Raw genomic sequence first — 56780 nt, forward strand, 5'->3', positions numbered from 1 at the left:
TCGACCACCACCGAGCCGCCGCCGTGATAAAGCGGCTGCTCGCCCAGATAGCGCTCCAGATCGGTCCACGGGTGAACCGCCGGATTCAGCAGCACGGCGCGGCAGCCGTGTTTTTCCGCCAGCCAGCGCGCGTAGAACCCGCCCAGCGACGAACCGATGATGGCGATGTCGGTTTCGCCGCCGGCACGCGCGCCACGGATCGCGGCTTCAGCCTGGGCAATCGCCAGCGAGGGCGAGACATTGAGCATCGGACAGGCGAAATACTTCTCCACGCCCCAGGCGCGCATCCGGTCCTGCACGACCCGCGACTTGAACGACTGCGGCGAGGAACGGAAACCGTGCAGGTACAGCAGCATGTGGATTCCCGGTCAGGACTTCGCGCCGAGCGCGTCGAGCAGTTTCTGATGTACCCCGCCGAAGCCGCCGTTGCTCATCACGAGCACCTGGTCGCCGGGCTGGGCGGCAGCGCGCACGGCTTCCACCAGCGTGCCGAGGTCCTGGAACGCCGCGGCCTTCTCGCCGAGGGGGGCCAGCGCTTCGGCCAGGTTCCACCCCAGCGCGTCCTTGCCAGAGGGCGCGCCATATCCGAACACAAGGTCAGCCTCGCGCAGGCTGGCCGGCAATTGGGCAGCCATCACGCCAAGCTTCATGGTGTTCGAACGCGGCTCCAATACGGCGAGGATGCGTGCGTCGCCCACCCGGCGGCGCAGCCCGTCGACCGTGGTCTGGATGGCCGTGGGATGGTGCGCGAAGTCGTCGTAGACCGTCACACCACCCGCCACGCCGCGTACTTCCATCCGGCGCTTGACGTTGGAGAAACGGCCAAGCGACTCGATCGCCTGCGCCGGCGGCACGCCCACGTGGCGCGCGGCGGCAATCGCGGCAATGGCGTTCAGGCGGTTGTGGGTACCCTGAAGGTCCCAGACCAGCGTGCCCTGCAGCGCCTCGCGGAACCAGATGTCGAAGGCATCCTTGCCCTCTGGCGCGGCGGTCTTCGGATCGGTCTCGCTCCAGTCGCCCACGCCGAACTGCTCCACCTCGCTCCAGCAGCCGCGCTCCAGCACGCGTGCCAGTGCGGGCTCCTGGCCGTTGACGACCAGCCGCCCCTCGCCCGGCACGGTACGCACCAGATGATGGAATTGGGTCTCGATCGCGGTCAGATCCGGGAAGATGTCGGCGTGATCGTACTCAAGGTTGTTGAGAATCGCCGTACGCGGACGGTAGTGGACGAACTTGCTGCGCTTGTCGAAGAACGCGGTGTCGTACTCGTCGGCCTCGATAACGAAGAAGTCCGATTCCGTCAGGCGCGCCGAAATGCCGAAGTTCTGCGGCACCCCGCCCACCAGAAAGCCGGGGTTGTAGCCGGCGTCTTCCAGAATCCACGCCAGCATCGACGTGGTCGTGGTCTTGCCATGCGTGCCAGCCACGGCCAGCGTCCACTTGCCATTGAGCACGTGCTCGCCGAGCCATTGCGGCCCCGAAACGTACGGCAGGTTGCGGTTCAGGATCGCTTCCATCAGCGGATTGCCGCGCGAGACCACATTGCCGATCACGAACAGGTCCGGCTTCAGCGAAAGCTGGTCGGGGTCGAACCCCTCGATCAGGTCGATGCCCTGGGCTTCGAGCTGGGTGCTCATGGGCGGATAGACATTGGCGTCGCAGCCAGTCACGCGGTGCCCCGCCTGGCGGGCCAGGACAGCCAGGCCGCCCATGAACGTACCGCAGATGCCAAGGATATGAATATGCATGGAAGCTCGGGAAAATGCGTGGGGCCGCGCCGGGCGCGATGCGTGGCGCGGCAACTGAACAAGGTCCCGATTGTACCGCGTGGGTCGAAGGCCCCGACTGCGTCCGCGCGGGTATCATCGCAGCATGTCCCGACGTATGCCTTCCGACCCCATCCGTCTGCGCGAGGAAATCGCCCAGGCCGCAGCCCGCATGATCGCCGAAGATGGCGCCGACTACGCCACGGCCAAACGCAAGGCCGCCCGCCAGATCCTGGGCGACGTGCGCGTGGCCGGCGAATGGCTGCCTGACAACGAGATGATCGAAGATGAGGTGCGCGCCTACCAGGCGCTGTTCCACGGCGACCACCAGCCGCGCATCCTGGCGCTGATGCGCCAGCTGGCGCTGCTGGCGATGGACGACCTGGCCGCATTTCGCCCCTATCTGGTGGGCGCGGTACTAAACGGCACGGCCACCGAGCACTCGGACGTCTATATACAGTGCTTCTGCGACAGCCCCAAGGATGTGGCGCTGCACCTGCTCAATGCCGGCGTGGATTTCGACACCAGCGAAAGCCGGCACTTTGCCGGCCGTGGGGATGTCGAAACGCTCAGCTTTCTGTGGCGCGGCCAGTGGCCGGCCACTCGCGAGGCCCGCACGCTCGCAGGAGAAGTTCGCGCCACATTGGGTGCCCCAGTCGGAATTCACCTTGCGCTGTATGATGCCGACGATGCACGCGGCGCGGTCAAGGCCGACGCTTCCGGGCGCGTGGCCCGCGCCGATGCCGACGCCGTACGCACGCTCATTGCCTCGACCGACGCCGGGGAATGAGCATCCGGCCCCGGTGTCAGCCCTGGCCTATCGCCTCAATCGCCCGTTATCTAATTAGAACTGTCCTCTTCGCCGCCCGAACATGACCGCATCTGCTCCCACCCGCCGTTCGCCCTTTGTCTTGTGGATCATCATCGCCATCGTCGCAGCGGCCGCCGGCGCGCTGGTGGCCCACTTCGCGCTGGCGCCGAAGGCCGTTTCGGATCAGGCAGTGGAAACGCTGTTCCATACCAAGATGCCGGACCCGGCTGGTGCGGAGGTCGATCTGTCGAAGTTCCGTGGCAAGACTCTGGTGGTCAATTTCTGGGCACCCTGGTGTGGCCCCTGCGTCGAGGAAATGCCCGAGCTGACCGCGCTGCACGGCGAATATGCCCCCCGCAACGTGGAATTCGTCGGCATCGGTATCGATTCGGCCAGCAATATCCAGGATTTCCTGAAGAAGGTGCCGGTGGCGTACCCGCTCACGGTGGCTGGCTTTGCCGGCACGGAACTGTCCCGGACCTTTGGCAACACCCAGGGCGGGTTGCCGTTCACGGTCGTCATCACGCCTGACGGCACTGTGAAGTACCGCAAGATGGGCCGCGTGCATGCCGACGAGCTCCGCGCGGTACTGCCTGGGGCTTGATCCCGCGCAAGGCCAAACCAACCGAATTTCATCGATCTGAAGCCGAACGTTCATCAATTGGCCTCGAACGTGCGGACAAACCCTCAGCCGACAGCGGTTTGCGACTCAAAAGGCACTCGACGGCTGTGATATGACCCCGGATCGACATTTCGCCTTGTATCCCACGCTAGACAAATCCCTCTAAGCTACGGTAATCTCCGCGCAATTTCGTTGATCTGGTCGAGCCGCCGTGTCTTCTACTCCTGCCGTCAGCCGCCCCGTCCGTTACCGCAAGGTGCTGGTTCTGCATGGTCCGAACCTCAATTTGCTCGGGACGCGCGAGCCGCAGACGTACGGACACACGACGCTGGACGATATCAACGAAGCGCTGGCCAAGCGCGCGGCCGAAGCGGGCATCGAGTTGGATACGTTCCAGTCGAATCACGAGGGAGCCCTCGTGGACCGCATTCAGGCAGCGCGTGGCGAGGGGGTGGACTTCATCATCATCAATCCGGCGGCCTATACCCATACGAGTGTGGCCATGCGCGATGCGCTCGCTGGCGTGGCCATTCCCTTCGTCGAGGTGCATCTGTCCAATGTGCATCGCCGCGAGCCGTTCCGTCATCACTCCTATTTCTCTGATCAGGCGATCGGGGTGATATGCGGCCTGGGCTGGCAGGGTTATCTGCTGGCGCTGGATTACGCGCTTGCACAGGAACAGACCGCATCATCTGGCTAACGCCGCAAAGATCAAGCCGCACCCGGGAGGCTGTTTCAGAATGAAGCGAAGCGGTTCTGGCCAGGCGCGGGGCCGCAGGCAGTAAGTACAGGTACCCGCAACGATGCCAGAATCATTCTGAAACCGCCTCAAGCAAGAACGAGATAACAAGGGGCTGCCGCCGTGCCTCTCGCGCATGGCAAGCCAATCAACGATTCACCGCCGCCGTCGCCTCCGAGCAGGAGCGTGACCGGACAACCCGATTCTGGAGGATAAGAAGATGGACCTGCGCAAGCTGAAGACGCTGATCGACCTGGTGGCCGAATCCGGCATTTCGGAACTCGAAGTGACCGAGGGCGAAGGCAAGGTACGTATCGTCAAGCAACCTCCGCAGGTCATGGCCGCTCCGATGGCCATGCCCCAGTACCAGCAACTGCCCGCCGCCCCGGCCGTGAACGTTGCCGGCGCGCCGGCCGCCGCCGCTGCGGAAGCACCGCAAGTCCCGGCTGGTCACGTGGTGACCTCGCCGATGGTCGGCACGTTCTACCGCGCGCCGTCGCCGGGCGCCGCGCCGTTCGTCAACGTGGGCGACACCGTCAAGGAAGGCCAGACCGTCTGCATCATCGAAGCCATGAAGCTGCTCAACGAGATCGAGTGCGACAAGGCCGGCGTGATCAAGGAAATCCTGGTCGAAAACGGTCAGGCCGTCGAATACGGCCAGCCGCTGTTCGTGATCGGCTGATTCCGGCCCGTCCGGCGCTGACGCGGCCTGGCCCGATGGCCCTGCCGCATGCGTCAGCCCGACGCGCCGAAAGCCGGTGCGCCGGGCCCGCCCCTGTTCTCGCAGAGAGAGACCATGTTTGATAAAATTCTGATCGCGAACCGCGGTGAAATCGCCCTTCGCATCCAGCGCGCCTGCCGCGAGCTGGGCATCAAGACCGTGGTGGTGTACTCGGAAGCCGACAAGGACGCCAAGTACGTCAAGCTGGCCGATGAAGCCGTCTGTATCGGCCCGGCCCCGTCGCCGCTGTCATACCTGAACATGCCGGCCATCATCTCGGCCGCCGAAGTGACCGACGCCCAGGCGATCCACCCGGGCTATGGCTTCCTGTCCGAGAACGCGGACTTCGCCGAGCGCGTGGAGAAATCCGGCTTCGTGTTCATCGGCCCGACCTCCGAAAACATCCGCCTGATGGGTGACAAGGTGTCGGCCAAGCAGGCCATGATCAAGTCCGGCGTGCCGTGCGTGCCCGGCTCCGATGGCGCACTGCCCGACGACCCGAAGGAAATCCTGGCAACGGCCCGTCGCGTGGGCTACCCCGTGATCATCAAGGCCGCTGGCGGCGGCGGTGGCCGCGGCATGCGCGTGGTGCACACCGAAGCCGCCCTGCTCAACGCCGTCAACATGACGCGCGAGGAAGCCGGCCGCGCCTTCGGCAATCCCGAGGTCTACATGGAGAAGTTCCTCGAGAACCCGCGCCATGTGGAAATCCAGATCCTGGCCGACCAGCATCGGCAGGCCATCTGGCTGGGCGAACGCGACTGCTCGATGCAGCGCCGCCACCAGAAGGTGATCGAGGAAGCGCCGGCACCGCACATTCCGCGCCGCCTGATCGAGCGCATCGGCGACCGTTGCGCCGAGGCCTGCAAGAAGATCGGCTACCGTGGCGCCGGCACGTTCGAGTTCCTGTACGAGAACAACGAGTTCTACTTCATCGAGATGAACACGCGTGTGCAGGTCGAGCACCCGGTCACCGAGATGATCACGGGCATCGACATCGTGCAGGAGCAGATCCGCATCGCCTTCGGCGAGAAGCTGCGCCTCCGCCAGAAGGACGTGGAACTGCGCGGCCACGCGATCGAGTGCCGGATCAACGCCGAGGACCCGTTCAAGTTCACGCCGTCGCCGGGCCGCATCACCGCCTGGCACATGCCCGGTGGCCCCGGCGTGCGCGTAGACTCCCATGCGTACGACGGCTACTTCGTGCCGCCCAACTACGATTCGATGATCGGCAAGATCATCACGTATGGCGCGACGCGTGACCAGGCCATCGCCCGCATGCGCATCGCGCTGTCGGAAATGGTGGTGGACGGCATCCTGACCAACGTGCCGCTGCACCGCGACCTGATGCTCGACGCCAACTTCGTGGAAGGCGGCACCAGCATTCACTATCTCGAACACCGTCTGGCCCAAAAGGCCAACGTCCAGGGCGAAAAGGCCTGAAACGTGGCCAATCGGCCGGCAAAGCAGTAACAGAGGAATCCCGTGGCTTTCCAGGAATGTGTGATCGAAATTGCGCAGGAGCAGGCGGAAGCCTGGTCCGACGCATTGTTCGACCTCGGCGCGCTGTCGGTATCGGTGGAAGATGCCGATGCCGATACGCCCGACGAACAGCCGCTCTTCGGAGAGCCCGGGCTGGAGCCGACGCGGCTCGCGTGGAACCGTTCGCGCGTGGTGGCGCTCTTCGATGAAGAGACCGATCCCGCGCTCGTGGTGACCGCGGCCGCTAACGCGCTCAAGGTCGACCCGGTGCCGCCGTACGCACTGCGCGGCGTGGAAGACCAGGACTGGGTGCGTCTGACCCAGTCGCAATTCGAACCGATCCGCATCGGTGAAAAGATCTGGGTGGTGCCTTCGTGGCACGACGCGCCGGACCCCGACGCCGTGATTCTGGAGCTCGACCCGGGCCTGGCATTCGGCACCGGCAGCCATCCGACCACGCGCCTGTGCATGCAGTGGCTGGAAGCCAACGTGCGTGCCGGCGAAACCGTGCTCGACTATGGCTGTGGCTCGGGCATCCTGGCCATTGTCGCGAAGAAGCTCGGCGCCGGTGACACCGTTGGGATCGACATCGACCCCAACGCAGTGGATGCGTCGCGCTACAACGCTGAACGCAACCGCGTGGAGGCCAGCTTCGCGCTGCCGGAGTCGGTCTCCGAGGCCACCTACGACCTCGTGGTGGCCAACATCTTGTCGAATCCGCTCAAGCTGATGGCGGCGATGCTCAGCGCGCGTGTGCGGCCGGGCGGCCGCCTGATCCTGTCTGGCGTGCTCGAACGGCAGGCCGAGGAAGTGGCCGCCGCCTACGCGCCCTGGATCCCCATGTCGGTCTGGCGCAGCGAGGAAGGCTGGGTGTGCCTGCACGGCACGCGCCCCGCCGCGCCCGCCGACCGTTCCTGATTTTCCATCATGGCCGCCGCCAAGCTCGTCACGCGCTGCCCGGCCTGCCGCACCGCGTTCCGGCTTGTGGCGGACCAGTTGCGGCTGCGCCAGGGGCTGGTCCGCTGCGGCCAGTGCGACACTGTCTTCGACGCCCGCGAGCACCTGATCGAGGTGCCAGCGGCGTCTGCGCCGGCTGGTGCGTCCACATCCTCCCCCGCTTCCACGCCCACGCCGGCACCTGCGGCTGCGGCACCGTCGGTCACGCTGGCTGCGGCGCTCGCTCACGCGGAGCAGACCCAGGCCGTCGCCCAGGCGCGCGAGGACGAAGCGCCGTTCGACCCGGGCTTCGACCCAGGCTACGACGTGCCCGCGCTCGACTCGCCCACGACGATGATGTCGGAGCCCGAGCGGGAAGAAGCAGTCGAGGTAAAAGCGGAGGCGGTGGCAGAACCGGAAACTAGCGCCGATCGACAAGTGGCTGATACGGCCACGGAAGAGGCCCCCGCGGAGGCCGTCGAGGCCAACGAACCGGAAGCGGCCGACGAAACGCGCGAAAGCGCCGCGCCCGCCGCTGCCGAAGCTGGCGACGAGGCGAAAGACACTGAAGCCGCCACACAAACGCCACCGGTCGAAGCGAGTCAGGAAACACTGCCTGACGCCGACTCCACCGACGTCGACACGCCACCGCAAGTAGCATCGGAGCCGTGGCCTGCCCTGGACCATGGCGTGTTCGATGACGATGCATTGCCGCGTCACTCATCGCTCGACCCGGCCGCAGCGTTCGCGCCGAAGACGCCGGGCGAAATGCCACCAGCCGGTGCCTACAGCGCCAAGGCGATGTGGCCAACGCCCCCCCAGCGCGAGGCACAGACGGCCGCGACCAGTAGCGAGCACAGCACAGACAGCGATAGCGCCGACGACGCCGCGCAGCCGGAAGCCCACCCGCACCCGCACACCGAACCGGTACGCAGTGCAAGCGAGTATCTGCGCGCGGCAGACCCGACTGACGCCGAAACGGAAGCCTGGACAAGGGACGCCGCCGACAGCAACGCTCATGGACCAACATCGCGGGACGGCACGATCGATGCCGTAGCCCGCGAGACGACCACGCGTCACTGGCAGCGCGACGATTCCGGACCGGTAACCGGCCCCGGCTTCGCCCCCGATTTCCTTCGCCACACCCGCGAACGCGAGCAGGCGAGTGCTACCACCACCAAACGCAAGCTGCCGGGTAGCCGACGTCTCTGGACCCGCGTGGCGGTCGTCGTGCTCGGCCTCGGCGTGCTCATCCAGGGCGCCTACCTTGGACGCAGCCAGCTCGCGGGAAACATTCCGGTACTGCGCCCGGTGCTGGAAGCCGCGTGTGAGCCATTCGGCTGCAGCGTCCCGCCGTGGCGCGATCTCGAGGCGCTGCGCATCGACACGTCGCAACTGCAAAAGCAGGACGAGTCCGACGACGTTTATCTGCTCGCGGTCACCATGCGCAACCAGGGCCGCGCCACCACGGCACTGCCCGCCATCGAACTCGTGATGACGGACCTGCAGGACCAGTTGCTGCTGCGGCGCGTGCTGCTGCCGGCTGACTACCTGCAGCCGGACCAGCGCGCTTTTGCCACCACGGGCCTGCGCGCAGGCAGCGAACTGCCGGTTCGGGTACGATTCCGGACGCAGCAGGCGGCAGCGAACTACCGCGTGCTGATCTTCTACCCCTGAGTTCCAACGCCCCCCTGCCATGCCGTCGATGCGCGCATCGGACCGGCTGGCCGTATTCCATTCCAGACAGGAGAGACCATGAGCAATGTGACCCTCGGCGGTAACGCCATTGAAGTTGGCGGCAAGTTTCCTCATAGCGGCGACAAGGCGCCCGCATTCTCGCTCGTCGGCAAGGATCTGAAGGATGTCTCGCTGGCCGACTTCGCAGGCAAGCGCAAGGTGCTGAACATCGTGCCGAGCCTCGATACGCCCGTGTGCCAGGCATCTGCCCGCAAGTTCAACGAGGCCGCCGGCAACCTGAACAACACCGTCGTGCTGACGATCTCGGCCGACCTGCCGTTCGCGATGGGCCGCTTCTGCACCACCGAAGGCCTGGCCAACGTGGTGACGCTGTCGACGATGCGTGGCGCCGAGTTCAAGAACGCCTACGGCGTGGACATCAAGACCGGCCCGCTGGCCGGCGTGTGCGCTCGCGCCGTGGTCGTGGTGGACGAGAACGACACGGTCAAGTACAGCGAACTGGTGTCCGAAATCAAGCAGGAACCGAACTACGACGCCGCACTCGCCGCATTGAAGTAATTTGTTTGATTCGGCACAGTAGTTCAACATTCCGCCCGTCATGCACGGGCGGAATTCATTAACGTATCTGTTACAGCCCTTGCCAGGGCCCTTGGAGAGAGAATGTCCAGCCTGATCTGCGGCTCCGTCGCATACGACACCATCATGACGTTCGACGGACGTTTCCGCGAACACATCCTGCCGGACCAGATCCACATGCTGAACGTCTCGTTCCTGGTGCCGGGTATGCGCCGCGAGTTTGGCGGCTGCGCGGGCAATATCGCCTACACGCTCAAAATGCTGGGCGGCGACCCGATCGTGATGGCCACGGTGGGCCAGGACGCCGAACCGTATCTGCAGTACCTGCGCAACCTCGAGATCCGCACCGACCATATCCGCGTGCTGCCCGAGACATTCACCGCGCAGGCGATGATCACGACCGATCTGGACAACAACCAGATCACGGCCTTCCACCCTGGCGCCATGGGTCAGTCGCAACTGAACCGGGTGCAGGACGCGCTGGCCACGGGCAACCGCCCGGCAGTCGGCATCGTCGCGCCGGACAGCCGTGAAGGCATGCTTCACCATGCCCAGCAGTTCGCCGCCGAGGGCATCCCCTTCATCTTCGACCTGGGTCAGGCCATGCCGCTGTTCAACGGCGAGGACCTGCGGCAGTTCATTGAACTTGCCAGCTACGTGACGGTCAATGACTACGAAGCGCAGGTCCTGCTGTCACGCACCGCATGGACCAGCGCAGAGGTAGCCGCCAAGGTCCGCGCGTTCATCGTGACGCACGGCGAGCGCGGCGCCAGCGTCTTTGCCGACGGCAAGCAGTACGCCATTCCCGCCGTGCCCGCCGAACGTGTGGTCGACCCCACCGGATGCGGCGATGCGTTCAGGGGTGGCCTGCTCCACGGCATCGAGAACGGGATGGATTGGGAAACCACCGGCCGCCTCGCTTCGCTGATGGGCTCTCTCAAGATCGCCCAGCAGGGTCCCCAGAACCACTGGATGTCCTGCGACGAAATCGGCAGCCGCTTCCAGTCCGTCTTTGGTTACCGTTACGCTTGATCTGGTGCCGGGTGCGTCACCCCCGGCACAGCAACGCAACGCGGAATCTTTCACGGGAAGAAGTCATGAACAAGATCCTACGTATCGGCGGCGTCGCCGTGTTGGCAGCGGCGACGCTGCTTGCCGGGTGTTCCACCCAGTCAAACTCCAATAGCGTCTACACGGGTGGCCAGGCCCAGCGCGAGCAGACCGTGCGCTTCGGCGTGGTGGAAGGCGTGCGTGACGTCATGATCCAGGGCGAGGCCACGGGCGCCGGCACGCTTGCCGGTGGCGCGCTCGGTGGTGTTGCCGCCGGCAGCACGATCGGCGGCGGCAATGGCGCCATCGCAGCAGGCCTGCTCGGCGCAATCCTGGGCGGCATGGCCGGTAGCGCCGCCGAGAACAAGATCGCGCAGCGTCGCGGCCTGGAGATCACCGTACGCCTGGAGAATGGCGAGATGCGCGCCATCACGCAGGATGCGGACGAGATCTTCCGCCCTGGCGACCGTGTGCGGCTGCTCTCCTCGGGCGGCGTGACGCGCGTTACGCACTAAGTCACGCGCTGGTCGACCCGACCCCAGCAATCGAACGCCGCGTGCCGTCAGGCCGCGGCGTTTTGCTTTTGCGCGAGCCCCTGACCTGGCTACTCCTGATCGTCATCCAGACCGACTGGCGCCGCTCTCGCACGTCCACCCAGAAATAAAAAACCCGCCGGGCACGGATGCCATCGGCGGGTTGGCAAGACTGCCGTCTTGCGGACCGGATACGCCGTATCCGGTCAGTGCGGCACGCGATGCGTGCCCTGGCGATTCCCGGTTGTGATCGCTCGCACGAGTGCGAGGCGATTACGGACGGTTGCCCGTCGGGAACGGCCAGGCTGCAGCCGGGTTCAGCGCGGTCTTGGCTGCGGCCGCGGGGGCAACAGCAGGAGCAGCGGCAGGCTTCGCAGCAGCCTTCTTGGCAGCAGGCTTCTTCGCAGCAGCCTTCTTGGCAGCAGGCTTCTTGGCAGCCGGCTTCTTTGCAGCAGCCTTCTTGGCGGCCGGCTTCTTGGCGGCTACCTTCTTGGCTGCGGCCTTCTTGGCCGGTGCTGCCTTCTTGGCGACGACCTTCTTGGCGGCCGGCTTCTTGGCAGCAACCTTCTTCACTGCAGCCTTCTTGGCCGGTGCTGCCTTCTTGGCGGCTACCTTCTTGGTTGCGACCTTCTTGGCAGCAACCTTCTTCACTGCAGCCTTCTTGGCCGGTGCTGCCTTCTTGGCGGCTACCTTCTTGGTCGCTACCTTCTTGGTCGCTACCTTCTTGGCGGCTACCTTCTTGGTTGCGACCTTCTTGGCAGCAGCCTTCTTGGCGGCCGGAGCAGCCTTCTTGGCGGCGACCTTCTTCACAGCAGCCTTCTTGGCGGCCGGCTTGGCGGCCTTCTTAGCCGCCGGCTTTTTCTTTGCAGCAGTTGCCATGGATAACTCCTTCACTAACGTGAAATATCGAATGACCTAAATTGGCGACCCGACCGACCCGAGGCGTGTTTTGCACGTGCCCCAATCGAGCGAGCGATTCATCGGCGCACGACGCAACATCGACCGCACGCTAATGAATTCGGTGGCAGGGAGACAGCCGCGTCCGGCGCGAACTTGCGCGCTCATGGCGGTGTGCCCGCGGCGGCCAGGCATCCGCGAGCGAGCTGCAAACCCAGCGCTCAAGCGGATTCCCGGGCTAAGCCGCGCCCTGGAAAATTCGATCTGCCCGCACCGCCCGTCATGTCGGCGCGCAGCCTGGAAAGAGGAGATATCGGTCAGCAGGTCCACAGTGCGGGCATGGCCTCGCGCACTGCGGACGGCAATCATTCGGGGGTAACTCGCCCATACCGTCACTGGGCAACTGGAGACCGCACGCGTTTTAAAAAGCCATTTCGGCTCAGTCTGCGTCAAAGTTCTGGTGCTCCTCGGCTACCCGCCATCACTGCATCGAAGCTTCGCTTCATCGTTCCTTCTCGCTCGCGTTCTTGCTTGCCTTCGTGCGCGCTACTCGGTCGATGCAATGAAGTGAGACTCTTGTCAAGGCGAATCATAATTCGTTTGTTCGATGATGTTAAGAAAAAAGTGCAAAAAAACTTGCGCGCAATTACGAATCGATCTACTCGGCGCGCACGTCTCGATGACGACACCATCGACACACATGTTGATCTCGACTTTCACACACGCTCCAGAGTTCCTTCATCGGGTCTTCGCACGATGAGTCGATGCGCGGCGGATCGTGTCGATGACGCGTGATCGCACACCCGCGAAGGCATCGCACATACCTGCTCAGACACGCTTGCGATGCCGTGTGAAGTGCGGTGGCGCGTTCACGCCCGCAAGCCGGAAAGCCGCATGAGCATTGGCTTTCCGGTCCTCCATCGATGTCGTTCCATGCACTGCGGATACTTGTGCGACAGCGTTCCGCGCAGCGCTGCCGCGTCGCGTTCCCGCGAGTGGCAACGCATGCGAACACGCTCCGACTTGCGCCACCGTCGAACCATGCGCGCGCGATGCCCAGCATCGGCGTGCAAGCTTCAGAGAGTTGCGCGTGAGCGACGAAAGAGTGATGCGTCAAAGCAACGGTTTGTGTCGTCGTTGCGAAGTCGCACGCTCGATTTCGATGCTGTCGAAGTTCCTCGCCACGTCGAAACGCTCCGTGCGCGTCGCCACATCGCGACTGGCGATGTGGTTCGTGATGGTTGGAGGAGGCACGACGCAAACGCATCAGTCGTGCAACCGAGCACGATGTTCGCCACGTCGACCCGCTGCGTCGTCAGACAATGCAGCTGCATTCGAGCGATGCGCCGCATCCGGGTTCCTACTGAGACGAATGCGATGCAGGCGTGGCCAATTTCCGAAGCACTGTGGCGACATCGCTGCAGCTGGACGATGGCTAGAGGAAAATCTCGGAACCGCCGCTCATGCTGGCGTTGTTGCACGACAGAATCCGCGCCAGGCCGCGCCGGGCGGGCGATTGCAGCAAGCGCTACATTGCGCGCCGGTGCGTACGCAAACGGATGTTGGAGATTGCGGCGCGCGGCATCCGACAGTAGATTGGCGTCGCGCCCGCCGTTACCCGATCGAGCGAACCAACTTTGCAACACCGAACATTGAACTCTGAACTGGAGACCACCACCATGCGCATGACCGCCCCTCGTACCCTGCTGCGTGCCGCCGTGTTCGCCGCTGCTTTTGCTGCCAGCGCAGCGGCAATGGCGCAAGCCACGCCGACCGGCACCTGGCAGACGATTGACGACGCCACCGGCAAGCCGCGTGGCGTGATCGAGATCAGCGAGAAGGACGGCGTCTACAGCGGCAAGCTCACGAAGAGTCTCGTGCCGCATGAAGGCCCGCCCACGGTGTGCGACAAGTGCACCGACTCGCGCAAGGATCAGCCGATCATCGGCATGACGCTGCTGACCGGTCTGCGCAAGACGGCCGACAACGAGTGGACCGGCGGCGAGATTCTGGATCCCGAAAGCGGCAAGCTGTACAAGTGCAAGATGTCGCTGGCCGAAGACGGCAAGAAGCTCAACGTGCGCGGCTTCATCGGCATTAGTCTGATCGGCCGGACCCAGACCTGGGTGCGCGCGCAGTAAGCGGCGATTCGTCAGCAATTCACTGCCTCACTGACGCCTGCGCGAACGGTGAGGCGGCTCCCCTGAGCACGCTTCGCACACATCACCTGGTGTACAGGCATGTGACAGCTTCCTTCGGTAAGATCGTTTGCCTTCACAACGACATCCGGAGACTTTGAGCATGCGCTTCTCCCCACGCGGCCGCGTCATGGCCCTCGCACTCGCCACCACTTCCCTCATCGCCGCAACCGCGCACGCCGCGGATGCCTGGCCGAATCACGTCATCAAGTTCGTCGTGCCGTTCACGGCAGGCGGTGCCAACGACCTCGTGGCACGTGCCGGCGCCGAAGCCGTCAGCAAGCGCATCGGACAGCCGGTCGTCATCGAGAATCGCCCGGGTGCGGGCGGCATCGTTGGCGCCGACTACGTGGCAAAGAGCAAGCCCGATGGCTACACGTTCCTGGTCGGCGCGGTAGGCACCGTGACCAACGGCCTGATCCGCTCGAAGATGCCGTACGCACCGGACGATCTCGTTCCCGTCGGCCTGATCGCGGTGAGCCCGTCGGTGATCGTCGCTTCGCCGTCGGTGCCGGTGAACAACGTCAAGGAACTGATCGAGTATTCGAAGAAGCAGGGTGGCGTGCCGTTCGCTACCGCCGGCAGCGGCAGCACGCCGCACTTCGTCGAGGAAATGCTCAAGGAAAAAGGCGCGGTGCTGACCGTGGTGCCGTACAAGAGCGGTTCGGAGAGCATCACGGCTGTGATCGGCAATCAGGTCGTGGCAACGTCCGAAGCGTCGATCGTGGTGCTGCCGCAGATCAAGGCGGGCAAGCTGAAGGCGCTGGGCGCGACGTGGGACAAGCGTATGCCCGCTGCACCGAACATCGCGACCACTGCGGAACAGGGTCTGCCCGAAGTTCGCATCGGGCATTGGGCCGGCATCTTCGCACCGAAGGGCACAGACCCGGCCATCATCAAGAAGCTCAACGCGGAACTGAGCGCGGGCATGCAGAGCCCCGATATTCGCGAGCGCCTGATCCAGAACGGTATCGAGCCCGCAGGCGGCTCGGTGGAGAGCTTCGTCGCGTTTATCAAATCCGAGCGCGAACGCCTGGGTCGGATCGCGAAAAACGCGAATATGAGCGCCGATTAAAAAATCCGGACGCGGTCACCTGCCAGGGTGACCAAATGTATGCATACGGCCCGCCTTGAGCGGGCCGTTTGTTTTGCATCACCGCCGTTACAAAAGCGCATTAATCAGCATACGTAACGCCCAAAACGCCATCCACACGGCCCCTTTCGTAGTTGTTTGTATTTTTATTAAGTCATTCGAGAGCACATAACATTGTCTGTGAACAGGTAACAACGCAAATTGCAACGCGAATCGTTCGCATTTATATTGCGCCACGCCCGCACACATGGACTGGACAATGACTCGCCGCACGCCCCTGGCCACCGCCCTCGTAGCCCTTTTTGCCGTTCCTGCCGCCCCTGCCGCCCTGGCCCAGCAAGCGCCCGCCACGCCCGCTCCTGCGCCGGCCAGCGCGTCGGAAACCGCGCCTGCAACGCTGCGCGAGATCACGGTCCAGGGCTCGGCCATTCGCGACGATTTCAGCCCGGCAGGCAGCCAGCTCTCGAAGCTGCCTGCTGAATTGCGTGACGTCCCCCAGTCCGTGACGATCGTGAATCGCGCGGTAATGGATTCGCAAGGTGCCACCTCGCTGGCCGATGCACTGCGCAACGTGCCCGGCATCACGATCGGCGGCGCCGAGGGCGGCCAGATCGGTACCAACATCAACCTGAACGGGTTCTCGGCGCGTACCGACATGTACCTCGACGGCTTCCGCGACCGTGGCCAGTACTACCGCGACACATTCGCGCTGGATCAGGTCGAAGTCATCATGGGCCCGTCGTCGATGCTGTTCGGCCGTGGCTCCACCGGCGGCGTGGTGAACCAGGTCACCAAGAAGCCGCAGATGAAAGCCGCCACGGAGGTAACCGGCTCCGTCACCACGAACGGCCTGGTGCGCGCCACCGCCGACGTGAACACGCCAACCGGCGATACCTCCGCCTTCCGCATCTCCGCGATGGCGCAGGACGGCAAGCCGAGCACGCGCGACGAAATGACGGTGCAGGACTTCGGCATCGCGCCGTCCTGGCGCTTTGGCATCGGCACGTCCACCGAGATCACGCTGTCCGCCCTGCTCCAGCACAACGAGGACATGCCCGACTATGGTTTCCCGGCCATCAACGGTCACCCGGTCAACGTCAATCGCAACACGTACTACGGCTTCAACAACGACCGCACGCGCCAGGACATCGCCTCACTTTCGGCCGGCGTCACGCACAAGTTCTCGCCGAACCTGCGCTTGCGCAACCAGACCTCATTCAACTACGTATCCACCGATGCGCGAGAGACGGCGCCCAATGCCGTGGGCTCGATCGATGCCTCCGGCAAGTTCACGGCGCTGACCACGACCAATCTGCCACTGTCGCAGCTCTATGTGCGCCAACAGAGCCATGACCGCAACATCCGCGATTACTCGATCTTCAACCAGACCGAACTGACCGCTGACTTCAACACCGGTCCGGTCAAGCACACGCTGCTGACGGGCCTGGAGCTTGGTCATGATGGTTACAACAACCAGAACTACTACCGGAACGGCAGCTGCGGCAGCACGCCGCTAAATGCGAACGGGGCCACCACGGGCTACGTCGCCTGCACGCCAGTGGTCGATCCGGTCTACCAGGACTCACCGTCGAACGTCGCCTCGAGCGTCGGCAACCTGCAAGGCGGGTCAGCCAACACGGTCGCCGTCTACGCCAACGATTCGATCGAGTTCAGCAAGCAGTGGAAGGCTGTTGCCGGCCTGCGCTACGACCGATATATCGCCAGCATCAGCAACTCGATCAACTCCTCCAACACCAGCGGCAGCACCGTGCTGCCGTATGCCAACCAGACCGTCAACTTCACGAGCGTGCGTCTGGGCGGCATCTGGCAGCCGACGGAGCAGCAGTCGTACTACGTGTCGTATGGCACGTCGTTCAACCCGTCGCTCGAGCAACTGGTCGGCACGGTGGGCCAGCAATCGCTGGACCCGGAGAAGAACAAATCGTACGAACTGGGTGGCAAGTGGGATCTGCGCAATGGCGACCTTCAAGTCAACTCGGCGATTTTCCGCATCACCAAGGACAACGCGCGTAGCCAGATCGACGCCACCACTTACGCGCTGACGGGCAAGATCCAGGTAGACGGCTTCCGCCTGGGCATGACCGGCCGCATTACCCAGAAGTGGCAGGTGTTCGCCGGCTACACATACCTCGATGGCGTGATCGAGAACGGCGTCGCCGCCGGCACGCAAGGCAAGGTGCCGCTCAATACGCCCAAGCACACGGCCACAGCCTGGACCAGCTACGCGATCCTGCCGAACTGGGAAATCGGCGGCGGGGCGTTTTATATGTCGCAGCGCTATGCCAACAACACCAACACCGTACAGGTGGGCGGCTACGTGCGCTGGGACGGCATGATCGCCTACCATCAGCCGAAGTACGATGTGCGCCTGAATCTGTTCAACATCTTCGACAAGAAGTATTACGATGCACTGATTCAGTCCGACGGCGGGCGTTCGGTGCCGGGTACGGGCCGCACCGCGATGCTGTCGTTCACATACCGCATGTAAGTGCCGCCGGGGCCGCAGCGCCGGGCGGCTCCGATTTTCGCTCACTATCTATATAGATACGATGCTCGTCCGCATTCCGCAGGTTCTCAACGCCGAGCAACTGGCCATGCTGCGGGAGCAGCTCGATCACGCGGGCGACGCCTGGGTGGACGGCCGAGTCACCGCCGGATACTCGGGCGCGCCGGTGAAGTTCAACCAGCAGATCGACGAACGCTCCGAGGCGGCGGCGCAGTGCCAGCATCTTGTACTGAGCGCGCTCGAGCGCAATCCGCTGTTCATCAGCGCGGTGCTGCCGAATATCGTCTATCCGCCGATGTTCAATCGCTACAGTGAGGGCATGACGTTCGGCCTGCATGTCGATGGTGGCGTTCGCCTGCACCCGCACAACGGTCGCAAGCTGCGTACCGATGTTTCCGCCACGCTGTTCCTGTCCGACCCGGCCAGCTACGACGGCGGCGAACTGCAGATCGAAGACACCTACGGCGTGCACTCGGTCAAGCTCGCGGCCGGCGACATGGTGGTCTACCCGTCCACAAGCCTGCACCAGGTCAAGCCGATCACGCGCGGTGTGCGGGTTGGCTGCTTCTTCTGGATTCAGAGCCTGATTCGCGACGATGGCCAACGCGCGCTGTTGTTCGACATGGACAACGCCATCCAGACGCTGAATCAGACCAACGCTGACGAACGCGCGCGCCGCACGCTAGTGGGCTGCTATCACAACCTCCTGCGCCAGTGGAGCGATACCTGATCCCGGCCTGGTCTTCCTCGCCTAGCCGAACTGCTCGGCCAGCGCCTGACGCGCCTGGCCAATGAACTCGCTCTCCCCGCGCCGGGCCCCCAGCAGATAGAACTCGGCCGAAGGCAGCGGTGGCAATTTCCAGCCCGCCGTGGCGGCGGCATCCAGCGGCGCGACACCCGGCCCGATGGCCGAGGCGTTCAGACATGACACGCCAAGGCCCGCCGCCAGAGCCAGATGCAGCCCGGCCACCCCGGATGCCGAATGGCCAATATCGAACGCGCGCCGCCGCCGTTTGAGCAACTGCACCACGAACTGGTGCATCGAACAGGTATCCGGTAACAGCACGAGCGGCAGCGTGGCCTGCGGCGACTCGGCGATCTCCGGTGCCGCGACCCACGCCAGCGCCTCCCGCCGCAGTACGACACCGGACTTGCGCCTCTCGTGCGGTGCAGCATCGCCCCCCGAACGTATCAACCGCATACTCAAGCCGATATCGAACTCGTCCATCTCGGCGGCAGCCTCGATGGCCGCGCTCTTCATGACCGTCACGTGCAGCTTCAGGTACGGATAGCGGTCACGCAGCCGGCGCAACATGCCGGCAATCTCGCCGGGGCGAAAGTAGTCCGTCACCGCCAGACGTAGCTCGCCATCGAGCGACTGTCCGCGCAATTCCTGCATCGCCAGTTCGTTCAGCGACAGGATGCGCCGCGCGTACTCGAGCAGCCGCGCGCCGGCCGGCGTCACTGCGGCCCCCTTCTTCCCTCGAGTCAGGAGGGGGACGCCGGCACGCTCCTCAAGCTTGCGCAATTGCTCGCTGACGGACGACTGCGACAGGAACAGCCGGGGTGCCGCGGCGGACAAGCTACCGCTGTCCGCCACGGCCACGAAGGTTCTCAGTTGATCGGTCTCGAATCCACGCATGGCAGGCCCCAATGATTCGGTATATCCGATGGATACTATCGCATATTCCCGCTTTCCCGATATTACAGAAGCGCCTACGATGGCATCACCGCAGCGGATAAACATCCACCGCACCGTGAAAACCAACGCAATCAAGGAGCCTGTCATGCCCCACATCGCCCTGCAGATTTCCGGCCATCCCGATACGGAACTCACCCGCCGCGCGGTCGCCGCGGTCGGCGAACTGACCCAGCGGGTCCTGCGAAAGGAAGCCAGCGTGATCGCCACCACGGTTACGTACATTCCGCGCGAACAGTGGTTCATTGCTGGCAAACCGCTGTCGGAGTATGCCGAGGGCCGCAACGCGTTCCAGCTCGACATCAGCGTGACCGACGAGACGAACACCAAGGCCGAAAAGGCGCAGTATCTCGCAGCGATATTCGGGGCCTTGTCCGAGGTGATCGGCGACGTCAATCCCCTGTCCTACATCCATGTGATCGACGCGCGGGCGGCCGCCTACGGATACGGCGGCAAGTCGCAGGAGTTCCGCCACCAACACGGTTGATTCGCGCATTTCAGTCAGCAGTGTCGTGCGGGCCGCTGGCTTGTACTCCGTGCCAATGTTCACTAGTGTGAAGGGCTGCAAGCCGTCATCGGCCCCTCACACCGGAGTCATTGCATGAAACAAGTCACACTGCCCGGCGGCGAACGCGTGCCCGCGCTGGGCATGGGTACCTGGAACATTGGCGATCATCGCCAGACACGTGCCGACGAAATCGCCACGTTGCAGCTGGGTCTGGATCTTGGACTGCGGCTGATCGACACCGCCGAGATGTATGGCGAAGGCTTGTCGGAGTCACTGGTCGGCGAGGCGATCCGGGGGCGTCGCGACCAGACGTTCCTGGTCAGCAAGGTGTATCCGCACAATGCCAGTCGCAAGGGCGCGGCGGCCGCGTGCGAGCGCAGCCTGAAACGCCTGGGTACCGACCATATTGATCTCTACCTGCTCCACTGGCGCGGCGACGTGCCGTTCGAGGAAACGATCGAGGCGTTTCTGGCGTTGCGGCAAGCCGGCAAGGTCCGCCATTTCGGCGTCAGCAATCTCGACCTCTCCGACATGGAAGAACTATGGGATGTGCCGGGTGGCGATGAAGTGGCCGTGAATCAGTTGCTCTATAACCTGAGCCGCCGTGGCATCGAATTCGACCTGCTGCCCTGGCTGCGCGAGCGGGAGGTTCCCGTCATGGCCTATTCCCCGATCGAGCAGGCGCGATTGCTGCGCAGCCCGGGCCTGAAGCGTTTTGCGCAATCGATTGGAAAGTCTCCGGCGCAGGTTGCGCTGGCGTGGCTGCTCAGCCGCGACGACATTATCGCCATCCCAAAGACTGGCAACCGCGAGCGTCTGCGCGAGAACGTCGGCGCGCTGGACCTGACGCTGAGCGCGGAACAGCTTGCCGCGCTGGACGAACTGTTTCCGCCCCCGCGCCACGTGCAGCCGCTGGCGATGCTCTGAACGCGGGCCCAGGACGAGACGGAACTGGCGCCGGCTATTCACCGGCGCCCCGATTTAGCGCTGCCCTGCCTTGTAGCGCTCTACCTCGACGTAGCGCGTGAGATAGACACGTGCCTTCTCACGCGTATCCGTGGTCACCCGATCGGCAGCCTGTTTGGCGCTGCTACGGCCGTGGGCCGAACTCATGCCAGCCATCAGATATGACTGGAACGCGTCGTGCATGACCTTCAGTTGGTCCTGACAGGCACTAAGCGCACCGCCAGCCACGTCAGCCGGCACGGCCTTGCTCGAAACACCGTCGTCGACCTTGACCTGTACGCATTCCATATATTTCACGCGTTCGGCCTGCCATGCCGGCGCGACCTGTACAGACTCCTGCGCGGCGGCCTGGGTTGCCGACTCGGCCGGCGGCTGCGAGGACGAGCAGGCGGCCAGCAAAGCGACCATCGGCAGCGTCGTCACGGCGAGCCTCCGCAATGGCGTCCATTCGGAATATTGAGAGGCGGCAATGCCGGCGTCTGAAGAAAAGGGGGCGATTGTCTGGTGCATGCTCCAAAGACCAGGGCGGATGATTTGAGTTTCAGAAGCCATTCCACAGATTTGCAAGAAATTGCAATAAAACGGGACGGTCTTGCCTCATGTCAGATAGCAAGTCACGTATTGTCAGACAAAATCGCATTTGCGGAAGTGCATCGCACGCCTATGCTTTAGAGGCGGTTAAAACACTTCAACCCTTGGAGGAAAGCATGAAACGTCGAACCTTCCTGTCCGCCGGCAGTGCGGGGCTTGTCGGTCTTACCGGTCTGGGTGCGCTGGCAGGCTGCAGCGTCACTGGTCCCACCGACTCCGGTGACAGTGCATCCAAGCGTCGTGAAATCAACGTTGGCGCAACGGATACGCTCAATCGCCTCTACGCGACAACCAAGTCCGCACAGGAACTGGGTGCCAAGGCCAAGGGCATCCTGATCTTCCCCAAGCTACTGTCAGCTGGTTTCATCGTTGGGGGTGAATACGGCGACGGCGTCCTGCGGGCGGGCGGTGCCGACCGAGGATACTATCGGGCGATCTCTGGTTCGTTCGGCTTTCAGGCCGGCGCGCAATCGAAAGCGTTCGTCCTGATGTTCATGACCCAGGAGGCGTACGACAAGTTCGTGCATAGCAGTGGCTGGCAAGTGGGCGCGGATGCCACGGTGGCCCTGGCGACGATTGGCGCCAACGGTCAGATCGATACCAATACGGCACAGCAGCCGATCATCGGTTTCGCGATGACCAATGCGGGCCTGATGGCTGGCCTGAGCCTGGAAGGCACCAAGATCTCGAAGCTCTCGATCTGACGCAATTTGACACATTGCGAAGTATTGATTTGAAGTCTTGACCGGGGGGGCCCGTCCTTGCGGCCCCCCCCGGTCACATCGCGGCAGGCTCGTGTGGCTGCCCTCGGCGAGGGCTGCGGGTGTTGACTGCCCGCGTCGCTCTCGCTCCTCCCCCCGCGTTCCATTTCTCTTCGCCGAACCTGCATCGGTATGCGCATCCGACCCCGATTGACCCGTTAGAATGCGTCCCTCCCCTTTTTCGTACGCGAGGCCGAATTCTCATGTGGTTCAAGAATCTCCAGGTTCATCGTTTCTCCGCCCCGTGGACACTCACCGCTGACGACGTTGAAGCTTGCCTGGCCAAGCACGCGTTCTACCCCGGCACCAGCCTGGAGATGCAGACGCAAGGCTGGGCATCGCCCCGCGACAACGGTCAGCTCGTTCATTGCGTCAATCGCCAGATGCTGCTGGTGCTGCGCACCGAAAAGAAGCTGCTGCCGGCAACCGTGGTCAACCAGGTCACCAAGGCCCGCGCCGCCGAACTCGAGGAGCAACAGGGCTTCAAGCCGGGCCGCAAGCAACTCAAGGAACTGAAGGAGCAGATCACGGAAGAACTGCTCCCGCGCGCCTTCAGCATTCGCCGCGACACGCGCGTCTGGATCGACCCGGCCAATGGCTGGCTGGCGATCGACGCGGCCGGAACGGCCAAGGCCGACGAAGTGCGTGGGATGCTGTTCAAGGCAATTGATCCGCTGCCCGTGGCCAACCTGCACGTGAACCAGTCGCCCGTGACCGCCATGACCGAATGGCTGGCCACCGAAACCGCCCCGGCCGGCTTCACAGTCGACCAGGAAATCGAGCTCCAGTCGAGCGGCGAAAGCAAGGCCACGGTCCGCTACGTCCGCCACCCGCTGGACCCCGAGGACCTGCGCCGCCATATCGCCGCCGGCAAGCGTTGCACGCGCCTGGCCATGACGTGGAACGACCGCGTGTCATTCGTGCTGACCGAAGCGCTGGTCATCAAACGCGTGAATCCGCTCGATGTCATCAAGGAACAGGCCGACGGCACGCTGCATGACGAGGACGAGCGCTTCGATGCCGACTTCGCGCTGATGGCGGGCGAACTGGCGAGCCTGCTTACCGACCTGACCGACGCCCTGGGCGGCGAGCGCAAGGCCGAAGGCACCGAAGCCCCCATCGACGTCCGCAAGGCGGCCTGATCCCACGTTCGCCATCGCGCCGGCGAGTTCAATCGAGTGTCAGCACGACGCGCGTAGCCTGCTCGCCAGCGCGCCGCCAAACGTCCGCGACCGCGGACATCTGCGCCAGTTCGAATTCCGTGCCGAGGTCGCTATCACTGGCGCAGGCAAGGATGTCGTCGACCAGCGTCTTCATGTAGCCGAGCGGCGGATGGTTGGCCGGGCCGCAGCCCATGAGCTGCACGCGCGAGTCGCGCAGCGCCGCAGGCGGCAGCATCATGCTGCCGGCCCCTCGGTTCGCCGTCGTGACGATGCGCACGCCACGGTCGAACATCGACATCGGCATCCCGTCGCACTGCACCAACGCGGCCAGCAGCAGTTCTAGCGCCTCGCCCCAGACGAAATCGATCACCACGTCGATCCCCTGCTCCGCAAACGAGGCGAACGTGTACTGCAGGATGCTCGGCGGCAGTGCGAGGTCGATCAGCGCATCGGCACCGAGTGTGGACAACTGCTCGGGCAGATGACCGGCGGCGATGACGCGCCCCGCCCCTTGCAGACGCGCCGCCTGCACCGCCAGGCGGCCCGCGATGCCCGACGCGCCAAGCACCAGCACGGTTTCGCCAGGCTCGACATCGGCCCGCGTCGCCAGCGGCAACCATGCGGCCAGCGCAGGCCCGACCAGCGCCGCAGCCGCCGCCCAACCAACATCGTCCGGCAGCGGCGCCACCCACTCGGCCGGCGCGTATTCGGCCATCGCGCCATACGGCGCCCGACTGGCCCGGAAGTAGACACGCTGCCCGTCGGCGAGCCGCCCGACGCCATCGCGCCCACAGATGAACGGCAACTGCGTCGGCAAGCGGGGATGCAGCCCCTTGGCGATAGCGAGATCGGCCGGGCAGATCACTGCGGCCCTGACCTGGACCAGGGTTTCCCCATCGCTCGGATAGGGGTCGTCAAAGGTGGTGAAACACGGCGTTTCGCCGAATTGGTGCTGGACTACGGCTTTCATCGATGGCTCTCCTTGGTGGACCCATCACGGATCCTAGGGAGCCCGAAGTCCGAAGTCTCTGAGCCGATTCTGAAAGGAGATGCGCGTAAAATCCCCCGAAAACAACGAGGAGACTCCATTGAAGCCGTCGCGCCTGTCCCTGGCCGCGCTGCTGCTCGCAGCCGCCACCACCGCCCACGCCGCCTGGCCTGACCGCCCCATCAAGCTGATCGTGCCGTTCCCGCCCGGACAGGCCACCGATATCTTCGCCCGCGCGCTTGCCGAGAAACTGGGCAAGCAACTGGGCCAGTCCGTCATTGTCGAGAACCGGGCAGGCGCCGGTGGCAACATCGGCATGGAGGTCGCCGCGAAGGCACCGGCCGATGGCTATACGCTCGTGATGGCGGGCAGCGCGATGGCGATCAATCAGACGCTCTACAAGAAGGTCAACTACGACCCGCGCCAGGATTTCGCGCCGATATCGGGCGTGTTCTCGGTGCCACTGGTGTTCCTGGCCACGCCACAGTCGGGTTTCACCTCGCTGCGCGACCTGATCACAAAGGCCAAGGCGGCGCCGGGCAAGTACAGCTACGCGAGCGCGGGCATCGGCGGCACGCAGCACCTGTCGGCCGAAATGCTCAAGGCACAGACCGGCATCTTCGTCGTGCACATTCCGTACAAGGGCAGCGGCCCGGCGCAGGCGGATTTTCTCGGCAATCAGATTCCGCTGATGGTCGATTCGGTAACGGCCGCCATGCCGCTGATCCAGAGCCACAAGGCCCTGCCGCTGGCCGTGACCACGACGCAACGCGTGCCGCAGCTCCCATCGGTGCCAACCGTACGCGAACAGGGCGTGCCGGGCTTCGAGGCGCTGGGCTGGGCCGTGATGATGGCGCCGGCTGGCACGCCCCCGGCCGTCGTCTCGCAGCTGAATGCGGAGACCGTCAAGGCGCTGCAATCGCCCGAACTGCACAAGTTCATCACCGACCGGGGCTCGGAGCCAATGCCGATGACGCCGGCGGAGACCGGCAAGTTCGTGGATAGCGAGATCCGGAAATGGGCGACGGTGGTGAAACGGTCCGGAGCGACGGCGGAATAAGCCGCCAAGAAACAAAAACGGACATCAGGCTCCGCCCGATGTCCGCACACTACCCATTCTGGCTGCCGTCTTCTCAACGCGGCAGCCGACCCCTCAATCCCACGACAGCGCGCCGCCCGTCTGGTACTCGATGACGCGCGTCTCGAAGAAGTTACGCTCTTTCTTCAGGTCGATCATTTCGCTCATCCACGGGAACGGGTTTTCCTCGTTCGGGAAGAGCTGGTCCAGGCCGATCTGCTGGCAACGGCGGTTGCAGATGAAGCGCAGGTAGCCCTTGAACATCGGTGCGTTCAGGCCCAGCACGCCGCGCGGCATGGTGTCCTCGGCGTAGCGGTATTCCAGGTCCACGGCCTTCTTGAACAGCTCGGTGATCTCGGCCTTGAACTCGGCCGTCCACAGGTGCGGGTTCTCGAGCTTGATCTGGTTGATCAGGTCGATGCCGAAATTGCAGTGCAGGGATTCGTCGCGCAGGATGTACTGGTACTGCTCGGCAGCGCCGGTCATCTTGTTCTGGCGGCCCATCGCCAGGATCTGCGTGAAGCCCACGTAGAAGAACAGGCCTTCCATAATGCAGGCGAACACGATCAGCGACTTCAGCAGCTTCTGGTCGTTCTCCGGCGTGCCGGTCTTGAACGACGGGTCGGTCAGCGTGTCGATGAACGGGATCAGGAACTCGTCCTTGTCGCGGATCGACTGCACTTCATGGTACGCGTTGAAGATCTCGGCTTCGTTCAGACCGAGCGATTCCACGATGTACTGGTACGCGTGCGTGTGGATGGCCTCTTCGAAGGCCTGGCGTAACAGGTACTGGCGGCATTCCGGCGCCGTGATCTGGCGGTACGTGCCCAGCACGATATTGTTGGCGGCCAGCGAATCGGCCGTCACGAAGAAGCCCAGGTTGCGCTTGATGATGCGGCGCTCGTCCTCGGTCAGGCCGTTCGGGTCCTTCCACAGGGCGATGTCGCGCGACATGTTGATTTCCTGCGGCATCCAGTGGTTCGCGCAACCGGCCAGATACTTTTCCCATGCCCACTTGTACTTGAACGGCACGAGCTGGTTCACGTCCGTGGCGCCGTTGATCACGCGCTTGTCGGCGGCGTTCACGCGGCGCGTGCTTTGCGCGGCGGCGGCGTTGGGGTTGTTGCCGAGGATGCCCGGCTCGGTGGCTGCCGGCGGCAGCACGCCTTGCTGGTCGACCGACGTGGCGACGGCAGCGGGTTGCAGGGCAGGCTGCGGCGCGGCCTGCGGTGTGGCTTGAACGTCGTCGTCCCAGCTCAGCATGTTGTTTCTCCGATGATTCGATCAGGGGCGGCTGTGGTCAGCTTAGGCGCATCGGCTATCGATGTGCCTGGCCCTCTCCCCCGGCCCCTCCCCCGCACAGCGGGAGAGGGGAGCAGACCGAGGGTACTTTCAGGTGTTGCTTACTGGCAGGCTTCGCACTCTTCGAAGCCAGGATCGCCCGGACGCATCGTGCAGACCGCGCCCTCGGCCTCCGGCATCGCCGGTGCAGCCGACGCGGCAGCATCGATGCCCGACTGGCCGTCGGCGCCCGACGACACCGCGTTCAGCGAACCGCGCTGCACGGTGGACTTCTCCACGTGCGTGGCAGCCATCGTGCGCAGGTAGTACGTGGTCTTCAGACCACGCAGCCAGGCCAGCTTGTAGGTGTCGTCCAGCTTCTTGCCCGAAGCGCCGGCCATGTAGATGTTCAGCGATTGGGCCTGGTCGATCCACTTCTGACGGCGGCTGGCGGCTTCCACGAGCCAGGTCGGTTCCACTTCGAACGCCGTGGCGTAAATGTCCCGCAGGTCCTGCGGAATGCGGTCGATGCGGGCCAGCGAGCCGTCGAAGTACTTCAGGTCGGCGACCATCACTTCATCCCACAGGCCGCGTTCCTTCAGGTCGCGCACGAGGTAGTCGTTCACTACCGTGAACTCGCCCGAGAGGTTCGACTTCACGTACAGGTTCTGGAACGTCGGCTCGATGCAGGCGGACACGCCGATGATGTTCGAAATGGTCGCGGTCGGGGCGATCGCGATGCAGTTCGAGTTGCGCATGCCGTGCTGCTTGATGCGACCGCGCAGGCTGTCCCAGTCCATCGTCGACGACAGGTCGACGTCCAGGTAGCCGCCACGTTCTTCGGCCAGCAGCTTCAGCGAATCCTGCGGCAGGATGCCACGATCCCACAGCGAACCCTCGTAGGTGCTGTAACGGCCACGCTCTTCGGCCAGCTCGGTCGACGCCTGGTAGGCGTAGTAGCACACGGCTTCCATCGACGTATCGGCGAACTTCACCGCGGCGTCGCTGGCGTACGGCGTGCGCAGCACGTGCAGGCAGTCCTGGAAGCCCATGATGCCCATGCCCACCGGACGGTGGCGCAGGTTCGAGTTGCGCGCCTTCTCCACCGCGTAGTAGTTGATGTCGATCACGTTGTCGAGCATGCGCATCGCGGTGCGGATCGTCTTCTGCAGCTTGGCGTGATCCAGCACGTACGTGCCATCGGCCTGTTGCATCAGGTGGGCCACCAGGTTCACGGAACCCAGGTTGCACACGGCGATTTCGCTCTCGTTCGTGTTCAGCGTGATTTCCGTGCACAGGTTCGAGCTATGCACCACACCCACGTGCTGCTGCGGGCTGCGGATGTTGCACGGGTCCTTGAACGTGATCCACGGATGGCCGGTTTCGAACAGCATGCCCAGCATCTTGCGCCACAGCTGCATGGCCGGCACTTTCTTGAACAGCTTCAGTTCGCCGTTGGCGGCCTTGGCTTCGTAGCCCAGGTAGGCCTGCTCGAATGCCTTGCCGACCTTGTCATGCAGGTCCGGGCAGCTGGCCGGCGAGAACAGCGTCCATTCGCCATTTTCCATCACACGCTTCATGAACAGGTCCGGAATCCAGTTGGCCGTGTTCATGTCGTGCGTGCGGCGGCGGTCATCGCCGGTGTTCTTGCGCAGTTCGAGGAATTCCTCGATGTCCAGGTGCCACGTTTCCAGGTACGCGCAGACCGCGCCCTTGCGCTTGCCGCCCTGGTTCACGGCCACGGCCGTGTCGTTGACCACCTTCAGGAACGGCACCACGCCCTGCGACTTGCCGTTGGTGCCCTTGATGTGCGAGCCCAGCGCGCGCACGTTGGTCCAGTCGTTGCCCAGTCCGCCAGCGAACTTCGACAGCAGCGCGTTTTCCTTGAGCGCCTCGTAGATGCCCTCCAGGTCGTCCGAGACCGTGGTCAGGTAGCACGACGACAGCTGCGAGCGGCGCGTGCCCGAGTTGAACAGCGTCGGGGTCGACGACATGAAGTCGAACGACGACAGCAGCTGGTAGAACTCGATCGCGCGCGCTTCACGGTCCTTCTCTTCCAGCGCCAGGCCCATGGCCACGCGCATGAAGAACGCCTGCGGCATTTCGATGCGCACTTCGTCCACGTGCAGGAAGTAGCGGTCGTACAGCGTCTGCAGGCCCAGGTAGTTGAACTGGAAGTCGCGCGAGGCGTCCAGCGCGGCGCCCAGGCGGGCCAGGTCGTACGTGGCCAGCTTTTCGTCGAGCAGTTCGGCTTCGATACCGCGGGCGATGAACTTCGGGAAGTACTCGGCGTACTTCGTCGCCATCTCGGTCTGGGTCACTTCGGCGCCCAGGATTTCCTTGCGGATCGTGTGCAGCAGGATACGGGCGGTCACCTGGCTGTAGGCCGGGTCCTTCTCGATCAGCGTGCGCGCGGCCAGGATGGCGGAGTCGTAGACCTGCGTCATCGGCACGCCGTCGTACAGGTTCTTGAGCGTTTCCTTCAGGATCGGCTCTGCGCTGACGGCCTTGCCGAGGCCGCTGCAGGCGTTGTCGATCAGCGCGTGCAGCGCCACCAAGTCCAGCTGGTACGTCACACCGTTATCGGTCACGTTGAACGACACGCCGGCTTCCTGCACGCGGGCCACCGCCTGCGCGTTGGCCTGGGCACGTTCCTGCGTGCGCTTTTCGCGGTACAGCACGTAGGCGCGGGCCACCTCATGTTCGCCCGAGCGCATCAGCGCCAGTTCCACGTGATCCTGCACGTCTTCGATATGGAACGTGCCGCCGTTCGGACGGCTGCGCACCAGCGCGCGCACCACATTCTGGGTCAGTTGCTCGACGATCTCGCGCACGCGCGCGGATCCCGCGCCCTGGCCGCCGTTGACGGCCAGGAATGCCTTGGTCATGGCCACGGCAATCTTGTTCGGCTCGAACGACACCACGGCGCCGTTACGGCGGATCAGCTTGTAGTCCTGATAGGTAACGCCTGCAGCGACGGGGCTCTGCTGCGCAATGCCGGCTGCTGCGCCAGCAACGCCAGTCACGCCAGTGGTTTGTTGTTCGTTTTGGGCCGTTTGCATGAGGTAACTCCTGTTTTAACCCTTGTATTGAAGACTTCTGCTGAAGATGACAAAGTCCCTAGCAAAATGCGCTCCAGAAGACACTCGACACTGGCCATGCCAGGCGAGAACCAAACTGCACAGGCGTTCATTCTGCTAGGGACTCTTTTACAGCCCGACCCGGTTGAATTTTGTGACGCACACACCGCAAGCTGCTGCAGCGAGGCTTCACTCTTGGGTCGGCTCCCCGGAAAAACCACTAGATGTAGTGGTCACATCGAAAATCTGGGCTAAGTATAGTGAAACGAGACTGAATGACCAGTCTTGACAATCAGCTTTCACATTGCCGGGCCGGCGGTGCGGCAGCGCCACAATCCCGCAAAGCCCGCTGCCTCAAGGGTTCGCGGCGAGCCGTTCGGTGGCGCACAAGATTTTGAAAATATTTCTATGGGAACAGGTCGGCGATAGGTGTCCCAGAATGTGGCAGCCGTCGTGACGATTCGGGGCCCGGCGCACCCTATTTGACACCCCTGGAAAACCTACCTTGCCTGCCGGTACGGCATCATCGCCAGCGGCAGCGCGGCCTGTTTCGCAAAGCGGCTCCAGTCGAAGTAGGGGCCTGGGTCGGTCTTGCGTCCCGGAGCAATGTCGCTGTGGCCAGCGACGCCCTGGATCGGATAGGCGGCCCGCAGGGCACTCACCAGCGCGGCGACCGTCTCGTACTGAGCTGGCGTGAACGGCTGGTCGTCGGTGCCCTCGATCTCGATGCCGATCGAGAAGTCGTTGCAGCGTTGGCGTCCGCAATAGTCGGACTGGCCGGCGTGCCACGCACGTTGTGTGCAGGCGACAAACTGAACCGGCTCGCCATCGCGACGGATCAGGAAGTGGGCCGATACCCGGACATCGCGAATCGTCTCGAAAAACGGATGGCGCGTGGCATCGAGCCGATTCTGGAAGAACGCCTCGATATCGTCGGAGCCGAACTGCCCCGGCGGCAGGCTGATGTTGTGCAGTACCACCACATCGACCGCCATGCCTTCGGGGCGGGCGTCGAAGTTCGGGGACGGCACGTGGCGGGCTGCGGGGACCCAGCCGTCGGCGTTGGGCCGCCAGTCGCGGACCCGGCCTGCGGCGTCAGACATCGCGCCCCTCCCCTTCGGCCAGCGATTCGCTATCGTCCCGGCCGCTGCGCCCATCCTCCTCGCAGATACCGAGCTGTTCGATCCGATACCGCAACTGGCGGAAGTTCAAACCCAGCAGCGGCGCCGCGGCGGTCCGGTTGAAGCCGGTCTGCCGCAAGGCGCGCAGGATCAGCTCGCGCTCCATCGCCTCCAGGTGCGCGGGAAGATTAATTGGGAACGTGGTGGCAGCCGGCGCGCCAGCATCGGGGGCAGGCACGGCGACCGGCCCTGCCACGGGAATCGGGGCCGGCACGGGCGCCGGTTCTGGCATCACCGCCACGGGTGTCGCCGGAGCGGGCACGCCCCAGGCTCCGGCGTTACCCCACCGGTGATACATGGCTGCCGGCGGCACGGCAGTCAACGGCGGCGCCGCCATGGCCGTCTGCATCAGCGCGGCACGCTCGATGCCGGTGTCGAGCGGCCCCAGGTCGGCCACCTCGATCTCCTCGCTCTCAGCGAACGCGTAGGCACGCTCGAGCAGGTTCTCGAGCTCGCGCACGTTCCCCGGAAATTCGTACGCGCAGAGCCATTCCAGCGCCGCGCGCGACAGCCGCTTGGGATGCGCATCGCCGTAGCGCACGGCCAGATGCTCGAGAATCGCGCGGGCAAGCACCGGGATGTCCTCGGCGCGCTCGCGCATCGTGGGCATCCGGAGTTCAAGCACGTTGAGGCGGTAGTACAAGTCCTGCCGGAATGCTCCGGCGGCGACCATCGCCGCCAGATCCTTGTGGCTGGCGCACATGACGCGCACATCCACGCTGTCTTCCTTGCTAGCGCCGATCTTGCGCACGCGGCGTTCCTGCAACGCGCGCAGCAGCTTCACCTGCATCGCCAGCGGCAAGTCCGCGACCTCATCGAGCAGCAGCGTGCCGCCATTGGCGGCCTGGAAGAACCCGCCGCGCTCGGCGTCGGCCCCAGTAAAGGCGCCTTTGACGTGACCGAAGAACTCGGCCTCCATCAGCGTCTCAGGGATCGCGCCGCAGTTCACGGCCACAAATGGATGCGCCGAGCGCGCGCTGATCGCGTGAATCGCTCGCGCCGCCCGTTCCTTGCCGCTGCCGGATTCGCCGCTGATCACCACCGGTGCCATGCTGCGCGCCAGGCGCGGCAGCGAGCGCCGTACCTCGTGAATTGCCGGCGAGACCCCCGGTAGCAGCCCGGCCGCGCGATCGCCCAGACTGGCCCCATCGGTCGCGTCGGACGCGTCCCCCGCATCGGCCTGATCGGATGTGTCGTTACCGTTCGCACCGCGCTGGTGACGGCCCAGTGCGTTGAGAATCAGCGTGCGGAGTTGCTCGAGAGATACCGGCTTGGCGATGTAGTCGAACGCGCCGGCCTTGAGCGCATCCACCGCGTTGTCCGCGCTGCCATACGCCGTGATCACGGCCACCGGGGTGCGCTCGGGCGACGCCGACAACTGGCGCACGATCTCGATGCCGAGGCCATCGCCGAGCCGCATGTCGGTCAGCACCAGGCTGTAGCGCCGCTCGGCCAGACGCAGGCGGGCCTCGGCCAGCGAACCGGCCATCACCACGTCATGCCCCATGCGTCGCAGCGAGATATCCAGCAGCTCGCGCAGGTCGGCCTCGTCGTCGATGACGAGAATCGGATCGGGTGCGGACAATCTGGGAGGCATGGATATCAGAGCTTGGCCGATGGTTGAAATGGCTGGGCATTCGCGACGTCGGGCACTTCGTTGCGCAGCGTCAACACGAATGCCTTGCCGGGAAGTGTATCGCGAGCCCCGACGAGCATGCCGGTGCGGTCGAGCAGATCCTCTAGCACGATCGCGCCGTAGCGCACCTGGGCGTCGTTCGCGCCGCACAGCTCGCGCGCCATGAACAGCCCCAGCCCGGTACCTTGCGGATTACTGGTGAAGAACGGCTCGAACAGGCTGCGCTGCTGCTCGCGCGTGACTTCCGCGCCATCGTTCCAGACAATCAGTTCGGCATGGTGCTGGTCGAGCGTATGCGCCAGCAGGCGGATCGCGCCCGGCAGCCGGCTGCAATAGCGCCATGCGTTGTCGAGCAGGTTGCCGAGCACCTGCTGCAATTGCGACATGTCGAAGATCACCGGCCCCTTCAGATCGACGGTGATGCGGATCGCATTGGCGTTCACCTCGGCGCGGGCGCCGGCTCGCGAACGCATTTCCAGCCGCCACCGGTCCACGACTTCGGGCAGCGCCTTGGCCAAATCGACAGCGCTATGCCCGGTGCGCGGGCGGCGCGACAGTTGCAGCACATCGGAAATCACCTGATCGAGCCGTCGCACGTTATCGCTGATGATGCGCAGCAGGCGGGCATCGATGTTGCCCTCGCCACCGCCTGAGTCGGCCAGCAGTTCGTTGGCCTGGCTGATCGCCGCGAGCGGATTGCGGATCTGGTGCGCGACGCTGGCGACCAGTCGACCCATCGCGGCAAGTTTTTCCTGCTGGACCTGCTCGGCAATACGCTCCCAGCTTTCGATGTGCACCAGCACCGTGTCACGCATCTCGCTACGCAGCAGCGCCTCGTCCGCCGGGCTCCAGGCCATGGCCTCGTTCTGGGCGATGGCCAGCCGCAGGCGCGCGGCGCCCTCGGGCGACATATCGTTCCAGCTGGTTGTGTCGAGGCCCGATGGCGAGGTCAGTGCACCCGCCAGCGTCGAACGCAGCCCCGCCAGGCCGGGCAGCACGAAGCGAAGGCGCAGCCGTGTGTGCATCGAGTTGCGCGCCGAGGAGGACGGGCGCGATGGCAGCGGCAGCAATTGCAAGATGCGCGGGACGTCGTCCTTCATGCGGATCCAGTCGCGCAGCATCTCCAGCAGCGGTTGCAGACGCGGCATTCGACGCAGGTCGAACAACACGTTCTCGCGCTCGCCAACACGAACCTGCCCTTCGCGAATCCGCTCGTTTTGCTGCACGCCAAGCAGCACGAGCGCGGCGGGATTTGCCGCCACAACGACGCCATTGGCACGGACCAGCATCACGCCGTCCTGCATGTCATTGACCATCAGCCGGTTCACGAGTTGCTGCAGGCGCAGTTCCTGTTCGCGCGCCAGCGCCAGTTGCTCCTGGGCGATCTGGCGATTGGCAAGCATGTACATCACGAGCGCCGCGATCATGAACACAAGCCCGAACAGGCCGGAACCGAGCAGGTTCACATCGACCTGGCGCGTGATCAATGTTTGCAGGAGCGGCGGGCCCATCACGAGCAGCGCCGACACCGAAGCGGCAAACAGCGCAAACGTCAGGCTGGTCAGCGCGCCCGCCTCGATCACGGGCAGCAGGAAAATCATCGCCAGCCCTTCGCCCTGGCTGCCGAAGTGACCGAGCGCCGCGTAGATGGAGGCCAGCAAGACCAGATCGACCAGCACCTGCACGCGCACGCGCACGTGAAAGTGGTTGCGCCACAACGTACCGAACAGCGTGACGAGGGCGATGGCCAGATAAGGCAGCACGACCGGCATGGCCGAGGCCAAGCGCGCGTTCGTCGCCACGTTGAAGACGTCGGCGCCGGCGGCGGCGCGTTCGAGCGGCAGCCAGGCATAGCCGACCAGCAACACAGCGACGGCAAGCCGCGTCCAGCAGAAGTACCGCTGCAGCCGCCAGTGGAATTCAGGTGGCTCCGACTGACGCCAGAGCTTGACCAGCACGCGCCAGCCGTTCAGATGGGACCAGGCCGACGCCGGCGCCGTCATGAACGCGTGCCGTGATCGCCCTCGCCGGGCATGTCTGGCAAATGGCTACGGCGGCAGTAATGCAGGCCGTGCCATGCGATGGCATCGCCGCGCGGCAGATGCACGCCGCAGTGCGCGCACTGGACCATCGGTTCGATGTTTTCGTCGCCAGCGCCCGTGCGGCGCGGCGGCGGCTCCTGTTTCTCGGCGGTCTGCCGCGTGCCGGCGCGATCGCGCAGCCACCACAAGATGCCCAGCACGATGGCCAGCAGTAGGAAGATTCTTGCCATGTCGGGGCGAAGGGATCAGGTGATACGGTGCAGCACCACTTCCATGACGAAGCGGCTGCCCACATAGGCGAGAAGCAGGATCCCGAACGACGCGATCACCCAGCGTAGCGCGGTGCGGCCGCGCCAGCCCCGGAAATGGCGTCCAACCAGGATGCCGCCAAACATCAGCCAGGAGATGACCGCGAAGACGGTCTTGTGATCGATCCGGAACGCGCGCGCGAACAGTTGCTCGGAGAACAGGAAACCGGACGCGATCGTTAGCGTCAGCAGCACGAAGCCCGCGGCGATCAGCCTGAACAGCAGCTTTTCCAGCGTCAGGAGCGGCGGCAGCAGGTCCAGCCAGCGTCCGAGCCACTGGCTCGATGCCGACTCCGTCCCGGCCGGGCGATTGAAGCCGTGCAAGCGTCGCTCAGCCATCAGCATCAGGAACGCATGGAACGCCGCCAGCGTGAACAGGCCATACGCCACGTTGGCGATCACGAAATGGAGCTTGAACAGCGGACGCGCCGCGTACCCCAGGATCAGCGTGCCCGGGAACGCCAGCGGCATCAGGCTGGCCAGCATTGCCACCGGGAAAACGACCAGGCCCAGGCCGGCCAGCGAGAAGAAGAAGCTCTCGATCCAGTAGATGCCCACACCAAGCCAGAGCATCGACGACAGCGCGAAGGCGAACCCGAACACCATGCGATCCGCCGGAAAAATCGTTTCATGGAGCAGCACACCGTGACTGACCAGGGCCACCATCACCAGCCCGTGCCACCAGGCCGGCTGGCCCTCGGCGCGCCCGCCGGCAGCGGGCGGCATCAGCACTGCGGTGGCCGCCGCGCCGGGACGCCCCGGATGGCCAGGTGTGGCCCCGCCGGCAGCCGCCAGTCGCGGGTTGCGGGTCGCCCAGCCATGAAAGGCCAGGCCGCAGTAGAGAAGTGCCGTCAAGGCATACAGTACAATGGCCATTTGCGCAGTTTACCTTAGTGCCAATGCCGGTGGATTCGCTGGTGGATTCCCGCCACAATGCTGCCACGGCACCACCTGCGCCCCGCACTCAAGCCGACTTTCCTCCCTCTTCCTGCCATGCTGGATAACCTCACTCAACGCCTGGCGCGGGTCGTCAAGACCATGCGCGGCGAGGCCCGACTGACCGAGGCCAATACCGCCGAGATGCTGCGCGAAGTGCGCCTTGCCATGCTCGAAGCCGACGTGGCACTGCCGGTCGTGCGCGAATTCATTGCCCGCGTCAAGGAAAAGGCCCTTGGCGAGGACGTCGTCACCAGCCTGACACCGGGCCAGGCCCTGGTGGGCGTGGTGCAGCGCGAGCTGACGGCGGTCATCGGCGGCGATGAAGCCGTTGCCGACCAGAAGTCCAACGAACTGAACCTGAACGTCCAGCCGCCGGCGGTCATCCTGATGGCCGGCCTGCAAGGCGCCGGCAAGACCACCACTTCGGGCAAGCTGGCCAAGTGGCTGAAGGAAAACAAGAAAAAGAAGGTCCTGACGGTCTCTTGTGACGTGTACCGCCCCGCCGCTATCGCCCAGCTCAAGACTGTGTCCGAGCAGGTTGGCGTCGACTTTTTCCCGTCCCAGCCCGACCAGAAGCCGGTGGAGATCGCGCGTGCCGCGCTCGACTGGGCGCGCAAGCACTATCACGATGTGCTGATCGTCGATACGGCTGGCCGACTGGGTATCGACGAGGCGATGATGCAAGAGATCGCCGCGCTGCACGCCGAACTGAAGCCCGCCGAAACCCTGTTCGTGGTCGATGCGATGCTCGGCCAGGATGCGGTCAACACGGCCAAGGCGTTCAATGACGCGCTGCCGCTGACGGGCGTGGTTCTGACCAAGCTTGACGGTGACGCGCGCGGTGGCGCGGCGTTGTCCGTGCGTCACATCACCGGGCGTCCGATCAAGTTCGTCGGCGTGGGCGAAAAGCTCGATGGCCTGGAGCCGTTCTATGCCGACCGCATGGCTCAGCGGATTCTGGGCATGGGCGACATCCTCGCACTGGTAGAGGAAGCCCAGCGCGGCGTGGACATGGAAGCCGCCGAGAAGCTGGCCAAGAAGATCAAGAAGACCGGGGGCTTCGACCTCGAGGACTTCAAGGCGCAGATCGGCCAGATGAAGAAGATGGGCGGCCTGGGCAGCCTGGTCGACAAGCTGCCGGCCCAGTTCGCCGCGCAGGCGCAAGGCGCGAACATGGACCAGGCAGAAAAGCAGGTGCGCCGCATGGAGGGCATCATCAACAGCATGACGCCGGCCGAGCGCGCCAAACCCGATCTGATCAAGGCTAGCCGCAAGCGCCGCATCGCCGCTGGCGCCGGCGTGCCGGTGCAGGAAGTGAACCGCCTGCTCAATCAGTTCGACCAGATGCAGGGCATGATGAAGAAGCTCAAGGGCGGCGGCATGATGAAGATGATGCGCCAGATGGGCGCGATGAAGGGTGGCATGAAGGGCCTGTTCAACCGCTGACCTGCGGCAAGACACCATCCACCTGCCCCCCGCAAGACAGGCAAGACAAGCAAGACAAGAACAGGACAACGATCATGATGACCGCTGAACAGGCCCGCGAACTCTGGCTCGACTCCGAGGAAATCGTCAGCGCCGAGGAAGTCCAGAACTCGCTGGACCGCATGGCCCACGACATCACGGAAAAGATGGGCGACGCGTTTCCGCTGGTGCTGTCCGTGATGGGCGGCGCCGTCGTCTTCACCGGCATGTTGCTGCCCAAGCTGCAGTTCCCGCTGGAGTTCGACTACATCCACCTCTCGCGCTACAACAACAAGACGGTTGGCGGCGAGATGCAATGGCGCGTGGCGCCGCGCGAATCGGTCAAAGGCCGCGTGGTGCTGGTGCTCGACGACATCCTCGACGAAGGCGAGACGATGGCTGCCATCCGCCAGCGCATCATGGACATGGGCGCCAAGGAATGCCACGCTGCCGTACTGTGCGAAAAGACGCTGACCAAGATCAAGCCGATGCACCCGGACTTCTGTGGCTTCCAGGTACCCGACCGCTACGTCTTTGGTTGCGGCATGGACGTGAAGGGCTACTGGCGTAACCTGGGCGCGATCCGCGCGTTGGTTTGATTCTTAGGGCGTGCCTCGGCGATTGCTAGCCGCCGACAAAGTAAAGTGAAGCGGTTCTGTCTAGGGTGAAGCAGGGGTTTCGGCTCGTGTTCGAGCCGCCTGCGGAACGGCATGAGCCTGCGAGCATATGCGCGCCCTGCAAGGGCGCGGCCGCAGACGCAGACAGTACAAGTGGACTGACCAGGGCCGCGCTACGACGCCAGAATAGAATCGTTTTGTTGGTGACTACCCGTGTGGGTGGGCGCCGAGAATTGGCAGCAGCGAGGCCAGCAGCATCAGGGCCATCGTCACATTGAACACGCGCAACACGCGCGGCCGTGCCAGCAGGCTGCGCAGCGCGGCACCGAACACCGCCCACGTGGCCACGCTGGGCAGGTTGATCACCGCAAACAGGCAAGCCATTGCCATGGCATTGACCCAGATGTTGGCGTCGAGCACATAGGTGCTGCACGCCCCCACTGCCATCACCCACGCCTTCGGATTCACCCACTGGAATGCGGCCGCGCGCAGGAAGCTCATCGGCCGAGCCACCTCACGGTCCTGCACGCCGCCAGCCGTCGCCAGCTTCCACGCCAGCCACACCAGATAGGCCGTGGCCACCACGCGCAGCAGGTCCCACATCCACGGCCAGGCCGTGAAAATCGAACCCAGCCCCAGGCCGACCAGCGCCACCATGACCGAGAAGCCGATGCTGATGCCGAGCAGGTGCGGCACGGTGCGCGCAATGCCAAAGTTGACGCCGGACGCGAGCACCATCGTATTGTTGGGGCCGGGGGTGATGGACGAGACCAGCGCAAATGCGCAGAAGGCCAGCAGCACGCCGGAGCCGGCAGCCACATTGGGAAGAAAGGCTGGAAAAGTCATGGATGTACATCAGGAATTGCCGAGTACACCCAGTCTAGGCAGACTCATCAATACAGTACCGGCACACTTTGCCAAGAAAGGACCGGTACTGACCGACCTCGTCACCATGACAGTTGACGAACCGGCTATACGGGGCAGCCGTCAGCCTAATTATTATTGCTGGACCACCCGCATTGAACGCGGCTTTGAAAAGTCCAGTGTCTGTCCGTCGTAAGCTTGCACCCTCTTCATATTTTCATTCTCAACGACGTCACTGAAAACTGCCAATCGGTTATAGGACAGGTTATCCCAGTCAGACAGCATGACGCCGATGCCAGCGTCCGCCTGGACAACAACATCGTGCGCATAGATCCAGGCGGGCAGCGAATACGCGGAGCGCTCGCCTGCCGGAAGACAGTATTTGTCGACCGAGACCAGACTGACGATGCAGCCCAGAGGGCGGGTGCTGTGCTTGACTTCCATCGATCGTGGCTTTGAGAAATCCAGCGTCTCTCCGTTGTTGGCCTTGACGCCACGCAGTTTGTCGTTTTCCACCGTACCGACAAACTCCGCCAGCCGGTGATAGGAAAGGTTATCCCAGTCAGACAGCACGACCGACACTCCACTATCCGCCTGCACATAGACATCGTGCGCGTAAATCCAGGCGGGCAGACTGTAGTCCGATTTTTGCCCAGCCTCGAGGCAGTACTTTGCACCGTTCCTCAGGCTGATGATGCAGCCCTGCGGACGGCTCTCCGAGAGAAAGCGGGCGTCCGGGTAAATCGAGCGAATCCAGTTGGCATATTTTGAGATGCGGGCGCCTGTCGAGGCTCTCGCGTGACCGCCATTAGTGGTGGCAACGATCACGGGCTTCGTATCCTTGATCTGCCACCATGCCGAACCGCTATCACCAGCCGCGACACGGGCCCAGTTGGCTGAAGGACCAAGCGGTTTATAGCTTGCGCCGATGCCGTAGTCACTCTCGAAGATCGAAGTGATCTTGCTGCGGCCGTACAGTCTCCTGGTGCCGCTTTCCGGCCCATAGCCTTGGTTCAGCCCTACACCCCAGACTCCATAGCCGACAAACATGACAGCCTTGCCTTTCTCGTCCTCCCTGTCGTTTAGAATCGGCCTTTCTACCGGAATCCCCGCCTTGTCTTTCAGCGGATTGACCAGCGGCAGCCTTACGATGGCGACATCCGTCGAAGCCCCGCCCATGTTGGCAGGAACATTGACACGCTCCTTGGGCACATAGACGATCCCCAGTCCGGAGGCCATAACGCTGCCATCCCAGGCGCTGAACGTTAATCGTACTGGCGTTTCCGTTGCCGAATAGGGAACACAATGTGCGGCTGTCAGGATATGGGCCCAACCATTCTTGTTGCCGAGCCAGGTTGCCGTGCATCCATTGAGTTGCCCAACGGACAGCCAGGGCTTTGCAGTACTGTGCTTCTGTAGTTTTTCGTTAGCGGTTCGAATGGATGCGCCGACATTTCTCATATCGCCGCCATTTCGCTTGAAAGTATCTTCATCAATAACCACGGCATTAACCGCCGATGACAGCATCAATGCGACCAATGGTAATATCACCCTCATAAATCGACCTTTCGCAACAATATGATTGACAAACCCATACCATAGGCGATCACGCCATTAGGCGAACCATTTTTTGATTTATCGAAATAAATCCAAAATAGTTACCACATGGTTGTCACCCAAAGCGGGTCTTGCGATTTTATGAGAGTGATTTATTTAAAACATGAAGCCAGATCAATAATCATCGATCAGATATATCTGGCAATTCTACGAATTATAGGAAAATCATGAGCACGCAAAGGCGGGTAATTCAGCTACCGCACGAATGCAAGTTCAGCCCCTGCTGCGGTATGGATGCTCGCGCAGCCATTTAGTAGCGATCCATTTTTCGCCCGCCTCCACCGGCAATCCCGCGTGCAAGGTGCGCTCGTCGAGCGCGCCATCGGGCAGGCCGTAGCTGAACAGGACCGCATTGCCCTTCACCGGCGCCACCTCGAGGCCGATGCGCGGGAATGCCGTGGCACCACCAGAGGCCGGACTGTTCAGGTAGATCACCATCGTGGCAACGCGCTGCCCGCCCACGCGCAACTGGCGCGCTTCGCCGGGACGCTTGGGATTGAAGAAATCGAAATGCGGCTGATACTCGCCGCCGGGCTTGTAGTTGAGGACCTGAAAGCCTTCGCCGTGCTCGACGGGCCAGCCGGTCACGGCCGCGATACGCGCCTCGATGCGTTGCAGCAGCGCATGTTCGCCAACCTGGAACATCGCGCCCATGCTGGTACGCGCATCGATCAGGTTCTCGTCGCCAGTGTCCGGATTGACCACGGGAGAGCGCTGCAGGCGGTCGCGCGCCAGCGCCACGACGGCATCGCATTCGGCGTCATCGAGCAGGTTCTGCAGCAACAGGATGCGCGGCGAGTCCAGCCTGAACAGGATCGGCATCTCGCGATCCTTGTGGCGGAAGGCATTGCCACCGGTGACCGTTGGCGTTGCAGCGGCCTTCGCTACGGGCGCGGGCGCTGCCGCACTGGCAACGGCCGGAGGATGCCCTATTGCAGCGCTGACAGCATGGCGTGCGAACGCGGCGTCGTAGCCGGAGCGCAGCATCGACAGCACCAGCGACTCGGCATCGAAGCCTTGCGCGATATGGCGTGTCAGCCAGTGCTCCAACTCGGGCGAAGACGCACAGTACCCCGCGCGGGAATCGCGCTTCATGACTTCATGACGGATTGGCAAGACGTTGCGGCGAGAACGGATTGCGGGCGGGCGACTCCGGCGGCACCGCGCGTCGCACGGGTGCCGGGGTGACCGCGGCGGGATCCGGATCCCCCGCGATGGTCACGGTCGCCTCGGAATACTGCCAGCGCTTCCATGCCGCCAGCACCGCGTTTGGATACTCGGGGCGCCCGCGGCTGCCGTTGTAGCGACCCAGCGCCAGGAACAGGTCACCGTTCTCGCGATCGAGATAATGACGCAGGATCGTGCAGCCATAGCGCAGGTTGCTCTGCAGATGGAACAGCTTGCGCGTGTCGCCATCACCGATGCTGCGCACCCAGAACGGCATCACCTGCATCAGTCCGCGCGCATCGGCCGAACTGATCGCATATTTGCGGAAGTTGCTTTCCACCTGCACGAGCCCAAGCACTAGCGACGGCTCCAGGCCGGCGCGCTTGGATTCGTAGTAGACGGTTTCGATCAGCTCGACGCGTACCTGCGGCTCGGGAATCCGGGCTTCCAGCCGGCGCGACATCTCGCCGAGCCATTTCAGGTAGCCAAGGCGCTCCGACCCGGACGCGAAGGCCGGACGCACCGGCCTGTTGTCGGCGATCGCGGCCGCCAATGCCCCGCGCACGGAGTCGGCAAGCGCCTCCTCCTTCTGCGCGCCGGCATGGGCGTTCGCAATCAGCGTCGCGCACAGCAAACCGCCAGCCCAGGCGGACCAGCGGTTGCGCGTCGGCAGGTCGGGGATGCGCATGATCGAGGATGCGGATCAGGCAGCCAGCTGGCCGCGCACGTGCGCAACCACATCCGCCACCGCCACCGGGGTGGCCTGGGCGTCACGGCGGCCCTGGTACTCGACTTTGCCTTCCTTGAGGCCACGGTCACCCACCACCACACGGTGCGGCACGCCAATCAGTTCCCAGTCGGCAAACATCACGCCCGGGCGCTCGCCACGGTCGTCCAGAATCACGTCGACGCCCGCAGCCAGCAGCTCGGCGTGGATGCGATCGGCCTCGGCCTTGACGGCCTCGTTGCGATCGTAGCCAACCGGGCACACCACCACCGCGAACGGGGCGATCGCCGCCGGCCAGATGATGCCTCGCTCGTCATAGTTCTGCTCGATGGCGGCGCCCAGAATCCGCGTCACGCCGATGCCGTAGCAACCCATCTGCATCGGCTGCGTCTTGCCGTTCTCGTCCAGGAACGTGGCGTTCATCGACTCCGAATAGCGCGTGCCGAGCATGAACACGTGGCCCACTTCGATGCCACGGCAGATGTCAAGCGTGCCCTTGCCGTCCGGCGAGGCGTCGCCGGCCACCACGTTGCGAAGGTCCGCCACAGCCGGTTCCGGCAGGTCGCGGCCCCAGTTCACACCGGTGTAGTGGTAGTCGCGATCGTTGGCACCACAGCAGAAGTCGCTCATGTTGGCGACGGTACGATCCGCCACCACCTTGACCGGCTTCTTCGGACCGATCGGACCGAGGTAGCCCGGGGGCGAGCCGAAGGTATCGACGATTTCGGTCTCAGTCGCAAAGCGGAAGTCAGCCAGGCCCGGCACCTTCGACGCCTTCACCTCGTTCAGTTCGTGATCGCCACGGATCAGCAGCAGCCAGATCTGGGCCCCGGCGTCGCTGTCGGTGGCCAGCACGATCGACTTGACCGTGCGTTCCAGCGGGATGCCCAGGAATTCGGCGACGTGCTCGCACTTGGCCTTCTCGGGCGTCGAAGTTTTCTTCAATTCCTCGGCCGGCGCGGCACGCGTTGCCAGCAGCGGCAGCGCCTCGGCCGCTTCCATATTGGCGGCGTAGTCGGACGTCGGACAGTAAACGATGGCGTCCTCGCCGGTATCGGCGATCACGTGGAACTCGTGCGAGCCCGAACCGCCGATGGCGCCGTTGTCGGCCGCCACGGCGCGGAATTCCAGGCCAAAGCGCTGGAAGATGCGCACATACGCGTCGTACATGTTCTGGTACGACGCCTTCAGGCCGTCGATGTCACGGTCGAACGAATAGGCGTCCTTCATCGTGAACTCGCGGCCACGCATGATGCCGAAGCGCGGACGGCGCTCGTCGCGGAACTTGGTCTGGATCTGGTAGAAGTTGACCGGTAGTTGCTTGTAGCTGCGGATTTCGGTCCGGGCGATGTCCGTGACCACTTCCTCGGAAGTGGGCTGCACCGCGAAATCGCGCTCGTGCCGATCCTTCAGACGCAACAGCTCGGGCCCCATCTTGTCCCAGCGGCCAGTCTCCTGCCAGAGTTCGGCAGGCTGGATCACCGGCATCGACAGCTCCACGGCGCCAGCACGGTTCATTTCCTCGCGAACAATGTTCTCGACCTTGCGGATCACACGCAGGCCCACCGGCATGTAGTTATAGATGCCGGCGCCGAGCTTCTTGATCATGCCGGCCCGCATCATCAGTTTATGCGACACGATTTCCGCGTCGGCGGGGGCTTCCTTGAGGGTGGAAATGAAGAATTGCGAGGCTTTCATCCGTTGCTTTCTCGTAAGGCCGGGCGCCATCAGGCATCCCGACCGCGCCGCGATGCGGCATCCATTGGGCCGGACGCGCCGGAAACTGCCCTTCCGGTCGGGGAAAACCAGCACTCCCGCCATCAGGCCGACCCGCGCGCATCCTTTATAATCGTCGTAATTCTAAAGGATTCGAGGTGCAGTCATGCTCGATCGTGAAGGCTTTCGCCCGAACGTCGGCATCATCCTCATCAACGCACGCAACGAGGTATTCTGGGGCAAGCGAATCGGCGAACACTCCTGGCAGTTTCCGCAAGGTGGCATCAAGTACGGCGAAACGCCGGAACAGGCCATGTTCCGCGAACTGCACGAAGAGGTCGGCCTGCTTCCGGAGCATGTCAGGATCGTCGGTCGCACGCGTGACTGGTTGCGTTATGAGGTGCCGGACAAGTTCATCCGCCGCGAGATCCGCGGCCACTACAGGGGCCAGAAACAGATCTGGTTCCTGCTGCGCATGGTCTGCCGCGATTGCGACATCCACCTGCGCGCGACCGATCATCCTGAGTTCGACGCCTGGCGTTGGAGCCATTATTGGGTGCCGCTGGATGCCGTCATCGAGTTCAAGCGCGACGTCTACCAGATGGCGCTGACCGAGCTATCGCGCTTCCTGAACCGTGGACGCGTGCCGCTGAGCCCCTACGGCAACCATGGTAACCATGGCCACCACGGAGGCCCTGGCCGGCATGGCGACCAGGGACGGCCACCGAGGCCCGTGCCGCTTGAGGAGACCACCGTAACCGAGGTGAGCGTCTCGGTCACGGCATCGGTTACCATTCAGGCGACCGTGCAGGAAGCGGCACATAGCGATCTCGCGACCGCGCCCGTTTCGCCGGCCAGTCCGGCATCCACTCAACGGAGTTCCGATGATTAGTTTCAGCGGCCGGCACATTCGCGCCGGCCTGTTGCTGACAGCAGTCTGCCTGGCGCTGTCGGCCTGCAAGACCACCGACAAGGGCCTGCCCAAGGACGAGGAACAGGCGGCCGACACCCCGACTGGCGACGGCCAACCGGCCAGTTCCTGGCTCAACCCGTTCGCGGACAAGCCATTCAAGGAAGGGGCGACCACGCTGCCCGCTCTGCCGCGTGACGAAGATCTGATCCCGTTCTCGGTGAACGGCGGCAGTTCATTCCGCTTCGCGGTAGACCCCAAGTCGATCTCCGTGGGCGACGACAACGTGGTCCGATTCACGGTTGTTATCACGAGCAGTGGTGGCGGGCGCAACGTGACCTACGAAGGCATCCGTTGCGATGCGTTCGAGCGCAGGCTCTACGCCACCTTGCCCAAGGGCGCCACCGAGTGGGTGCCCAACCGGGGAGAGGACCGCGACATGTGGCGCCGCATGGAAACGGGTGTGCGCAATGCCTACTCTGCCACGCTGGCGACGGACTACTTCTGCGAAGGTCGCACCGTGGCGGGCAAGGCGGACAAGCTGATCCGCGACCTGAAGGCGTACGCGCCCAGCCGCTGAACGGTAGTCCGAGCATAAAAAAACGGCGGGGCCTTTGCGGGCCCCGCCGTTTTTCATGGGTTCGTGGGTAACTGTTTCACGCTCAGACCAGCACAAGGTTGTCGCGATGGATCAACTCGGGCTCGTTCAGATGGCCCAGCACCGACTCGATCTCCGATGACGGCTTGCGTGCGATCAGACGGGCTTCGGCGCTCGAATAGTTGGTGATGCCGCGCGCCACTTCCTTCCCCTCCGGGCTGGCGCACGCAATGACCTCGCCACGGGCGAACTCGCCCTGCACTTCCACTACGCCAATCGGCAGCAGCGACTTGCCACCGCTGGTGAGCTTCTCTACAGCGCCCGCGTCGATGATCACGCGGCCGCGCAACTGCAGGTGATCCGCCATCCACTGCTTGCGCGCCGTCAGACGACCGGTCGGCGCCAGCAGTTGCGTGCCGATGGCCTCGCCGGCAGCCAGCCTGCCCAGCACATCGGCCTCGCGACCCGAGGCGATCGTCGTATGAGCACCAGACTTCGCCGCCCGCTTGGCCGCCAGGATCTTGGTCAGCATGCCGCCTCGGCCAATAGACGAGCCCGCGCCACCGGCCATGGCCTCGAGTTCGGGCGTGCCAGCCAGCGCTTCATGGACGAACTCGGCATTCGGGTCCTTGCGCGGATCAGCGGTGTAGAGCCCACGCTGGTCGGTCAAGATCACCAATGCGTCGCCTTCGATCAAATTCGTCACCAGCGCGCCGAGCGTATCGTTGTCGCCGAACTTGATTTCGTCGGTGACGACCGTGTCGTTCTCGTTGATGATCGGCACCACGCCGAGGGACAGCAGCGTCAGCAGCGTGGAACGGGCATTCAGATAGCGCTCGCGATCGGCCAGGTCAGCGTGCGTCAGCAGCACCTGCGCGGTGCGGATGCCATATCGGCCGAACTGGCTTTCGTAGACCTGCGCCAAGCCCATCTGGCCCACCGCGGCAGCGGCCTGCAGTTCGTGGATTTCCTTCGGCCGGCGCGCCCAGCCCAGTCGCTGCATCCCTTCGGCAATCGCGCCTGAGCTAACCAGCACGACTTCCTTGCCCGTGCCACGCAGCTTGGCGATCTGAGCTGCCCAGCGCGCGATGGCATCGTGGTCGAGCCCCTTGCCGTCGTTGGTAACCAGACTCGAACCTACTTTGACGACAATGCGTTTTGCCTGGGCGATGACCGATTGCATGGCGGGTCCTGTCTCCGTGGTGCCTTGTTGTAGTGCGTTACGCTTTGCTGTCGTCTCGATCGACGTTATGCAGGCGGTCGTCGAGGCGGATATCGGGCTCGGCCAGCGCGGCAGCTTCCTCTGCCTTGAGCGCGGCGAGATGGTCCTTGATCGCGTAGACCAGCTCGCGGCAGCCCTCGCCGGTCAGGGCCGAGATATGGAACACCGGCCCCTTCCACTTGTAGCGCTTGACGAAATCCTTCACGCGCGCGGCACGTTCCTCTTCCGGAACCACGTCGAGCTTGTTCAGCACCAGCCAGCGCGGCTTGTCGTACAGCGTCTCGTCGTATTTCTTCAGTTCGTTGACGATGGCCTTGGCCTCGGCAACGGGATCGACATTCTCGTCGAACGGTGCGATGTCGACGATATGCAGCAGCAGCCCGGTACGTTGCAGGTGGCGCAGGAACTGATGTCCGAGACCGGCGCCTTCGGCGGCGCCTTCGATCAGGCCCGGAATGTCCGCCACGACGAACGACTGCTCATGGTCCACACGGACCACGCCGAGGTTCGGATGGAGCGTCGTGAACGGATAGTCGGCCACCTTCGGACGTGCATTCGACACGTGCGAGATAAACGTCGACTTGCCCGCGTTGGGCATGCCGAGCAGACCGACGTCCGCCAGCACCTTCAGTTCGAGCTTGAGCATGCGGCGCTCGCCCGGCTTGCCGTCGACCTGCTGGCGCGGCGCGCGGTTGGTACTCGACTTGAAGTGGAGGTTGCCCCAGCCGCCCATGCCGCCTTCGGCCAGACAGACCAGCTGGCCGTGCTCGGTCAGGTCGGCAATGACTTCGCCGGTGTCCATGTCGGAGATCAGCGTGCCCACCGGCATCCGCAACGTGACATCTTCACCCGCCGCGCCGTAGCAATCCGAGCCCCGGCCGTTTTCGCCGTTCCGCGCCACGTGCTTCTTGGCGTAGCGAAAGTCGATCAGCGTATTGATGTTGCGGTCGGCCTGTGCGAACACGCTGCCGCCACGGCCGCCGTCACCGCCATCGGGGCCACCGAAGGGCACAAATTTCTCGCGCCGAAACGAAGCGCTTCCGTTGCCGCCATTGCCGGCGATCGCTTCGATACGGGCTTCGTCAATGAACTTCATGTTGGTTTTCCGTGGTGGTTCGGGCTTGTCGCCGCCGGCCCTCGACGGGTCAGCGCCATTTTATCTTGGCAGAAAACAAAAAAGCCCCGCAGTCACTGCGGGGCCTTCGTGCTGCAAAGGCTGTATCAGGCCGCCGGAACGACGCTGACTTGCTGCTTCTTGGCAGCGCCCTTGACGGCGAACTGCACGTGGCCGTCCACCAGCGCGAACAGGGTGTGGTCCTTGCCGATACCCACGTTCTCGCCAGCGTGCACGCGCGTGCCGCGTTGACGAACGATGATGCCGCCGGCGTTGATGGCCTGGCCACCGAACACCTTCACGCCCAGACGCTTCGATTCCGAATCACGGCCGTTCCGCGTAGAACCGCCGCCTTTTTTCTGTGCCATGTCTTTACTCCTGTTGACCTATTGCGATTAAGCCTGTGTCCGAGCTGATGCTCAGGCAACGATGGCTTCGATGCGCAGTTCGGTGTAATTCTGACGATGGCCCTGACGCTTCTGGTAGTGCTTGCGACGGCGCATCTTGAAGATCTTCACCTTGTCGTGACGACCCTGGGCGATAACGGTAGCCTTGACGGAAGCCCCGCTCACCAGCGGCGTACCAAATTTGATTTGGTCGCCAGCGCCCACTGCGAGCACCTGGTCCAGCGTGATTTCTGCGCCAATGTCAGCCGGTATCTGTTCTACTTTCAGTTTTTCGCCAGCAGCAACCTTGTATTGCTTGCCGCCGGTTTTTACGACCGCGTACATTGTCGAACCTCTCGATGTTGAGTTGAAACGTTGAATGCTGCTCCGGGAGCCCCGGAACCGGCGCCGTTTCGTGCGCCGCAGACGGTGCGCGTGACAAACGCGACCGAAAGAACCGGTGATTATAAATCAGCCGCGAGAAAACTGCAAAGAAAACAATGAGATAGCCTGCCAGCGCGTCACCTGAGACGATCGCGGCACTTCCAGCGTCCGGACGATCAGGTCAGGTCGGCCAGCAGGTACCCGGCCAATGCCGCAAAAGCCACCCACCAGGCGGTGCGACGGACGGGACGACGGGATTCGCGTGACTTGTTCATGGCCGGATTATAGAAGCGTGACCACGCAGAAAATTGCGCCACGGCAACATCCCGTCCTGACAATCCCTTCCAGCTTGCTACCCACAACAGCCAAACGCACACCCGCATCGCATATAATCCTCGGGTTTTGCGCAACGGTGATTCATCTTGTCCCAGTCTTCCGCTACTGCCCTGCTTGCCCCGGTCGCTGCCGACATGCGCGCCGTTGACGCAGTCATCCGCCGGCGCCTGTCGTCGGAGGTGCCGCTGATCGAACAGATCGGCGAGTACATCATCGGGGCGGGCGGCAAACGTCTGCGCCCCGTCATCCTGCTGCTTTCCGCACGCGCGTTCGACTACGAAGGCCATCGCCACCACGAACTGGCCGCGGTGGTCGAGTTCATCCACACCGCCACGCTCCTGCATGACGACGTGGTCGACGAGTCGGAACTGCGCCGGGGCCGCGATACCGCCAATGCGGTGTTCGGCAACGCCGCCAGCGTCCTGGTGGGCGACTTCCTCTATTCGCGCGCCTTCCAGATGATGGTGGAAGCCGGCAGCATGCGCATCATGGAGATCCTCTCCAACGCCACCAACGTGATCGCCGAAGGCGAAGTGCTGCAACTGCTGAACATGCACGACCCCGAAGTCACGGTGGAGCGCTACCTGCAGGTCATCCGCTACAAGACCGCCAAGCTGTTCGAGGCATCGGCCCAACTGGGCGCGGTGCTCGCCGGCGCTGACGCGGAGATGGAAGAAGCGGCAGCGGAGTACGGCCGCCGGATTGGCACCGCGTTCCAGCTGATCGACGACATGCTCGACTACACGGCCAGCGCCGAGCAGATGGGCAAGAACGCGGGCGACGACCTGCGCGAAGGCAAGCCGACGCTGCCGCTGCTGCACCTGCTCGAACATGGCACAGCCCAGCAGCGCGAACTGGCGCGCGACGCCATCGTGCAAGGCGGCACCGAGCATTTCGATGCCGTGTTCTCGGCAATCCACGCCAGCGGCGCGCTCGATGTGACGTTCGCAGCCGCCCAGCGTGAAGCAGAGGCCGCGGAAAAGGCCGCCATGCAGTTCCCGGACTCGCCGCTCAAGCAGACGCTGATCGACCTGTGCGCGTTCTCGCTGCAACGGCAAAGCTGAGGGCGGCGCAAATCTTCTCGCCCCCTCTTCCCATCCGAAAGAAACGCTGCTAAACTTTTGTTCTTTGCTGCTGACAACGCAAGTTGCTGCGGCAAACCAGAAATCGGGGTGTAGCTTAGCCTGGTAGAGCGCTACGTTCGGGACGTAGAGGCCGGAGGTTCGAATCCTCTCACCCCGACCAGATTTCAAAAAAGCCGGATCCTCGCATGTGGATCCGGCTTTTTGCTTTGTGGTCTACCCCGGCCACAGCACCCTCCACTGCACCCTTTTTCGCGTCGATTCCCCCGCCCTGCGCAAGTAGGGTTGCGCCGCTGTCGTACAAACGCCAACGCGCGCGCAACCGAGCTTTACAAAAAGTGACCCCAGCGGCAAACTGCCCCGGTCCGGGACACATGCCCCCGCCGATCCCGCCGCAGTCAACCGCGCCGCCGTTCACCAGCCCGAACGCGCGCACCTTGCACAGTATTTCGCCATGACACTAGGCCTCGCGCTTGCCCAGAGCCGGCGGATCGCGCCGGCTCTGCTTGCCCAGTTGGAGCAATCGGCCCGGGAAAAGAAGACGCAGCTGATCGACGAGATCATTGGCAGCGGCACGATGTCCGCCCATGACGTCGCCGTGTTCGCCGCCGACAAGTACCAGCTCCCGCTGCTCGACCTCTCCGAATACAACCTCAGCCGCGTGCCGTCGGCACTCTCGGGCAACCGCGAGTTCCATGCGCACCGGCTCCTGCCGCTGGGCCGTCGGGAAAACCGCCTGATCGTGGCGATGTCCGATCCGGCCAACCAGGCCGGCGTCGACGTGATCCGCCAGAAGTTCAGCCTGCCAGTGGAAACAGTCGTCGTCGAACACGACAAGCTGATGAAGCATGTCCGATCTGCCGGCGAGGCACTTGGCACGCTCAAGAACGCCCTGCCGACGCCCACGGCGCAGAAGATGATCGAGTATGACCCGGTGGCCGCCGCGAGCGCGCGCAAGGTCCCCGGCGCCAACGACATCGACGACGCGCCGGTAGTGCGCTTCCTGCAGAAGCTGCTGACGGAAGCCTTCCATCGCGGCGCGTCGGACCTTCACTTCGAACCATTCGAGTTCTTCTACCGCATTCGCTTCCGCGTGGACGGCGTGCTGCAGGAAGTCGCGCGGCCACCGCTCGATATCCGCGACAAGATCGCCACGCGTATCAAGGTGCTATCGCGCCTGGACATCTCGGAAAAGCGTGTGCCGCAGGACGGCCGGATGAAGCTACTGATCTCCATGCCGAAAGACAAGGACGGCAAGGAGACCGTCGACAAGGCGATCGACTTCCGCGTCTCCACGCTGCCCACGTTGTTCGGCGAAAAGATCGTGATGCGGATTCTCGATTCGTCGAGCGACAAGCTCGACATCGACCAACTCGGCTATGAGCCGCAGCAGAAGGCACTGCTGCAGGAAGTGATCAAGCGGCCGTACGGGATGGTGCTGGTGACTGGCCCGACCGGCAGCGGCAAGACTGTGTCGCTCTATACGTTCCTGAACATGCTGAACCAGGGCGACATCAATATCTCGACCGCCGAGGATCCGGCCGAAATCCAGTTGCCCGGCATCAACCAGGTCAACGTGAACGACAAGGCCGGCCTGACCTTCGCCGCCGCGCTGAAATCGTTCCTGCGCCAGGATCCCGACGTGATCATGGTCGGCGAAATTCGTGACCTCGAGACGGCCGACATCTCCATCAAGGCCGCGCAGACCGGTCACCTGGTGCTGTCCACGCTGCACACGAACGACGCGCCGACCACGCTGACACGCCTGATGAATATGGGCGTGGCACCGTTCAACATCGCCTCGTCGGTCCTGCTGATCACCGCGCAGCGCCTGGCGCGCCGGCTTTGCACCTGCAAGCGCGAGGGCGACCTGGCACCGCAGGTGCTGATCGATGCAGGCTTCCAGGAGTCAGACCTCGACGGCACATGGAAGCCCTATCACCCGGTGGGCTGCGACCGATGCAGCGGTAGTGGCTACAAGGGGCGATGCGGTATCTACCAGGTCATGCCGATTACCGAAACCATTCAACAGATCATCCTGTCGCACGGCACGGCATTGCAGATTGCTGAACAGGCGCGCAAGGAAGGCGTGCTATCGTTGCGGGAAGCTGGCCTGCTCAAGGTCAAACAGGGCGTCACGTCACTCGAAGAAGTGCTGGCGACCACGAACACGTAAAACAAAGAACAAGTCTCAGGGGTCAAATCATGGCGACGCGCGCACCAGCGGCGGGCGCTCGGACGGCAGCGCCGTCTCGGGCAAAATCAGGGCGGAAGGCACCCACGCAGTACATCTTCGAGTGGGAAGCCAAGGACCGAAAAGGCAAGTCGTTCAAGGGCGAACAACGCGCCGAGAGCCAGTCCGAGGTCACCGCCTCGCTGCGCAAGCAGGGGCTGACCGTCGTCAAGATGAAGAAGCGCAAGGGCGCGCGCGGCAAGAAGATTACCGAGAAGGACATCGCCTACTTCACGCGCCAGCTCTCGACCATGCTCAAGGCGGGTGTGCCGCTGCTGCAGTCGATCGACATCATCGCGCGCGGCCACGCCAACCCGAACTTCACCCAGCTGCTCACTGTCATCCGCTCGGACATTGAATCGGGTAGCAGCATGGCCACGGCGTTCCGCCGGCATCCGCAGTACTTCGATACGCTCTACTGCAACCTGATTGACGCTGGCGAACAAGGCGGTATTCTCGATGCGCTGCTCGAGCGGCTGTCTCTCTATATGGAGAAAAGCATCGCGCTGAAGGGCCAGATCAAGTCCGCGATGATCTACCCGATCGCCGTGCTGACCGTGGCCTTTGCCGTGACGGTGATCCTGATGCTGTTCGTGATCCCGGCCTTCAAGGGCGTGTTCTCGAGCTTTGGCGCCTCGCTGCCAGCGCCCACGATGGTCGTGATCAACATCTCCGACTTTTTCGTGCAGTACTGGTATCTCGTCATCGGCGCGCCAGTCTTCTCGATCATCGGCTATTTCCGCGCCCGCAAGAAATCGGAGAAGGTGCAGCGCTGGCACGACAAGGTTCTGCTCAAGCTGCCGATTTTCGGCAGCCTGTTCCGCAAGGCGGTGGTCGCGCGCTGGACGCGCACGCTGGCCACGATGTTTGCGGCAGGCACGCCGCTGGTGGAATCGATGGAATCGGTGGCAGGCGCCGCCGGCAACTGGATCTACTACGACGCCACGCGCGAAATCGAGCAGTCTGTGCGTATCGGTACCAGCCTGACCAACGCCATGCAGGCCACCCACGTGTTCGACAACATGGTGCTGCAGATGACCCAGATCGGTGAGGAATCGGGCGCGCTGGACAGCATGTTGCTCAAGGTTGCCGAATTCTACGAGCGCGAGGTCGACGACGCCGTGGCCGCCATCTCGAGCCTGATCGAGCCGCTGATCATCGTGGTGCTTGGCGTGCTGATCGGCGGCATGGTCGTCGCCATGTATCTGCCGATCTTCAAGCTGGGCCAAGTGGTGTAACGCCGGGTGATGTAACGCATGCAAGCTGTCCTGTCATCGCTGGCGGCGTTGCCGCCAGCTTTCCTTATTGTCGCGGCAGGGGTGGTTGGCCTGATGGTCGGCAGTTTCCTCAACGTGGTGATCCATCGTCTGCCGAAGATGATGGAGTACGACGAGGCCAACTACATCGCGGAAATCCGTGGCGAACCGTTGCCGCACCCCGAGCGCTATAACCTGATGGTGCCGCGATCCGCGTGCCCGAAGTGCGGCCACCAGATCGCCCCCTGGGAGAACATCCCCGTCATCAGCTACCTGTTCCTGCGTGGCCGCTGCAAGGCCTGCAAGACGCCGATCGGCATCCGCTATCCGCTCGTCGAGCTGATCACGGCGGCGCTCAGCGCCCTGGCGATGTGGCACTTCGGTCCGACGGCGCAGGCGCTGGCCGCGATCGTGATGACCTGGTCGCTGGTCGCGTTGTTCATGATCGATGCCGACACCCAGCTTCTGCCAGACCAGATCACGCTGCCGCTGCTATGGCTGGGCCTGCTGCTGAACCTGCAGGGCTTGTTCGCGCCGCTGGCGGATGCCGTCATCGGCGCTGCGGCGGGCTACCTGCTGCTGTGGAGCGTCTACTGGCTCTACAAGCTCGTGCGGGGCCGCGAGGGCATGGGCCACGGCGATTTCAAGTTGATGGCGGCGCTTGGCGCATGGTTCGGCTGGCAGGCACTGCCCGCGCTGATCCTGATGTCGTCGGTGGTCGGTGCCGTGCTTGGCGGCGCGATGCTGGTCTTCCGCCGCAAGAGTAGTGACACGACCTTCCCGTTTGGCCCGTACATCGTCGGTGCCGGGCTGATCGTGCTGTTCTTTGGCGCAGACGTATTACCGCTGACGCTGGTGGCCGGACACTAGCCGACAACCGGCGGCTGCACGCAAAGCTGGTATCGTTGGCGACATTCACGACTGACTGACACCCTGCTCCATGCTGGAAATCGGACTGACCGGCGGCATCGGCTCCGGCAAGACCCGCGTTGCGGACATGTTCGCCGCGCGCGGCGCCGCGTTGATCGATACCGACCTCATCGCCCACGAGATCACCGCGCCGGGCGGCCCAGCCATCGCACCGCTCGTCGCGGCATTCGGCCCCGGATGCCTGCGCCAGGATGGTGCGATGGATCGCGACGCGATGCGGGCACTTGTCTTCTCCGACCCATCGGCCAAGACCCGCCTCGAGGGCATCACCCATCCGCTGATTCGCCAGGTCACCGAAGCGCGGGCCACCGCCATCCGCGAAGCGGGCCACAACCCGTATCTGATCTACGTGGTACCGCTGCTCGTCGAATCGAGTACCTGGCGCGCGCGAGTCGGCCGCGTGCTTGTGGTCGACTGCCAGGAGGAAACCCAGATCGCCCGTGTGATGGCCCGCAATGGATTCACGCGCGATCAGGTACTGGCGATCATGCGACGACAGGCCACACGCGCCGAACGCATGGCCGTGGCCGACGACCTGATCGACAACGACGGGCCACCCGAAGCGCTGAACGCGCAAGTCGCGAAGCTCGATGCGCTATATCGCTCGCTTTCGGATACATCTGGAAACACATCCGAAAACGCGGCGCATCCGTGACATCCCCCATGCCCGATAGGGGCAGATTCGATTTGTCCTCGGGCCCTGACTCGCATAGAATGCGCTGAAACATGCCGGCAAATATGCGCGGTGTGACGAGTTCCGGCCAGGAACTCCACCCAGGCGCGAGTTGTCTTTGCATGGGCGAAAGCGGCACGGACAGCGCCAGAGCGCCTTCCCGACTGAAACAACCGCCAACCGGCGCGCAGCACGGACACCGACTTGATCCTGTACGAATATCCTTTCAACGAACGCATCAGGACACTCCTGCGCCTGGAGGACCTGTTCGATCGGCTGGATTATTTCCTCGGGCAGGAACATCCGCTTCAGCATCACGTCGCCATCACCACGATTTTCGAGATCATCGACGTGGCGGGACGTGCCGACCTCAAGACCGACCTGATCAAGGAACTCGAGCGCCAGCGCCAGGCCCTGGCGCCGCTGCGCTCCAATCCGCAGATTGATCAGGATGCGCTGGTCGCGGTGATCACCGAAATCGAGCAAGGCATTGCAGCGCTCAGCCAGACCGTCGGCAAGGCCGGCCAGTTGCTGGCCGACAATGAATGGCTGACCAGCATCCGCAGCCGCGCGATCATCCCCGGTGGCACTTGCGAGTTCGATCTGCCGGCGTACTACGCCTGGCAGCATCGCGACGCCGATGATCGCCGCGCCGACATCCTCAAATGGGCACGCCCACTAGCCTCGCTGCGCATGGGCGCTGGCATCGTGCTGCGCCTGCTGCGCGAGTCCGGCCAGAGCGGCAAAGTCATTGCGACCGGTGGCAGCTATCAGCAGATGCTGTCTGGCCGCAGCTACCAGCTCATGCAGGTGTACCTGGACGAATCGCTGCTGGCCTTCATCCCCGAGATGAGCGCCAACAAGTACATGCTCTGGGTACGGTTCACGCAGCAGGATGGCGACATGCGGCCCCGATCGGTGGATGCCGATATCCCCTTCCTGCTGAAGCTCTGTAATTTCTGAAGTCTCCGATGCCAGCCGTCGTCAAATGCCCCACCTGCGGCAAGGAAGTTGCCTGGGTGCCGGATAACAAGTTCCGTCCGTTCTGCTCGGAACGCTGCAAGCAGATCGACCTGGGCGCCTGGGCGTCCGAGAAGTATGTGTTCGGTGGCAAGCCGGGCGAGACACCGTCGCCGGACCTGCCGGAAGACGCCGAAGACTGATCGGATCGCTGCTCCCCTCTCACGCCAGGCGAAAGAGGGGAACCTGCGATAGCCGCGATATTGCCGAGCGCTACGGCCGGCCGGGCTAACGTGCAGCCAGCACCCGACGGCAGAATCCCACGCAGACCAGCACGAACACGGCCAGTCCCAGCCACTGCGCCGTAGTGCCAAACCCCTCGCCCACCAGTGCCAGCGGCGCCTCCTTGCCCGAGAGGCCGATCACCGCGGCCAGCGCAACGCCGACCAGGCTTTCACCCACGATCAGGCCCGAAGCAAGCAGCGTCCCGCGCCGCTCAGCATGGGCCAGCACCGTGGGCACATCGTCGCCACGCGCCTCGGCGCGCTTGCGCTCCGTGCGCAGCAACCACCACGACAACACCGCGCCCACCACCAGCGCTGAACTGATCGTCGGCGGCAGGTAGATGCCGATGCCCACTGCCAGTACGGGCAG

The 56780-nt window shown here is 63.8% G+C and carries 54 protein-coding genes and 1 tRNA gene (2 of these 55 only partly in view); 31 read left to right on the forward strand and 24 right to left on the reverse strand.

The window, feature by feature from the left end; genetic code table 11:
• Together RMET_RS15330 and mpl are read right to left on the reverse strand one after the other, a co-directional pair.
• Positions 1-356: the 5' portion of a YqiA/YcfP family alpha/beta fold hydrolase gene (locus tag RMET_RS15330; protein ID WP_011517560.1), read on the reverse strand. The gene continues 244 nt to the left of window position 1, outside the view; the window shows 356 of its 600 coding nt (coding positions 1-356); it begins with the start codon at positions 354-356; the stop codon falls past the left edge of the window.
• Between the two features lie 12 nt (positions 357-368).
• Positions 369-1748, reverse strand: coding sequence for a UDP-N-acetylmuramate:L-alanyl-gamma-D-glutamyl-meso-diaminopimelate ligase (mpl, locus tag RMET_RS15335; protein WP_029307162.1), 1380 nt, complete (start codon positions 1746-1748; stop codon positions 369-371).
• A 124-nt stretch (positions 1749-1872) separates the two neighbouring features.
• On the opposite strand from mpl, the gene RMET_RS15340 reads away from it, so the two are divergent.
• The 10 genes from RMET_RS15340 to RMET_RS15385 all read left to right on the forward strand — a co-directional run bounded on the left by RMET_RS15340 (position 1873) and on the right by RMET_RS15385 (position 10916).
• Positions 1873-2556 (forward strand): hypothetical protein, encoded by a 684-nt coding sequence (locus tag RMET_RS15340; protein WP_011517562.1) that lies wholly within the window; start codon positions 1873-1875, stop codon positions 2554-2556.
• 82 nt (positions 2557-2638) lie between these two features.
• The gene (locus RMET_RS15345) at positions 2639-3181 is read left to right on the forward strand and encodes a TlpA family protein disulfide reductase (protein ID WP_008645582.1); all 543 of its coding nucleotides are present in this window, start codon (positions 2639-2641) and stop codon (positions 3179-3181) included.
• 229 nt (positions 3182-3410) lie between these two features.
• Complete coding sequence (gene aroQ / locus RMET_RS15350) at positions 3411-3899, forward strand: type II 3-dehydroquinate dehydratase (protein WP_011517563.1); 489 nt, start codon at positions 3411-3413, stop codon at positions 3897-3899.
• A gap of 259 nt (positions 3900-4158) precedes the next feature.
• Positions 4159-4620 (forward strand): acetyl-CoA carboxylase biotin carboxyl carrier protein, encoded by a 462-nt coding sequence (gene accB, locus RMET_RS15355; RefSeq protein ID WP_011517564.1) that lies wholly within the window; start codon positions 4159-4161, stop codon positions 4618-4620.
• Between the two features lie 114 nt (positions 4621-4734).
• On the forward strand, positions 4735-6102 hold the full coding sequence (gene accC, locus RMET_RS15360) for an acetyl-CoA carboxylase biotin carboxylase subunit (RefSeq protein ID WP_008645579.1): 1368 nt from the start codon (positions 4735-4737) through the stop codon (positions 6100-6102).
• A 42-nt stretch (positions 6103-6144) separates the two neighbouring features.
• Positions 6145-7059, forward strand: coding sequence for a 50S ribosomal protein L11 methyltransferase (gene prmA / locus RMET_RS15365; protein WP_011517566.1), 915 nt, complete (start codon positions 6145-6147; stop codon positions 7057-7059).
• Between the two features lie 9 nt (positions 7060-7068).
• Positions 7069-8754, forward strand: coding sequence for a DUF3426 domain-containing protein (locus tag RMET_RS15370; protein ID WP_011517567.1), 1686 nt, complete (start codon positions 7069-7071; stop codon positions 8752-8754).
• Between the two features lie 78 nt (positions 8755-8832).
• Positions 8833-9333, forward strand: a complete 501-nt coding sequence (gene tpx, locus RMET_RS15375; RefSeq protein ID WP_011517568.1) for a thiol peroxidase — start codon at positions 8833-8835, stop codon at positions 9331-9333.
• A gap of 102 nt (positions 9334-9435) precedes the next feature.
• Positions 9436-10383 (forward strand): carbohydrate kinase family protein, encoded by a 948-nt coding sequence (locus tag RMET_RS15380; RefSeq protein WP_011517569.1) that lies wholly within the window; start codon positions 9436-9438, stop codon positions 10381-10383.
• A gap of 65 nt (positions 10384-10448) precedes the next feature.
• Positions 10449-10916, forward strand: coding sequence for an outer membrane lipoprotein (locus RMET_RS15385; RefSeq protein ID WP_011517570.1), 468 nt, complete (start codon positions 10449-10451; stop codon positions 10914-10916).
• Positions 10917-11207: 291 nt separating this feature from the next.
• On the opposite strand, the gene RMET_RS15390 is transcribed toward RMET_RS15385, so the two are convergent.
• Complete coding sequence (locus RMET_RS15390; protein ID WP_011517571.1) at positions 11208-11813, reverse strand: histone H1-like DNA-binding protein; 606 nt, start codon at positions 11811-11813, stop codon at positions 11208-11210.
• Positions 11814-13510: 1697 nt separating this feature from the next.
• On the opposite strand from RMET_RS15390, the gene RMET_RS15395 reads away from it, so the two are divergent.
• The 4 genes from RMET_RS15395 (at position 13511) to RMET_RS15410 (ending at position 18379) form a co-directional block, all read left to right on the forward strand.
• The gene (locus RMET_RS15395; protein ID WP_008645905.1) at positions 13511-13972 is read left to right on the forward strand and encodes a DUF2147 domain-containing protein; all 462 of its coding nucleotides are present in this window, start codon (positions 13511-13513) and stop codon (positions 13970-13972) included.
• A 160-nt stretch (positions 13973-14132) separates the two neighbouring features.
• A complete protein-coding gene (locus RMET_RS15400) occupies positions 14133-15104 on the forward strand; it encodes a Bug family tripartite tricarboxylate transporter substrate binding protein (RefSeq protein WP_011517577.1) in 972 nt (323 codons plus the stop codon).
• Between the two features lie 277 nt (positions 15105-15381).
• Positions 15382-17631 carry a TonB-dependent receptor gene (locus RMET_RS15405; protein ID WP_029307160.1) on the forward strand — a complete coding sequence of 750 codons (2250 nt, stop codon included), beginning with the start codon at positions 15382-15384 and terminating at the stop codon, positions 17629-17631.
• A 61-nt stretch (positions 17632-17692) separates the two neighbouring features.
• Entirely contained in the window at positions 17693-18379 is a 687-nt protein-coding gene (locus RMET_RS15410; protein ID WP_011517579.1) for a Fe2+-dependent dioxygenase, read from the forward strand.
• A 21-nt stretch (positions 18380-18400) separates the two neighbouring features.
• Here the strand turns inward: RMET_RS15410 and RMET_RS15415 are convergent, their stop codons facing one another.
• Positions 18401-19291 carry a LysR family transcriptional regulator gene (locus tag RMET_RS15415; RefSeq protein ID WP_029307159.1) on the reverse strand — a complete coding sequence of 297 codons (891 nt, stop codon included), beginning with the start codon at positions 19289-19291 and terminating at the stop codon, positions 18401-18403.
• Positions 19292-19436: 145 nt separating this feature from the next.
• On the opposite strand from RMET_RS15415, the gene RMET_RS15420 reads away from it, so the two are divergent.
• Positions 19437-19835: a tautomerase family protein gene (locus tag RMET_RS15420; RefSeq protein ID WP_008645891.1), complete on the forward strand. Its 399-nt coding sequence runs from the start codon at positions 19437-19439 to the stop codon at positions 19833-19835.
• A 114-nt stretch (positions 19836-19949) separates the two neighbouring features.
• A complete protein-coding gene (locus tag RMET_RS15425; protein WP_011517581.1) occupies positions 19950-20783 on the forward strand; it encodes an aldo/keto reductase in 834 nt (277 codons plus the stop codon).
• A 54-nt stretch (positions 20784-20837) separates the two neighbouring features.
• On the opposite strand, the gene RMET_RS15430 is transcribed toward RMET_RS15425, so the two are convergent.
• Positions 20838-21245, reverse strand: coding sequence for a hypothetical protein (locus RMET_RS15430; RefSeq protein ID WP_322790410.1), 408 nt, complete (start codon positions 21243-21245; stop codon positions 20838-20840).
• Between the two features lie 284 nt (positions 21246-21529).
• Here RMET_RS15430 and RMET_RS15435 point away from each other — a divergent pair, with 284 nt between their 5' ends.
• Both RMET_RS15435 and RMET_RS15440 read left to right on the forward strand, forming a co-directional pair.
• A complete protein-coding gene (locus tag RMET_RS15435; protein WP_017512470.1) occupies positions 21530-22117 on the forward strand; it encodes a BPSL1445 family SYLF domain-containing lipoprotein in 588 nt (195 codons plus the stop codon).
• Between the two features lie 260 nt (positions 22118-22377).
• Positions 22378-23316 carry a recombination-associated protein RdgC gene (locus tag RMET_RS15440; protein ID WP_011517584.1) on the forward strand — a complete coding sequence of 313 codons (939 nt, stop codon included), beginning with the start codon at positions 22378-22380 and terminating at the stop codon, positions 23314-23316.
• A gap of 28 nt (positions 23317-23344) precedes the next feature.
• Here the strand turns inward: RMET_RS15440 and RMET_RS15445 are convergent, their stop codons facing one another.
• Positions 23345-24307 carry a quinone oxidoreductase family protein gene (locus RMET_RS15445; RefSeq protein WP_011517585.1) on the reverse strand — a complete coding sequence of 321 codons (963 nt, stop codon included), beginning with the start codon at positions 24305-24307 and terminating at the stop codon, positions 23345-23347.
• Between the two features lie 79 nt (positions 24308-24386).
• Between RMET_RS15445 and RMET_RS15450 the strand changes: the two genes are divergently transcribed.
• A complete protein-coding gene (locus RMET_RS15450) occupies positions 24387-25385 on the forward strand; it encodes a tripartite tricarboxylate transporter substrate binding protein (protein WP_011517586.1) in 999 nt (332 codons plus the stop codon).
• 93 nt (positions 25386-25478) lie between these two features.
• Here RMET_RS15450 and RMET_RS15455 read toward each other — a convergent pair whose 3' ends face one another.
• From RMET_RS15455 to RMET_RS15485, 7 genes are all read right to left on the reverse strand, one after another.
• Positions 25479-26666 (reverse strand): ribonucleotide-diphosphate reductase subunit beta, encoded by a 1188-nt coding sequence (locus tag RMET_RS15455; protein ID WP_011517587.1) that lies wholly within the window; start codon positions 26664-26666, stop codon positions 25479-25481.
• Positions 26667-26806: 140 nt separating this feature from the next.
• Positions 26807-29746: a ribonucleoside-diphosphate reductase subunit alpha gene (locus RMET_RS15460; protein WP_011517588.1), complete on the reverse strand. Its 2940-nt coding sequence runs from the start codon at positions 29744-29746 to the stop codon at positions 26807-26809.
• 518 nt (positions 29747-30264) lie between these two features.
• Complete coding sequence (ampD, locus tag RMET_RS15465; RefSeq protein ID WP_011517589.1) at positions 30265-30867, reverse strand: 1,6-anhydro-N-acetylmuramyl-L-alanine amidase AmpD; 603 nt, start codon at positions 30865-30867, stop codon at positions 30265-30267.
• Positions 30860-32542: a sigma-54-dependent transcriptional regulator gene (locus tag RMET_RS15470; RefSeq protein WP_011517590.1), complete on the reverse strand. Its 1683-nt coding sequence runs from the start codon at positions 32540-32542 to the stop codon at positions 30860-30862. Before RMET_RS15470 ends, ampD begins: the two co-directional genes overlap by 8 nt.
• 5 nt (positions 32543-32547) lie before the next feature.
• Positions 32548-34584, reverse strand: a complete 2037-nt coding sequence (locus tag RMET_RS15475; protein ID WP_011517591.1) for a histidine kinase dimerization/phospho-acceptor domain-containing protein — start codon at positions 34582-34584, stop codon at positions 32548-32550.
• Positions 34581-34853 carry a PP0621 family protein gene (locus tag RMET_RS15480; protein ID WP_011517592.1) on the reverse strand — a complete coding sequence of 91 codons (273 nt, stop codon included), beginning with the start codon at positions 34851-34853 and terminating at the stop codon, positions 34581-34583. Before RMET_RS15480 ends, RMET_RS15475 begins: the two co-directional genes overlap by 4 nt.
• 15 nt (positions 34854-34868) lie before the next feature.
• Positions 34869-35807, reverse strand: a complete 939-nt coding sequence (locus RMET_RS15485) for a cytochrome C assembly family protein (protein WP_011517593.1) — start codon at positions 35805-35807, stop codon at positions 34869-34871.
• A 117-nt stretch (positions 35808-35924) separates the two neighbouring features.
• On the opposite strand from RMET_RS15485, the gene ffh reads away from it, so the two are divergent.
• Together ffh and RMET_RS15495 are read left to right on the forward strand one after the other, a co-directional pair.
• Positions 35925-37316 (forward strand): signal recognition particle protein, encoded by a 1392-nt coding sequence (gene ffh, locus RMET_RS15490; protein WP_011517594.1) that lies wholly within the window; start codon positions 35925-35927, stop codon positions 37314-37316.
• A 74-nt stretch (positions 37317-37390) separates the two neighbouring features.
• A complete protein-coding gene (locus RMET_RS15495; protein WP_011517595.1) occupies positions 37391-37933 on the forward strand; it encodes a hypoxanthine-guanine phosphoribosyltransferase in 543 nt (180 codons plus the stop codon).
• A gap of 225 nt (positions 37934-38158) precedes the next feature.
• On the opposite strand, the gene RMET_RS15500 is transcribed toward RMET_RS15495, so the two are convergent.
• The 5 genes from RMET_RS15500 to RMET_RS15520 form a co-directional block, all read right to left on the reverse strand.
• A complete protein-coding gene (locus RMET_RS15500) occupies positions 38159-38797 on the reverse strand; it encodes a LysE family translocator (RefSeq protein ID WP_011517596.1) in 639 nt (212 codons plus the stop codon).
• 153 nt (positions 38798-38950) lie between these two features.
• Positions 38951-40354 carry a trypsin-like serine protease gene (locus RMET_RS15505; protein WP_231138463.1) on the reverse strand — a complete coding sequence of 468 codons (1404 nt, stop codon included), beginning with the start codon at positions 40352-40354 and terminating at the stop codon, positions 38951-38953.
• A 291-nt stretch (positions 40355-40645) separates the two neighbouring features.
• Positions 40646-41527, reverse strand: a complete 882-nt coding sequence (locus tag RMET_RS15510) for a 2OG-Fe(II) oxygenase (protein ID WP_011517598.1) — start codon at positions 41525-41527, stop codon at positions 40646-40648.
• Between the two features lie 4 nt (positions 41528-41531).
• Positions 41532-42287 (reverse strand): lytic transglycosylase domain-containing protein, encoded by a 756-nt coding sequence (locus RMET_RS15515; protein WP_011517599.1) that lies wholly within the window; start codon positions 42285-42287, stop codon positions 41532-41534.
• A gap of 15 nt (positions 42288-42302) precedes the next feature.
• The gene (locus RMET_RS15520) at positions 42303-44024 is read right to left on the reverse strand and encodes a proline--tRNA ligase (protein WP_029307156.1); all 1722 of its coding nucleotides are present in this window, start codon (positions 44022-44024) and stop codon (positions 42303-42305) included.
• Positions 44025-44208: 184 nt separating this feature from the next.
• Here RMET_RS15520 and RMET_RS15525 point away from each other — a divergent pair, with 184 nt between their 5' ends.
• Both RMET_RS15525 and RMET_RS15530 read left to right on the forward strand, forming a co-directional pair.
• Positions 44209-44934 carry an RNA pyrophosphohydrolase gene (locus RMET_RS15525; protein ID WP_011517601.1) on the forward strand — a complete coding sequence of 242 codons (726 nt, stop codon included), beginning with the start codon at positions 44209-44211 and terminating at the stop codon, positions 44932-44934.
• Positions 44927-45532 (forward strand): CNP1-like family protein, encoded by a 606-nt coding sequence (locus RMET_RS15530; protein ID WP_011517602.1) that lies wholly within the window; start codon positions 44927-44929, stop codon positions 45530-45532. The genes RMET_RS15525 and RMET_RS15530 overlap by 8 nt, the downstream gene beginning before the upstream one ends.
• A gap of 82 nt (positions 45533-45614) precedes the next feature.
• Here the strand turns inward: RMET_RS15530 and proB are convergent, their stop codons facing one another.
• The 5 genes from proB to RMET_RS33620 all read right to left on the reverse strand — a co-directional run bounded on the left by proB (position 45615) and on the right by RMET_RS33620 (position 48973).
• Positions 45615-46733 carry a glutamate 5-kinase gene (gene proB, locus RMET_RS15535; protein WP_008647250.1) on the reverse strand — a complete coding sequence of 373 codons (1119 nt, stop codon included), beginning with the start codon at positions 46731-46733 and terminating at the stop codon, positions 45615-45617.
• Between the two features lie 37 nt (positions 46734-46770).
• The gene (obgE, locus tag RMET_RS15540) at positions 46771-47868 is read right to left on the reverse strand and encodes a GTPase ObgE (protein WP_008647251.1); all 1098 of its coding nucleotides are present in this window, start codon (positions 47866-47868) and stop codon (positions 46771-46773) included.
• Between the two features lie 125 nt (positions 47869-47993).
• Positions 47994-48254 carry a 50S ribosomal protein L27 gene (gene rpmA / locus RMET_RS15545; RefSeq protein ID WP_008647258.1) on the reverse strand — a complete coding sequence of 87 codons (261 nt, stop codon included), beginning with the start codon at positions 48252-48254 and terminating at the stop codon, positions 47994-47996.
• Positions 48255-48305: 51 nt separating this feature from the next.
• The gene (rplU, locus tag RMET_RS15550; RefSeq protein WP_008647259.1) at positions 48306-48617 is read right to left on the reverse strand and encodes a 50S ribosomal protein L21; all 312 of its coding nucleotides are present in this window, start codon (positions 48615-48617) and stop codon (positions 48306-48308) included.
• Between the two features lie 215 nt (positions 48618-48832).
• A complete protein-coding gene (locus RMET_RS33620; RefSeq protein ID WP_155877846.1) occupies positions 48833-48973 on the reverse strand; it encodes a hypothetical protein in 141 nt (46 codons plus the stop codon).
• Positions 48974-49126: 153 nt separating this feature from the next.
• Between RMET_RS33620 and ispB the strand changes: the two genes are divergently transcribed.
• The 8 genes from ispB (at position 49127) to RMET_RS15590 (ending at position 56329) form a co-directional block, all read left to right on the forward strand.
• Entirely contained in the window at positions 49127-50056 is a 930-nt protein-coding gene (gene ispB, locus RMET_RS15555) for an octaprenyl diphosphate synthase (RefSeq protein WP_049799754.1), read from the forward strand.
• Positions 50057-50160: 104 nt separating this feature from the next.
• Positions 50161-50237, forward strand: a tRNA-Pro gene (locus RMET_RS15560).
• Between the two features lie 291 nt (positions 50238-50528).
• The gene (pilB, locus tag RMET_RS15565) at positions 50529-52250 is read left to right on the forward strand and encodes a type IV-A pilus assembly ATPase PilB (RefSeq protein ID WP_011517604.1); all 1722 of its coding nucleotides are present in this window, start codon (positions 50529-50531) and stop codon (positions 52248-52250) included.
• 29 nt (positions 52251-52279) lie between these two features.
• Complete coding sequence (locus tag RMET_RS15570) at positions 52280-53545, forward strand: type II secretion system F family protein (RefSeq protein WP_011517605.1); 1266 nt, start codon at positions 52280-52282, stop codon at positions 53543-53545.
• 18 nt (positions 53546-53563) lie between these two features.
• Positions 53564-54433: a prepilin peptidase gene (locus RMET_RS15575; protein WP_011517606.1), complete on the forward strand. Its 870-nt coding sequence runs from the start codon at positions 53564-53566 to the stop codon at positions 54431-54433.
• 70 nt (positions 54434-54503) lie between these two features.
• Positions 54504-55148, forward strand: coding sequence for a dephospho-CoA kinase (gene coaE, locus RMET_RS15580; protein ID WP_011517607.1), 645 nt, complete (start codon positions 54504-54506; stop codon positions 55146-55148).
• A gap of 222 nt (positions 55149-55370) precedes the next feature.
• Complete coding sequence (zapD, locus tag RMET_RS15585) at positions 55371-56129, forward strand: cell division protein ZapD (RefSeq protein ID WP_008650332.1); 759 nt, start codon at positions 55371-55373, stop codon at positions 56127-56129.
• Between the two features lie 8 nt (positions 56130-56137).
• Complete coding sequence (locus RMET_RS15590; RefSeq protein WP_011517608.1) at positions 56138-56329, forward strand: DNA gyrase inhibitor YacG; 192 nt, start codon at positions 56138-56140, stop codon at positions 56327-56329.
• An 85-nt stretch (positions 56330-56414) separates the two neighbouring features.
• Here the strand turns inward: RMET_RS15590 and RMET_RS15595 are convergent, their stop codons facing one another.
• Positions 56415-56780, reverse strand: the 3' portion of a protein-coding gene (locus tag RMET_RS15595; RefSeq protein WP_011517609.1) for an OPT family oligopeptide transporter. It continues 1665 nt past the right edge of the window; 366 of the gene's 2031 nt are visible here — the last part of the coding sequence; its start codon lies off the right edge, out of view — the gene reads right to left on this strand; its stop codon occupies positions 56415-56417.

Origin of the sequence: Cupriavidus metallidurans CH34 (assembly GCF_000196015.1) — a bacterium.
Lineage (GTDB): Bacteria > Pseudomonadota > Gammaproteobacteria > Burkholderiales > Burkholderiaceae > Cupriavidus > Cupriavidus metallidurans.

Excerpts from the sequence above, each read along its gene's own strand:
- tpx (WP_011517568.1), top strand. The coding sequence starts at position 8,833 with ATGAGCAATGTGACCCTCGGCGGTAACGCCATTGAAGTTGGCGGCAAG.
- coaE (WP_011517607.1), top strand. The coding sequence starts at position 54,504 with ATGCTGGAAATCGGACTGACCGGCGGCATCGGCTCCGGCAAGACCCGC.
- RMET_RS15480 (WP_011517592.1), bottom strand. The coding sequence starts at position 34,853 with ATGGCAAGAATCTTCCTACTGCTGGCCATCGTGCTGGGCATCTTGTGG.
- RMET_RS15475 (WP_011517591.1), bottom strand. The coding sequence starts at position 34,584 with ATGACGGCGCCGGCGTCGGCCTGGTCCCATCTGAACGGCTGGCGCGTG.
- RMET_RS15570 (WP_011517605.1), top strand. The coding sequence starts at position 52,280 with ATGGCGACGCGCGCACCAGCGGCGGGCGCTCGGACGGCAGCGCCGTCT.
- RMET_RS15510 (WP_011517598.1), bottom strand. The coding sequence starts at position 41,527 with ATGAAGCGCGATTCCCGCGCGGGGTACTGTGCGTCTTCGCCCGAGTTG.
- ampD (WP_011517589.1), bottom strand. The coding sequence starts at position 30,867 with ATGTCTGACGCCGCAGGCCGGGTCCGCGACTGGCGGCCCAACGCCGAC.
- RMET_RS15520 (WP_029307156.1), bottom strand. The coding sequence starts at position 44,024 with ATGAAAGCCTCGCAATTCTTCATTTCCACCCTCAAGGAAGCCCCCGCC.
- RMET_RS15525 (WP_011517601.1), top strand. The coding sequence starts at position 44,209 with ATGCTCGATCGTGAAGGCTTTCGCCCGAACGTCGGCATCATCCTCATC.
- rplU (WP_008647259.1), bottom strand. The coding sequence starts at position 48,617 with ATGTACGCGGTCGTAAAAACCGGCGGCAAGCAATACAAGGTTGCTGCT.
- rpmA (WP_008647258.1), bottom strand. The coding sequence starts at position 48,254 with ATGGCACAGAAAAAAGGCGGCGGTTCTACGCGGAACGGCCGTGATTCG.
- ispB (WP_049799754.1), top strand. The coding sequence starts at position 49,127 with ATGCGCGCCGTTGACGCAGTCATCCGCCGGCGCCTGTCGTCGGAGGTG.
- proB (WP_008647250.1), bottom strand. The coding sequence starts at position 46,733 with ATGCAATCGGTCATCGCCCAGGCAAAACGCATTGTCGTCAAAGTAGGT.
- obgE (WP_008647251.1), bottom strand. The coding sequence starts at position 47,868 with ATGAAGTTCATTGACGAAGCCCGTATCGAAGCGATCGCCGGCAATGGC.
- RMET_RS15345 (WP_008645582.1), top strand. The coding sequence starts at position 2,639 with ATGACCGCATCTGCTCCCACCCGCCGTTCGCCCTTTGTCTTGTGGATC.
- RMET_RS15395 (WP_008645905.1), top strand. The coding sequence starts at position 13,511 with ATGCGCATGACCGCCCCTCGTACCCTGCTGCGTGCCGCCGTGTTCGCC.
- RMET_RS15495 (WP_011517595.1), top strand. The coding sequence starts at position 37,391 with ATGATGACCGCTGAACAGGCCCGCGAACTCTGGCTCGACTCCGAGGAA.
- RMET_RS15470 (WP_011517590.1), bottom strand. The coding sequence starts at position 32,542 with ATGCCTCCCAGATTGTCCGCACCCGATCCGATTCTCGTCATCGACGAC.
- RMET_RS15340 (WP_011517562.1), top strand. The coding sequence starts at position 1,873 with ATGTCCCGACGTATGCCTTCCGACCCCATCCGTCTGCGCGAGGAAATC.
- accB (WP_011517564.1), top strand. The coding sequence starts at position 4,159 with ATGGACCTGCGCAAGCTGAAGACGCTGATCGACCTGGTGGCCGAATCC.
- RMET_RS15380 (WP_011517569.1), top strand. The coding sequence starts at position 9,436 with ATGTCCAGCCTGATCTGCGGCTCCGTCGCATACGACACCATCATGACG.
- RMET_RS15530 (WP_011517602.1), top strand. The coding sequence starts at position 44,927 with ATGATTAGTTTCAGCGGCCGGCACATTCGCGCCGGCCTGTTGCTGACA.
- ffh (WP_011517594.1), top strand. The coding sequence starts at position 35,925 with ATGCTGGATAACCTCACTCAACGCCTGGCGCGGGTCGTCAAGACCATG.
- mpl (WP_029307162.1), bottom strand. The coding sequence starts at position 1,748 with ATGCATATTCATATCCTTGGCATCTGCGGTACGTTCATGGGCGGCCTG.
- RMET_RS15440 (WP_011517584.1), top strand. The coding sequence starts at position 22,378 with ATGTGGTTCAAGAATCTCCAGGTTCATCGTTTCTCCGCCCCGTGGACA.
- RMET_RS15500 (WP_011517596.1), bottom strand. The coding sequence starts at position 38,797 with ATGACTTTTCCAGCCTTTCTTCCCAATGTGGCTGCCGGCTCCGGCGTG.
- RMET_RS15435 (WP_017512470.1), top strand. The coding sequence starts at position 21,530 with ATGAAACGTCGAACCTTCCTGTCCGCCGGCAGTGCGGGGCTTGTCGGT.
- RMET_RS15515 (WP_011517599.1), bottom strand. The coding sequence starts at position 42,287 with ATGCGCATCCCCGACCTGCCGACGCGCAACCGCTGGTCCGCCTGGGCT.
- RMET_RS15400 (WP_011517577.1), top strand. The coding sequence starts at position 14,133 with ATGCGCTTCTCCCCACGCGGCCGCGTCATGGCCCTCGCACTCGCCACC.
- pilB (WP_011517604.1), top strand. The coding sequence starts at position 50,529 with ATGACACTAGGCCTCGCGCTTGCCCAGAGCCGGCGGATCGCGCCGGCT.
- RMET_RS15575 (WP_011517606.1), top strand. The coding sequence starts at position 53,564 with ATGCAAGCTGTCCTGTCATCGCTGGCGGCGTTGCCGCCAGCTTTCCTT.
- RMET_RS15485 (WP_011517593.1), bottom strand. The coding sequence starts at position 35,807 with ATGGCCATTGTACTGTATGCCTTGACGGCACTTCTCTACTGCGGCCTG.
- RMET_RS15385 (WP_011517570.1), top strand. The coding sequence starts at position 10,449 with ATGAACAAGATCCTACGTATCGGCGGCGTCGCCGTGTTGGCAGCGGCG.
- RMET_RS15445 (WP_011517585.1), bottom strand. The coding sequence starts at position 24,307 with ATGAAAGCCGTAGTCCAGCACCAATTCGGCGAAACGCCGTGTTTCACC.
- RMET_RS15590 (WP_011517608.1), top strand. The coding sequence starts at position 56,138 with ATGCCAGCCGTCGTCAAATGCCCCACCTGCGGCAAGGAAGTTGCCTGG.
- RMET_RS15420 (WP_008645891.1), top strand. The coding sequence starts at position 19,437 with ATGCCCCACATCGCCCTGCAGATTTCCGGCCATCCCGATACGGAACTC.
- RMET_RS15370 (WP_011517567.1), top strand. The coding sequence starts at position 7,069 with ATGGCCGCCGCCAAGCTCGTCACGCGCTGCCCGGCCTGCCGCACCGCG.
- RMET_RS15405 (WP_029307160.1), top strand. The coding sequence starts at position 15,382 with ATGACTCGCCGCACGCCCCTGGCCACCGCCCTCGTAGCCCTTTTTGCC.
- RMET_RS15425 (WP_011517581.1), top strand. The coding sequence starts at position 19,950 with ATGAAACAAGTCACACTGCCCGGCGGCGAACGCGTGCCCGCGCTGGGC.
- RMET_RS15455 (WP_011517587.1), bottom strand. The coding sequence starts at position 26,666 with ATGCTGAGCTGGGACGACGACGTTCAAGCCACACCGCAGGCCGCGCCG.
- RMET_RS15410 (WP_011517579.1), top strand. The coding sequence starts at position 17,693 with ATGCTCGTCCGCATTCCGCAGGTTCTCAACGCCGAGCAACTGGCCATG.
- RMET_RS15450 (WP_011517586.1), top strand. The coding sequence starts at position 24,387 with ATGCGCGTAAAATCCCCCGAAAACAACGAGGAGACTCCATTGAAGCCG.
- RMET_RS15390 (WP_011517571.1), bottom strand. The coding sequence starts at position 11,813 with ATGGCAACTGCTGCAAAGAAAAAGCCGGCGGCTAAGAAGGCCGCCAAG.
- RMET_RS15415 (WP_029307159.1), bottom strand. The coding sequence starts at position 19,291 with ATGCGTGGATTCGAGACCGATCAACTGAGAACCTTCGTGGCCGTGGCG.
- RMET_RS15460 (WP_011517588.1), bottom strand. The coding sequence starts at position 29,746 with ATGCAAACGGCCCAAAACGAACAACAAACCACTGGCGTGACTGGCGTT.
- accC (WP_008645579.1), top strand. The coding sequence starts at position 4,735 with ATGTTTGATAAAATTCTGATCGCGAACCGCGGTGAAATCGCCCTTCGC.